47 protein-coding genes, 1 tRNA gene and 1 riboswitch are annotated in these 50,282 nt (G+C 64.1%); of the genes, 29 read left to right on the top strand and 19 right to left on the bottom strand.

What is annotated here, in order from left to right:
• The first annotated feature begins 110 nt into the window (after positions 1-110).
• The 6 genes from L0D16_RS07555 (at position 111) to L0D16_RS07530 (ending at position 6,666) form a co-directional block, all read left to right on the top strand.
• A complete protein-coding gene (locus L0D16_RS07555; protein ID WP_243031010.1) occupies positions 111-1,097 on the top strand; it encodes a lipocalin family protein in 987 nt (328 codons plus the stop codon).
• 45 nt (positions 1,098-1,142) lie between these two features.
• Positions 1,143-1,796, top strand: a complete 654-nt coding sequence (locus L0D16_RS07550; RefSeq protein ID WP_243031009.1) for a flavodoxin family protein — start codon at positions 1,143-1,145, stop codon at positions 1,794-1,796.
• A gap of 124 nt (positions 1,797-1,920) precedes the next feature.
• A riboswitch (cyclic di-GMP riboswitch) is annotated at positions 1,921-2,004 on the top strand.
• Positions 2,005-2,169: 165 nt separating this feature from the next.
• Positions 2,170-2,772: a hypothetical protein gene (locus tag L0D16_RS07545; RefSeq protein WP_243031008.1), complete on the top strand. Its 603-nt coding sequence runs from the start codon at positions 2,170-2,172 to the stop codon at positions 2,770-2,772.
• A 78-nt stretch (positions 2,773-2,850) separates the two neighbouring features.
• Positions 2,851-3,603: a COG1470 family protein gene (locus tag L0D16_RS07540; protein ID WP_243031007.1), complete on the top strand. Its 753-nt coding sequence runs from the start codon at positions 2,851-2,853 to the stop codon at positions 3,601-3,603.
• A complete protein-coding gene (locus L0D16_RS07535) occupies positions 3,588-4,166 on the top strand; it encodes a hypothetical protein (protein ID WP_243031006.1) in 579 nt (192 codons plus the stop codon). Before L0D16_RS07540 ends, L0D16_RS07535 begins: the two co-directional genes overlap by 16 nt.
• A gap of 115 nt (positions 4,167-4,281) precedes the next feature.
• Positions 4,282-6,666 carry a hypothetical protein gene (locus tag L0D16_RS07530; protein WP_243031005.1) on the top strand — a complete coding sequence of 795 codons (2,385 nt, stop codon included), beginning with the start codon at positions 4,282-4,284 and terminating at the stop codon, positions 6,664-6,666.
• Positions 6,667-6,671: 5 nt separating this feature from the next.
• Here L0D16_RS07530 and tsaB read toward each other — a convergent pair whose 3' ends face one another.
• Positions 6,672-7,211, bottom strand: a complete 540-nt coding sequence (gene tsaB / locus L0D16_RS07525) for a tRNA (adenosine(37)-N6)-threonylcarbamoyltransferase complex dimerization subunit type 1 TsaB (protein ID WP_243031004.1) — start codon at positions 7,209-7,211, stop codon at positions 6,672-6,674.
• A 38-nt stretch (positions 7,212-7,249) separates the two neighbouring features.
• Between tsaB and L0D16_RS07520 the strand changes: the two genes are divergently transcribed.
• Genes L0D16_RS07520 through L0D16_RS07505 form a run of 4 tightly spaced genes read left to right on the top strand, consistent with a single transcriptional unit; the run spans position 7,250 to position 12,845 of the window.
• Positions 7,250-8,443 carry a carbohydrate ABC transporter permease gene (locus L0D16_RS07520; protein ID WP_243030990.1) on the top strand — a complete coding sequence of 398 codons (1,194 nt, stop codon included), beginning with the start codon at positions 7,250-7,252 and terminating at the stop codon, positions 8,441-8,443.
• Positions 8,433-9,626: a carbohydrate ABC transporter permease gene (locus tag L0D16_RS07515; protein WP_243030988.1), complete on the top strand. Its 1,194-nt coding sequence runs from the start codon at positions 8,433-8,435 to the stop codon at positions 9,624-9,626. Before L0D16_RS07520 ends, L0D16_RS07515 begins: the two co-directional genes overlap by 11 nt.
• Positions 9,627-9,679: 53 nt before the next feature.
• Positions 9,680-10,933 (top strand): ABC transporter substrate-binding protein, encoded by a 1,254-nt coding sequence (locus tag L0D16_RS07510; protein ID WP_243030978.1) that lies wholly within the window; start codon positions 9,680-9,682, stop codon positions 10,931-10,933.
• Between the two features lie 49 nt (positions 10,934-10,982).
• On the top strand, positions 10,983-12,845 hold the full coding sequence (locus tag L0D16_RS07505; protein WP_243030973.1) for an aldehyde ferredoxin oxidoreductase family protein: 1,863 nt from the start codon (positions 10,983-10,985) through the stop codon (positions 12,843-12,845).
• An 83-nt stretch (positions 12,846-12,928) separates the two neighbouring features.
• Here L0D16_RS07505 and L0D16_RS07500 read toward each other — a convergent pair whose 3' ends face one another.
• The 7 genes from L0D16_RS07500 to hisF all read right to left on the bottom strand — a co-directional run bounded on the left by L0D16_RS07500 (position 12,929) and on the right by hisF (position 21,123).
• Positions 12,929-15,415, bottom strand: coding sequence for a hypothetical protein (locus L0D16_RS07500; protein WP_243030971.1), 2,487 nt, complete (start codon positions 15,413-15,415; stop codon positions 12,929-12,931).
• A 116-nt stretch (positions 15,416-15,531) separates the two neighbouring features.
• Entirely contained in the window at positions 15,532-16,077 is a 546-nt protein-coding gene (locus L0D16_RS07495) for a hypothetical protein (protein ID WP_243030967.1), read from the bottom strand.
• 226 nt (positions 16,078-16,303) lie between these two features.
• On the bottom strand, positions 16,304-16,978 hold the full coding sequence (locus L0D16_RS07490) for a DUF58 domain-containing protein (protein WP_243030965.1): 675 nt from the start codon (positions 16,976-16,978) through the stop codon (positions 16,304-16,306).
• Complete coding sequence (locus tag L0D16_RS07485) at positions 16,975-18,735, bottom strand: adenosylcobalamin-dependent ribonucleoside-diphosphate reductase (protein WP_243030964.1); 1,761 nt, start codon at positions 18,733-18,735, stop codon at positions 16,975-16,977. Before L0D16_RS07485 ends, L0D16_RS07490 begins: the two co-directional genes overlap by 4 nt.
• 9 nt (positions 18,736-18,744) lie before the next feature.
• Positions 18,745-19,713, bottom strand: coding sequence for a class II fructose-bisphosphatase (glpX, locus tag L0D16_RS07480; RefSeq protein WP_279231256.1), 969 nt, complete (start codon positions 19,711-19,713; stop codon positions 18,745-18,747).
• A gap of 17 nt (positions 19,714-19,730) precedes the next feature.
• Positions 19,731-20,369, bottom strand: coding sequence for a bifunctional phosphoribosyl-AMP cyclohydrolase/phosphoribosyl-ATP diphosphatase HisIE (hisIE, locus tag L0D16_RS07475; RefSeq protein ID WP_243030962.1), 639 nt, complete (start codon positions 20,367-20,369; stop codon positions 19,731-19,733).
• A complete protein-coding gene (gene hisF, locus L0D16_RS07470) occupies positions 20,344-21,123 on the bottom strand; it encodes an imidazole glycerol phosphate synthase subunit HisF (protein ID WP_243030959.1) in 780 nt (259 codons plus the stop codon). The genes hisIE and hisF overlap by 26 nt, the downstream gene beginning before the upstream one ends.
• Positions 21,124-21,337: 214 nt before the next feature.
• Here hisF and trmFO point away from each other — a divergent pair, with 214 nt between their 5' ends.
• The gene (trmFO, locus tag L0D16_RS07465; RefSeq protein ID WP_243030955.1) at positions 21,338-22,651 is read left to right on the top strand and encodes a methylenetetrahydrofolate--tRNA-(uracil(54)-C(5))-methyltransferase (FADH(2)-oxidizing) TrmFO; all 1,314 of its coding nucleotides are present in this window, start codon (positions 21,338-21,340) and stop codon (positions 22,649-22,651) included.
• Here the strand turns inward: trmFO and L0D16_RS07460 are convergent.
• From L0D16_RS07460 to L0D16_RS07440, 5 genes are read right to left on the bottom strand one after another with little or no spacing between them, the layout of a single operon-like run.
• Positions 22,628-24,088, bottom strand: coding sequence for a Mur ligase family protein (locus tag L0D16_RS07460; RefSeq protein WP_243030953.1), 1,461 nt, complete (start codon positions 24,086-24,088; stop codon positions 22,628-22,630). The genes trmFO and L0D16_RS07460 overlap by 24 nt on opposite strands.
• Entirely contained in the window at positions 24,085-24,693 is a 609-nt protein-coding gene (locus L0D16_RS07455) for a deoxynucleoside kinase (RefSeq protein ID WP_243031012.1), read from the bottom strand. Before L0D16_RS07455 ends, L0D16_RS07460 begins: the two co-directional genes overlap by 4 nt.
• A 4-nt stretch (positions 24,694-24,697) precedes the next feature.
• Positions 24,698-25,306 carry a deoxynucleoside kinase gene (locus L0D16_RS07450; RefSeq protein ID WP_243030952.1) on the bottom strand — a complete coding sequence of 203 codons (609 nt, stop codon included), beginning with the start codon at positions 25,304-25,306 and terminating at the stop codon, positions 24,698-24,700.
• A 20-nt stretch (positions 25,307-25,326) separates the two neighbouring features.
• Entirely contained in the window at positions 25,327-26,373 is a 1,047-nt protein-coding gene (locus tag L0D16_RS07445) for a S1C family serine protease (protein WP_243030950.1), read from the bottom strand.
• A gap of 4 nt (positions 26,374-26,377) precedes the next feature.
• Positions 26,378-28,156: an arginine--tRNA ligase gene (locus tag L0D16_RS07440; protein WP_243030949.1), complete on the bottom strand. Its 1,779-nt coding sequence runs from the start codon at positions 28,154-28,156 to the stop codon at positions 26,378-26,380.
• 160 nt (positions 28,157-28,316) lie between these two features.
• Between L0D16_RS07440 and L0D16_RS07435 the strand changes: the two genes are divergently transcribed.
• On the top strand, positions 28,317-30,080 hold the full coding sequence (locus tag L0D16_RS07435; protein WP_243030948.1) for a beta propeller repeat protein: 1,764 nt from the start codon (positions 28,317-28,319) through the stop codon (positions 30,078-30,080).
• Positions 30,081-30,144: 64 nt separating this feature from the next.
• Here L0D16_RS07435 and uvrC read toward each other — a convergent pair whose 3' ends face one another.
• Positions 30,145-31,932, bottom strand: a complete 1,788-nt coding sequence (gene uvrC, locus L0D16_RS07430) for an excinuclease ABC subunit UvrC (RefSeq protein WP_243030947.1) — start codon at positions 31,930-31,932, stop codon at positions 30,145-30,147.
• A gap of 14 nt (positions 31,933-31,946) precedes the next feature.
• On the opposite strand from uvrC, the gene L0D16_RS07425 reads away from it, so the two are divergent.
• A complete protein-coding gene (locus L0D16_RS07425; RefSeq protein ID WP_243030945.1) occupies positions 31,947-32,909 on the top strand; it encodes a dipeptidase in 963 nt (320 codons plus the stop codon).
• Here the strand turns inward: L0D16_RS07425 and L0D16_RS07420 are convergent.
• Positions 32,892-33,296, bottom strand: a complete 405-nt coding sequence (locus L0D16_RS07420) for a PaaI family thioesterase (RefSeq protein ID WP_243030944.1) — start codon at positions 33,294-33,296, stop codon at positions 32,892-32,894. The genes L0D16_RS07425 and L0D16_RS07420 overlap by 18 nt on opposite strands.
• Positions 33,297-33,317: 21 nt before the next feature.
• Between L0D16_RS07420 and L0D16_RS07415 the strand changes: the two genes are divergently transcribed.
• From L0D16_RS07415 to L0D16_RS07405, 3 genes are read left to right on the top strand one after another with little or no spacing between them, the layout of a single operon-like run.
• Positions 33,318-33,950, top strand: coding sequence for an alpha/beta fold hydrolase (locus L0D16_RS07415; protein ID WP_243030939.1), 633 nt, complete (start codon positions 33,318-33,320; stop codon positions 33,948-33,950).
• On the top strand, positions 33,947-34,312 hold the full coding sequence (locus L0D16_RS07410) for an alpha/beta fold hydrolase (RefSeq protein WP_243030937.1): 366 nt from the start codon (positions 33,947-33,949) through the stop codon (positions 34,310-34,312). Before L0D16_RS07415 ends, L0D16_RS07410 begins: the two co-directional genes overlap by 4 nt.
• 22 nt (positions 34,313-34,334) lie before the next feature.
• A complete protein-coding gene (locus L0D16_RS07405) occupies positions 34,335-34,775 on the top strand; it encodes a hypothetical protein (protein ID WP_243030936.1) in 441 nt (146 codons plus the stop codon).
• 26 nt (positions 34,776-34,801) lie between these two features.
• Here L0D16_RS07405 and truD read toward each other — a convergent pair whose 3' ends face one another.
• The 3 genes from truD to L0D16_RS12415 all read right to left on the bottom strand — a co-directional run bounded on the left by truD (position 34,802) and on the right by L0D16_RS12415 (position 38,150).
• Positions 34,802-35,860, bottom strand: a complete 1,059-nt coding sequence (truD, locus tag L0D16_RS07400; protein WP_243030934.1) for a tRNA pseudouridine(13) synthase TruD — start codon at positions 35,858-35,860, stop codon at positions 34,802-34,804.
• A gap of 14 nt (positions 35,861-35,874) precedes the next feature.
• Entirely contained in the window at positions 35,875-37,587 is a 1,713-nt protein-coding gene (locus tag L0D16_RS07395) for a M3 family oligoendopeptidase (RefSeq protein ID WP_243030933.1), read from the bottom strand.
• Between the two features lie 329 nt (positions 37,588-37,916).
• Positions 37,917-38,150, bottom strand: a complete 234-nt coding sequence (locus tag L0D16_RS12415) for a hypothetical protein (protein WP_279231255.1) — start codon at positions 38,148-38,150, stop codon at positions 37,917-37,919.
• 615 nt (positions 38,151-38,765) lie between these two features.
• Between L0D16_RS12415 and L0D16_RS12410 the strand changes: the two genes are divergently transcribed.
• The 6 genes from L0D16_RS12410 to L0D16_RS07365 are packed head-to-tail and all read left to right on the top strand — an operon-like array spanning position 38,766 to position 44,096.
• Complete coding sequence (locus L0D16_RS12410; protein ID WP_279231254.1) at positions 38,766-39,152, top strand: hypothetical protein; 387 nt, start codon at positions 38,766-38,768, stop codon at positions 39,150-39,152.
• 15 nt (positions 39,153-39,167) lie between these two features.
• A complete protein-coding gene (locus L0D16_RS07385) occupies positions 39,168-40,031 on the top strand; it encodes a hypothetical protein (RefSeq protein ID WP_243030930.1) in 864 nt (287 codons plus the stop codon).
• Between the two features lie 3 nt (positions 40,032-40,034).
• Positions 40,035-41,015: a hypothetical protein gene (locus L0D16_RS07380; RefSeq protein ID WP_243030929.1), complete on the top strand. Its 981-nt coding sequence runs from the start codon at positions 40,035-40,037 to the stop codon at positions 41,013-41,015.
• Positions 41,005-41,838: a hypothetical protein gene (locus L0D16_RS07375; RefSeq protein ID WP_243030927.1), complete on the top strand. Its 834-nt coding sequence runs from the start codon at positions 41,005-41,007 to the stop codon at positions 41,836-41,838. The genes L0D16_RS07380 and L0D16_RS07375 overlap by 11 nt, the downstream gene beginning before the upstream one ends.
• Positions 41,838-42,293 (top strand): YbjN domain-containing protein, encoded by a 456-nt coding sequence (locus L0D16_RS07370; protein WP_243030925.1) that lies wholly within the window; start codon positions 41,838-41,840, stop codon positions 42,291-42,293. Before L0D16_RS07375 ends, L0D16_RS07370 begins: the two co-directional genes overlap by 1 nt.
• A 15-nt stretch (positions 42,294-42,308) precedes the next feature.
• Positions 42,309-44,096 (top strand): RNB domain-containing ribonuclease, encoded by a 1,788-nt coding sequence (locus L0D16_RS07365; RefSeq protein ID WP_243030924.1) that lies wholly within the window; start codon positions 42,309-42,311, stop codon positions 44,094-44,096.
• On the opposite strand, the gene icd is transcribed toward L0D16_RS07365, so the two are convergent.
• Positions 44,093-45,373 carry an NADP-dependent isocitrate dehydrogenase gene (gene icd / locus L0D16_RS07360; RefSeq protein WP_243031011.1) on the bottom strand — a complete coding sequence of 427 codons (1,281 nt, stop codon included), beginning with the start codon at positions 45,371-45,373 and terminating at the stop codon, positions 44,093-44,095. The genes L0D16_RS07365 and icd overlap by 4 nt on opposite strands.
• A 61-nt stretch (positions 45,374-45,434) precedes the next feature.
• On the opposite strand from icd, the gene L0D16_RS07355 reads away from it, so the two are divergent.
• The 7 genes from L0D16_RS07355 to L0D16_RS07325 all read left to right on the top strand — a co-directional run.
• Positions 45,435-46,547 carry an NAD(P)/FAD-dependent oxidoreductase gene (locus L0D16_RS07355; RefSeq protein ID WP_243030922.1) on the top strand — a complete coding sequence of 371 codons (1,113 nt, stop codon included), beginning with the start codon at positions 45,435-45,437 and terminating at the stop codon, positions 46,545-46,547.
• A 54-nt stretch (positions 46,548-46,601) separates the two neighbouring features.
• Positions 46,602-47,051, top strand: coding sequence for a YbjN domain-containing protein (locus L0D16_RS07350; protein WP_243030920.1), 450 nt, complete (start codon positions 46,602-46,604; stop codon positions 47,049-47,051).
• Positions 47,052-47,098: 47 nt separating this feature from the next.
• Positions 47,099-47,175 (top strand) — tRNA-Met (locus L0D16_RS07345).
• A gap of 138 nt (positions 47,176-47,313) precedes the next feature.
• Positions 47,314-48,636, top strand: a complete 1,323-nt coding sequence (gene miaB / locus L0D16_RS07340) for a tRNA (N6-isopentenyl adenosine(37)-C2)-methylthiotransferase MiaB (protein ID WP_243030919.1) — start codon at positions 47,314-47,316, stop codon at positions 48,634-48,636.
• Positions 48,637-48,645: 9 nt separating this feature from the next.
• Positions 48,646-48,981 carry a hypothetical protein gene (locus tag L0D16_RS07335; protein ID WP_243030917.1) on the top strand — a complete coding sequence of 112 codons (336 nt, stop codon included), beginning with the start codon at positions 48,646-48,648 and terminating at the stop codon, positions 48,979-48,981.
• Positions 48,982-49,920, top strand: coding sequence for an FAD-dependent oxidoreductase (locus L0D16_RS07330; protein ID WP_243030916.1), 939 nt, complete (start codon positions 48,982-48,984; stop codon positions 49,918-49,920).
• Positions 49,921-50,023: 103 nt separating this feature from the next.
• A partial coding sequence (locus L0D16_RS07325) for a helix-turn-helix domain-containing protein (protein WP_243030914.1) occupies positions 50,024-50,282 on the top strand: 259 nt, incomplete at its 3' end.

The following is a 50,282-nucleotide window of genomic DNA, read 5'->3' as shown; positions in this document are numbered from 1 at the left end:
ATCCCCGGTTGTTTGGAAACCGGGGGATTATAGCCCCCCACACCCCCCTTTTCTCTAACATGGGAAATGGCCCACATTGGGCCTGGGTCCTTTAAGGATAGACTAAAGCCATGTGGCGGTTGTGGCCCTTGGCCTTGGCGTTGGCGGCCTGCGCTCCTGTTCTGGTGGGGGTGGACCCAAAGCGGCTTCCCGACCCCCAGGACTGGAACCCCAAGCCCGCCCAGATGGAGTGGTGGTACGCCTCCGGCTGGGTGGAGCCTTACGCCTTCCACTTCGCCTTCTTCAAGGCCTACGCCCCGCCCGCCTACCGCATCCTAGGCCTTCCGGGAAGCCTCTTTGGCCCCTTTCACGCTGCTCACCTGGCCCTAACCGATTTGCGCAATGGGGAAAGGGTTTTCCTGGAGGTTTCCGACCAGGACCTCCTGGCCCCTAGGGGCCGGGCGGAAGCGGGTCCTTACCTGGAGGTTTCCGGCTGGCGGTTTTATTGGGAGAATGGGGGTTTCCGCCTTTTGGCGGGGCCGGTGGACCTCCGCCTGCGCCCCCTTAAGCCCCCGGTGGTCCACCCCCCCGGCTATTCGGGCACGGAGGAGACGGGGCGGCTTTACTACCAGTCCTATACCCGCCTCGAGGCCTGGGGTCGGATCCGCGGGGAAGAGGCCCGGGGGGAGGCCTGGGCCGACCACCAGTGGGGGGAGCAGTTTTCCGGCCTAAGCGCCACTTGGGACTGGCTTAGCCTCCACCTTTCCGATGGCTCGGAGCTCATGGCCTACCAGGTGAAAGGCGCCAAGGGCCAGGTGGTCCAGGTCCTGGGTAGCCGGGTGGATCCCTTGGGAAGGGTGGAGGGGGTGGAGCTCCGCTTCCTCCCCTTAGAGGCTTGGAAGAGCCCCTCCGGCCATACCTACACCCTGGCCTGGCGCCTGGTGGGGCCGGGGCTGGACCTGGAGGTGCGCCCCCCCTTCCCGGAGGGGGAGATCCTTTCCCGCACTACCCGGGTGGCCTACTGGGAAGGGCCGGTGGTTGGGGAAGGAGTCCTTAGGGGCTACCCCGTCCGGGCCCGGGGCATGGGGGAGTTCGTGGCTGGGCCTTGGCGGCCTTGATATGCGCATGCTATACTAAAATAGGTTTAGTGCGTGGGTGATATTATGGGCTTACACGTGCTCGGCGTCAACGCATCGGCACGCACGGATGGGTTTACGGCGGAGCTATTGGATGAGGTCCTCGAGGCGGCCAGGCTCCAAGGGGCCACCACCGAGCGCCTGGACCTGGTGAAACACCCTTTTCCCCTATGCGCGGGGAACTACTCCTTAGACCCGGCCTCCTGCGGCCCGGAGGCTTGTGTGCAAGGGCCCTGGGACGGCTTTGGCAAGGTGGCGGAGAGGATCCTCAATGCTGACGCCGTGGTCTTCGCCACCCCCGTCTATTGGTTCAGCGTTTCGGCCCGCATGAAGGCTCTTTTGGAGCGCATGACCTCCATGGAGAACCAGGGCCTTTTGAACCTGGGCAAGCCCATGGCCCTCTTGGCGGTGGCCGAGGAGGAAGGGGCCAGCCAGGCCCTTTCCCAGATGTTGCTGCCCCTTTCCTACATGGGATTTGTCCTGGCCCCCTTGGGCTTGGTCTATGCCCATCGCCGGGGAGCCCTTAGCCTGAAGGAAAACACCGAACTCATGGAGGACGCCCGCATTGCCGGGGAGAACCTGGTGCTGATGGCGGAAAAGCTTAGGGGCACCTCTTTCCGGGAACCGCTTCCCAGCTATCAGTACCGCCTACCCCAGGTGCCAGGAGTGGCAGCGGACTGAGGGGTTATGGGGGATAGGGGTGCAAAATCCCCAAAGGGGGTTTTCGTGAGGGCAAAGGAAGCCTTCAGGGTTTTCTCCCCTTGTTTTGTGCTATCCTAAGCATAGGGAGCGTAGGCTCCTCAAAAGGTACCTCGGAGGCGAAGAAGCCTGCCCTGTAGTTGGGCGCCTGGGGCAGGTGGAGCCAGTGGCGCAACCGGCCGAGGGTTAAAAGCTTTCCTTCGTAGCTAAGCCCTTGCCGGCCAGGCGCCCAAGCCTGGCCCTAAGGTTTTTAGGGCGTTCGGAGGCGATGAACCGTGGAACCCAAGATGGGCGCCAAGGGACACGGGGAGCCAGTGGCGCAACCGGCCCCCAGTCCTTTTGGGAGGTGGAGCGTATGCGCAAACTGGCAGCCCTTATGGCCCTCTTGGCAGGTCTGGCCCTGGCCCAGACCACGGACAGCCACACCATCACGGTGAGCGTCCCTTCCGTCCTCAGCCTGACCCTGGATGCCACCGACTACCTCTTTGACTTCGCGGACACCACCCTAACCGGGTCGGAAACCGTGAACGTAGGCGGTACGCCCTATACCAAGGCCTCTTTGGCGGCCTACAACACCTTCATTGACACCGCCTCCGGTACCCAGGACTTTGCTCCCACCAGCGTGGCGGGTACAAGCGGAAATGACTACGGTACCATGACCATCCGCACCAACCGGGCCCAGTGGAGCGTGAGCCCCTCGGTTTCGGGTACCCTCTCCTTGGGCAACGGCCGGGTCAAGGTGTTTGCGGAAAAGGTGAGCGGCAAAGGAGGCTCTTGGACCACGGTCCCCACCCCCATCACCGCCGTGAGCACCCTCATCGGCGCGGGGTCGGGGGGCCAGGGTAAGTCGGTCTACCGGCTCTACTATCTCCTCACCATGGACATCAACGACGATATTCCCTTGGGCGGCATCACTGGCGCTCAGATCACCATCACCTACACCCTCACCTCCCCGTAGCGGGTGCCCCTATGGATGGGTGGCCCCTGGGATGGACAAGTCCCGGGGGCTTTACACCCAATGGAAATGGTGGAAACCATGCCTAGAGCCATCACGGGTACCCTTATGCTCCTGGCCCTTTCGGGCCTGGCCTTGGCCCAGGGGGTTTCCCTCACCCTTTCCCCAGCCAGGGTAGAGCTCACCCTACTTCCTGGGGAGGCCTTTTCCTTCCCCGTAACCTTGAAGAACGAGCTTCCCCGAGAGGAGCCCATAGGAGTCCGCCTTACCCCTTTCCGCCTCTTGGAGGACGGTTCCCTCCTGGAAACCCCCACGGGAGGGGAACTTTGCGCTTCCCTTGCCGTGATCCCCACCGCCTTTTCCCTGCCCCCTTTGGCCCAAAGGGAGGTGCGGGTGGAGGGCAAGGCGCCAGAAGGGGAGGGAACCTGGGCCTGCCTGGTGGTCTTCAGCGGAGCGGTACGCCCCTCGGAAAGGGGAGGGGTGCGCCTTCAGGTGAGGCCCGAGCTGGGCCTGGCCCTCTATGTGACCCTGCGGGGCACGGAAAAGCCGGCCCTTAAGGCCAAGGTGGAGGGGGAGGGGTCCCATCTCTCCCTTTGGCTGGAAAATCCCGGAAACGTGCTCCAAAGGCTACGGGTGAGGGCCCAGGTCTTCACCCCAAGCGGGGAGGAGGTCGCCGCCCTTTCCCTGGAGGACCTCGCCGTATGGCCCCGGGGGAGCAGGCGGGTCCTCCTGGAACCCGAGGCCCCCCTCCCCCCGGGGGAGTACCGGGTAGTCCTCCTCCTAGAGAGCCCCTATGGGCGCTATGCGGCGGAGGGAAGATGGCGCGTACCCTAGCCCTTCTCCTGTTGGTCACCTGGGCCTTAGCCCAGGTGGACTGCGACGCCACCGGGGTGGTGTTTGACCTCTCCGAACCCGGCCCCCTCACCGTGCAAAACGGGTATACCGTGGCCAACCTATCCGGGTATCTCCATCTCCTGGATGTCGGGTCTTCCCTCCTCCTCCTCCCTACCCGGGTGGTGGGGGCTACCGTCCCTTACCGGGTGACGTGTACCGTCCGGACGGGGGGAGGTGGGGGTGGGGGTGTCCTTTGCGGGGCAGGAACCACCCTCTGCTTCCGCCTCACCGGGATAACGGGCACCCTTCCCGCCCCCTTGGACCCCCTTTCCCGCCTCTACCTCATGGTCCAACCCGTTTCGGGTTCAGGGGTGGTGAGCCACGCGCCAAGCCCTACCCCCTTGGGAAACCTTCCCGACAACAGGGGCCTTGCCAGTATCCCTAGGAATACCACCGCGGTGCTTGCCCTTCACTTCTTCCTGCTCCTCTCCCCGGAGGATGCTTTCCCCTCCCTACCCGCTTCGGGCACCCTGACCCTCACCTATGGGCTACGGCGGAACTAAAGCCCGTGCCCCCCTTGCCCTTCTCGTCTCCTATCTCCTTTTCCTTTCCGGTGCCTGGGGGGCAAAGCCCCCTTCCGTGGGGCCGGGGGAAGCCTTTACCCTGGCCTTTCCCGGAGTGGAGGGAACCCTTACCTGGGAAACGGGGCCTTTCCGTGCCCTTCTCCTCCCGGAGGTGGGGGAGGGACTGGCCCTGGCGGTCTTGGAAGCCCCTCCCACCGTGCCTCCCGGGGTGTACTCCGTTTGCGTAGGGGCGGGAGGGTCTACCCTGTGCCAGACCGTGGAGGTGAGGAAGGCCGAACACCTTCTCCTCGGAGTGCCCCCCCGGGCCCAAGGGACCCTTTCGGTCTCCCTGGCCAATAGGGGTAACGTGCCCCTCAGGGTTTCCCTGGGCTCAGCCCCTGAGAGCCAGGTCTTCCTTCCCCCGAAGGGGCTGGACCTCCCCCCTGGAGAGGAGAGGACCGTGGACTTTCCCTTAGGGGAAGGCGGCACCCTTCTCCTCCTCGTGGCCTACGGGGAGCGCCAGGAAAGGTATCGGGTCCAGGTGGAAGGCCCAGGGGGAAGCCCGCCCCCCTATAGGCTTCGGGGGAGGGTGGCCTTGGCCCACCCCGGGCCTTACGGCTCCCTGACCCTGGAGGGGCCCTTGGCGAGGGAGGCCGGCCTGGCCCTACGGCTAGAGGGGGAGGGGATGCGCCTTGTGGGGAACCTGCGGTTAGACCTTGGCCCGTGGGGGGTTTCCCTGGGGACTGGCCCCCGCTTTGGGCTTTCCTACGGGGAGGGCCCTTGGCACCTCGCCTTGGCCTATCCCCCCCATCTCGCAGGGGAGTGGCGGGGGGAGGGGGAGCACGGGCGCCTGGAAGTATCCGCAGGAGGTTTCCGGTTCGCCTATGCGGCCTTGGGCCTTACCGTCCAGGGGGGGTGTGGGTTTAGCCCTCCCTGCGCGCCCCCCTTCTTCCGTTTGGAAAGGTGGGGAGAGCCTGCCCTATTCCTCGCTTGGGAAGGGGGGTTGCGCCTGGGAGGTAGCCTGCCCGGCCTAAGCTTGGAGGCCAGCCCCTACCCCTACCCCTGGTTGCGGGGGGCCCACTGGGGAAGCCTCGAGGGGGTGGTCTACCGGGTGGAGGGGGCCCTAGAGCCTAGGGGAGGAACCCTTTCGGGTAGCCTCTCCTTCCCCTTGGCCCCAGGCACCCGCGGACGCTTGGGGGTGGACTGGGGGGAGAAAAAGGCCCTCGGGGTGGGTCTGGACCACCGTGGGGGAGGGGTGGACCTTTGGCTTCAGGGTAGGCTTCCCCTGGGGGAGGGTGAGGGGAGCCTTACGGGGGGCTTGGGTTGGGAGGAAGGGCCCTATGGCCTACGCCTCGAGGGGTTCTGGACCCCTGGGGGAGGCGGCCTTCGCCTAGAAGGACGGTATGCCTTTAGCCTAGGTGTCCCCCCTGAGGTCTCCTGGGCCCTAGGGGGGTATGACCGGTTACCCTTGGAGGGCGAGGTGCGCCTCCTGGGAAGGCCTTTGGCCTCCAGTCGGGTGGTGGCCCGGGGGGTGGAAGGGGCCTTGGCCGTGTCGGACGCCCAAGGACGCTTCCGCATCTTCCTCCCCCGGCAGGGGGGTAAGGTGGAGGTCCTTCCTCCCCCCAATACCCTGGCCTTCCCCTCCCAGGTGGAGGTGGGTCCTGGTCCTTGGGAGTCCCCCCTTTCCGTGGAACTCCCGCCCGCTTCTCGCATCCGCCTGATCTGCATGGGGCAAGGGGGGAAGGGGGCCTATCTATGGGGAGGGGTTACCGCCTACGTGGCCTGCGGGGGGCAGGCGGTGGTCCCCCCAGGGGTCTATAGGCTTCTGCCTGACGCCCTCCCTGAGGGGGAGGCGGAAGGGGCCCTGGAGGTGCCCCTGCACCCCCTAGAGGAAACCCCTGTGACCCTCTCCTTCCGCCAAGGGCCCAAGGAGGCGGTGGATGAGGCCACTCCCATAGGGGTGCGCTTCTTTCCCCCAAGGCCTGCTCCAGGGGAAGAGGTCCGCCTGGAGGTCCAGGGCGTTAAGGGGAAGCTTTGGCTCTCCCTGGGGGAGGGAGGGGTGGTGGAGGAGGGGGTGGTCCGGGAAGGGGCCCATACCTTCACCTTCCAGGTTCCTTGGGAGGCCCAAGGGACCCTAGCCTTAAGGTTAAGGGGGGAGCTGGGTTTTTCCCGGGATCTCCTCCTCCCTTTGGACGAGGGAAGGGAGCTTTTGGAGATAAGCCTCACCCCTCCCAGGGCTTCCCCCAAAGAGGTGGTGAAGGTTACGGCGAGGGTTCGCTTTCCCGCAGAGGGGGTCTTCCTCCTCCTGCCCACGGGTGAGGCCTTGGCCCTAGCCCCCATAGGGGATAGGGTGTACCGAAGGGAGTTCGTCCTAGACGATGCCCTGGTCCGCCTGGCGGAGCCCTTAGGCCCCTCTTTGGCGAAGGGGCTGAGGCTCGAGGTGGTGGCAAGGCAGGGAGACCGGGAGGTCAGGAAGGGGCTAAGGCTTCTCTTGCGCTGAGCCCCTTACAGGTATGCCGGCTCCACCCCTTTTTGGGCGAAGGGGAGGAGCTCGTAAAGGGCCCGGGGGTCGGGAGGGGTGTCCAAGAGGAGGCCTTCTTGGGGCAGTTCCGAGTGTTTCAGCTTCCGGGGAGGTTGGACCACAAGGGGCCTTCCCTCGCGCCTGGCGTAGGTGGCCCCGTAGTAGAGCCCATTTCTGGCGGTGAAAAGGGCGGTGAGGGGAGGGCCGCCTTCCTCCAGGAAGGGCCAGCAGGCGGCGAGGAGGGAACTCACCCCGTACACCTGGGCCCCGTGGGCCATGGCGATACCTAAGCCCGCGGCTAAGGCGATGCGCAGGCCTGTGTACGACCCGGGACCCTTTCCCAGGACCACGGCGCCTATCTCCTCCTTCCTCGCCCCCACCTCGCCGAGAAGCCCGTCCAAGATGGAAAAAAGCGCTTCCTCATGCCTCCTGCCTAGGCGCACGATCCGGCCAATGCCCTCGTCGCCCCGGAAAAGGCCTAGGGAGAGGTAAGGGGTGGCGGTGTCCAGGGTCAAGGTCCACATGCCCCTATCCTAGAGGGGTTGGTATACTCCGGCACGGGATGCGGACCTTTCCCCTCCATGCGGTCTTGTCCTGGGGAGCGCTTTTGAGTCTAGGGGTCTATGCGGCCCGGCTGGGGTTTCTCGCCCAGGCTTGGGTGGGGGTGGGGCTTGGGCTGTATGCCCTTTTGGTCCTTTGGGGGATTCGCTTTGGCTGGCGCCACGCCCTCTTGGCCCTTGGCCTGATGGCCTACTGGTTCCCACCGGCGGCCTTCTTGGTGCCCTTGCTCTTCGCCCTCATCTTTGGCCGGGGTTTGAGCGAGAAGGAGCAGGGCGCCTTGTATGGCTGGGCCTTGGTGTGGCCCGCCTTAGCCCTTCTTCTCATCTGGCAAGTCTTTCCCACCTTTTACGCCTTCTACCTAAGCCTTTTTGAGCGGGTCAACTTCCTGCGCCCCGCTGCCTTTTCCGGGCTGGAAAACTACCGTATCCTTCTCCAGGACCCGCTTTTCTGGAGGGCTTTGGGAAACACCTTCTGGTACGTGGTGTTTACCGTGCCGGTGGGTCTTCTCCTGGCCACCGTGGTGGCCATTCTCCTGAATACCCAGGTGGCCTTTTTGGGCCTGTATCGCACCCTGTACTTCCTTCCCTACATCACCGCCCTCACGGCGGCGGCGGCGGTGTGGCGTTGGATCTACCACCCGGAGTTTGGTTTTCTCAACTGGCTTCTCCGTACCCCCGGCCTGGATTGGTTGAACACCCCGAAGGGGGTTTTCGCCCTTCTCCTCGAGCCCCTTGGGGTCCAGGTCCAAGGCTTTTGGGCGGGACCCAGCCTGGCCTTTGTAGCCATCATGGCCATGAGCGTGTGGCACTTTCTGGGTTACCAGGTGGTGATCCTTTTGGCTGGGCTCCAGGCCATCCCCAAGGAGTACTACGAGGCGGCGGAGCTGGATGGGGCGAGCTTCTGGCAGAAGCATTGGTTCATCACCTGGCCGCTTCTTTCCCCCACCACCTTTTTTCTCTTTACCCTGGGGCTCATCGGGGCCTTTCAGGTTTTCACCCAGGTCTATGTGCTCACGCCCACGGGTGGGGTGTTGCAGGATACCTTGACCTTGGCCTTTTACCTCTACAACAAAGGTTTCCGCGACGCGGACTTCTCCTACGCCAGCGCCATCGCCATGGTGACCTTCCTTCTGATCCTGGGGCTCACCTTGATCCAGAGGCGGATTTTGGAAAGGCGGGTGAACTATGAGATTTAAACCCACCTCACTGTTGGTGCACCTGGTCCTCCTGGGGGGAGGGGTGATCATGGCCTTTCCCTTCTACTGGATGCTGGCCACCAGCCTAAAAAGCCCGCAGGAAGCCTTGCAGGCCAAGCCCATCTGGGTTCCCGAGCGCATGAAGCCGGGAAACTGGCTTAAGGCGGCTAGGCTCGGGGATAGCCCGCTTTGGGGAGGGCTGGCCCCTGGCCGAAGTGTGGAACTGGTTTTCCCGGGAGAAAAGGGGCGGCCGCCCAAGGCCTTCATACCCCGCACCCCAGGGGCCTTCTTTGACCCCCGGGCGGATGGCACCCGGGTGGAGGTGGTCTATCGGGAGGGGGCCTGGCGGGTGCGGCTCACCAACACCACAGGGGAGGCCTTTCGCTTTTTGCCCCTGGTGGTGCTTTGGCCCAAAGAGGCACCCCTGGACCCTCCCCTCCCTCCCGATGCCCTCCGCTCCCAGGGGGAGGACTGGCGGCTGGAGTGGGTGAATGCGGTGCCTGGGGCCTTGGGCTACCTTTTCCACAACTACCTCGAGGCCTGGCATGCGGCTCCGTGGGGCCGGTATTTCTTCAATAGCTTCTTCACCGCCCTCACCCAGGTGGCCGTGGGGCTCTTCCTGGCGGCCCTAGCGGCCTTTGCCTTGGCCCGCATTCCCTTTCCCGGCAAGGAGGCGGTGTTCGTGCTGATCCTAGCCACCATGATGGTGCCGGGGGAGGTGCTTCTCATTCCCAACTACGTGCTTTTGGCCAGGCTGGGCTGGTTGGACACCTACTACGCCCTCATCGTGCCCTGGCTGGCTTCGGTGTTTGGCATCTTTCTCCTGCGGCAGTTTTACCTTTCCTTACCCCAGGACCTGTTTGATGCCGCCCGCATAGATGGAGCGGGCTACTTGACCCAACTCTTCCGCATCGCCCTGCCCTTGAGCCTTCCGGGACTGGTGTCCTACGGCATCTTCACCTTCCTAGGGGCCTACAACGCCCTCCTTTGGCCCCTCATCGTCACCCAAAGCCCGGAGATGCGCACGGTGCAGCTGGGCCTGCAGGCCTTTGTTTCCGAAGCCGGGTCGGACTACGGGGCCTTGATGGCGGCCAGCACCTTGGTGATCCTCCCCGTGATCCTGGGGTACTTCTTCGCCCAGCGCCAGTTCATCCAGGGTATCGCCCGGTCGGGCCTTAAGTAGCCTGACCGAGGCTTGACCAAGGAGGGCATATACTCTTCCTCGGAGGTTTGCGTATGCGAAGAGCCCTCTTGTTAATGGCGGTTTTGGGTGTTGCCCTAGCCCAGCAGGCCAAGCCCGAGGAGGTTATCAAGGAACAGTGCGCTAAGGCCAAGGTGGTGGCGGAGCTGTGGCATGGCTTCACCGGCGGAGCCCCCAAGGCCGCCTTGGAGAACCTGGTGGTGGAGTTCAACAGGACCCAGCAGGGCCGGTGCGTGCGCCCCGTGCCCCAAGGGGGGTACCGGGACCTCTCCACCAAGATCAAGGCGGCCTTCGCCGCGGGGAAGGTGCCGGCCATGGCCCAGGCCTACGAGAACAACATCGCCTTGTACCTCGAGGCCAAGGCCCTTTTGCCCATTGAGTCCCTGGGGGTGAGGCTCCAGGGCGTCAACCTACCCTTCCTGAACGCCGTGCGCTTCGGGGGGGTGGTCTATGGGGTGCCCTTCAACAAGAGCATCCAGGTCCTCTACCACAACAAGGACCTTCTCAAGAAGCACGGGGCCAAGGTGCCGGCGACCCTCGAGGAGTTCGTGGCCTTGAGCAAAAAGCTTTCCCAGGCGGAAGGGGGGCCTGTGTACTGGTTCCAGCCCGATGCCTCCACCTTCGCCTACTTCTTCTTCAACCTTGGGGGAAGCTACCTGAAAAACGGCAAGCTGGTCCTGAACTCCAAGGAGGCGGTGGAGGCCCTTACCCTTCTGCAAAACGGGGTAAAGGAGGGGTGGGCCAAGCCTATCACCTCGGGGTACATCAACCAGAACCTGGGATCGGGTCCTTACGCCTTCAGCGTGGATACCTCTGCCGGCTACACCTACTACCGTCAAGGGGCCAAGTTTGACCTGGGGGTGGCCACCTTGCCCGGCCGCACCTCCAGCCAGCCGGGCTTCGGCTTGGTCCAGGGTACCAATCTGGTGGTCTTCCGCCAGGCGGGTAAGGAGGAGCAGGCGGTGGCCAAGGACTTCCTGCAGTTTGTCCTCTCCCCCAAGGCCCAGGCGGTGTTCGCCACCGCCACCGGGTACGTGCCGGTGACCGAGGCGGCCTTGAAGGAACCGGTGTACCAGAGCTATGTGGCCGATAACCCTGATTTTGGTACCATCGTGCGCCAAAGCCGCTACGCCAAGTTTGAGCCGGCTTTGGCCGAGTGGGAGCAGATCCGCTTTGACATCCTAGGCCAGGCCATCAAGGAGGCCATCCTCAACAAGGTGGATCCCAAGGTGGCCCTGGACAAGGCCCAGAAGCTGGCCGAAGACCTCTTGGCGGGAAAGACCCGCTAAGGATTCCCTTCCCCCTGAGGCCTCAGGCCTCAGGGGGTAAACTTTGGCTATGCCTAAGGGCTACCACGACCGCGTGGCCTTCGTGGACCTCTCCACGGGGCGGATCGGGTATGAGCGCTACGGCGAGGCCTTCTGGCAGCGGTTCCTGGGGGGCAGGGCCCTTGCCGCCTACCTCCTCCTAAAGCACGTGCCCCCAGGGGCGGACCCCTTGGGCCCGGAAAACGCCTTGATCTTCGCCCCCGGTATCCTCACCGGCACCCCCATCTCCGGCTCGGGCCGCAACACCGTGGCCGCCAAAAGCCCCCTCACGGGAGGGTATGGGGATGCGGAGGCTGGGGGGTTCTTCGGCGCCGAGATGAAAAACGCTGGCCTGGACGCCTTGGTGGTCCTGGGCCAGGCGGAAGAGCCCGTGTACGTGCATGTGGAAGGGGGTGAGGTGAGCCTCCAGCCCGCCTCCCACCTTTGGGGCAAGGATCCCCTGGAGGTGGAGGCCCTCCTCAAGGAAGCCCACGGACCGGGCACCCGCATCGCCCAGATCGGGATCGCCGGGGAAAACCGGGTGCTCACCGCCAACATCATCCACGACCTGGCCCACTTTGCCGGGCGGGGGGGCCTGGGGGCGGTGATGGGGGCTAAACGCCTCAAGGCGGTTTCCGCCCGGGCCAGGAAGGATACCCGGCCTTCCTACCACGACCCCGCCCTCCTTACCGCCTTGGCCCGGCGCATGGCGGGTGAGCGCATGGAAAGGGCGGCGGGTCTGGTCACCATGGGTACCGTGGGCACGGTGAAGCCCTTTAACCTAAGGGGGGTTCTTCCCAGCCATAACTTCCTGGATGGCTACCTGGAAGGGGCGGAGGCCCTGGATGGCACCAGCCTGGACGCCCTCGGCATCCGCATAGGCCGGGATACCTGCTACGCCTGCGCCATCCGTTGCAAGCAGGTGGTGAGGATTGAGGGCACGGGCAAGTACGATGTGCGCCCGGAGTACGGGGGGCCGGAGTACGAAGGGCTTGGGGCCTTGGGCTCCACCTGTGGGGTGACGGACCCCTATGCGGTCACCAAGGCCAACACCCTTTGCAACCAGTATGGCCTGGACGTGATCGGGGTGGGCGTCACCATCGCCTGTGCCATGGAGGCGGTGGAGAAGGGGTATCTGGACGACGAGGGCCTGGGGCTACGCTTCGGCAACGGGGATGCCTTGATCGCCGCCATAGAGAAGCTGGCCCGCAAGGAGGGGCGGCTTGGGGAGCTTTTGGCCCTGGGCTCGAGGCGCCTGGCGGAGGCCATCGGCCATCCCGAGCTGGCCATGCAGGTGAAGGGCCAGGAGGTGCCCATGCACGACCCCCGGTACAAGCGGGCCCTGGGCGTGGGGTATGCGGTGAGCCCCACGGGGGCCGACCATAACCACAACCTGCACGACACCGCCTTCGTTAAGGAAGGGAAGGCCCTAAAGGAGCTTCGCTTTTACGGGGAAGATTTTGCGCCCCTTCCCCCCGAAGACCTCTCCGAGGCCAAGATCCGCATGCTTTGGACCAAGACCCGGGAACGGGGGTTTGTGAATAGCCTGGTGATGTGCGACTTTGTTCCCTGGACCCCAGAAGAGTGGCAGGAGGCCCTTTATGCCACCACGGGCTGGCGGCTTACCCCAGGGGAGATGCTGGCGGTGGGGGAGAGGACCTTGCAGCTCACCCGGCTCTTTAACCTGCGGGAGGGCCTAAAGCCGGAGGAGGACCGCCTGCCCGAGCGCTTCTTCCAGCCCTTTCGCAAGGGTAACCCCGAGGCCCATCTGGACCCCGAGGCCTTCCGGGAAGGGGTGCGCGCCTACTGGCGGCTTGCAGGGTGGGGGGAGGGGGGTGTGGACCCGGAAAGGTTAAGGGCCTTGGGCCTCGAGGTGTTTCTCTGTGGGGGTTGATTTTCCCCCGCCACATGGGTACCAGTAGAGGCCATCTGAAAATGCGTTTGTCTCTAAGGAGGTTGGCCGGAGTACGCCGGGGGTTACTGTCCTAAGCCACCCCTTGCCAAGTTGATATCGCCCACATAGACAAAGGGTGCTTGGCCCCTACGTGTCCCGTTGCCTGCTACAAAACGTCCATCCGGAGTTATCCCAAAGGCGGCACCCAAAACGTCCCCCTCCTTGAGATAGGCGGAGAAGATATGGTTGAGGCTTTCCACCCTTCCGCCTAGCCATATATATCCCCCGTTAGCTTCACCGACAACAGCAGTTCCATTGGCGCTAATCGCAAGGGGTTGTCCGGGAAGAGGAGCTTTACCCATTCCTGTCCAGAGAAAGCCGAGACCACCTTCTGTCCTCCCTATGACAAAGCCATTTTCTGAAATCCGGGCCCAATAGATATAGGCATTGTTCGCGTGACCATCCCCTTCGTGGATTATCTGTGGACCCTGGCCGGAGCGGAGAGTGAAAAGGTGGCGCACTAGCCTTTCATGACAGCTGGGTTTATTGGGGTCTGCCGGGTCCGGTTCCGGTTGCCAAACGCCAACTCCACCAACTACCTCCCCCTTCCTATTTACATCTAGGAACACAACCCCGTTTGGGCATTGGCTCTGCCACCTCATTTGCAGGGCAATTCTTCCATCTATCCAGTACATGCCTACGGGGAACCCACTTATCGACCGGCCGACAATGTGAAGCTGATTGCCAATCCAAGCGCATCCGTATGCCACATTTCCGTTGGCACCCGGTGCAGGTAGGATCCGAACATCGTCCCATCCCTTAACCCACCAGAATGATGAGGTGCCGTTACCAAGCATTCCTACAGCGGCTATCCTTGTGCCGTCCTCGGAAACACAGACATCCAGCACGGTACCGGGACGGTTTGTGAGGATTCTTGTTCCTTGGCCCCTCATCCACACCACCGGTTTTCCTTCGCTTTGGCCACCAACAACCACGAGGGGTGTACCGCCACCTTCTGTTGCAGATGTTCCGTCCATGCTGTAGGCCAAGCCCGCATAGGCCCAACGTAAGGGGTGGCGCTCAGGGACGATCTTCCATCCCTCAACCGAATGCCGGCTTTGGTAAGCATTCACTACCCACACTTGGTTCCCAGCCCAGCCGAGCTTGTCGAAGAGCCCTAAGAAAGTGCGCACGGATAACTTAAGAATTTTCTTGAGTGCCTTCTCTTCGGCATTTTTTGCCCATTGCTCTAAATAGCTTTTGATGAGGCACTCCGTGGTGGCCCTAATTTGTGTAGCCCCCTCATCGCCGATGGCTTGTAGAATCTGTTTGTAAGCATTACCAACTTCTTCTGCGGTTGCACCCCTGTTCATCATTGTGCTTGCAAGCACCCTGAGCGCACCGCCCAAAGAAGTGTCGAGGATTTGCGGAACTAAACAATTGGTTAGACGATCGAGATTCAGCTTGCTTAGCTTTACCCCAAGAAGTTGTACGGTGTTGGGTATTATAACGGAGAGTACGACATCTGTGAACATAACGAGGGCCAAAGCATCTCTGATGGCTTCTCGAGCTTGGTCTCTCATCCCCCCAAGTTCGTTGAGATACAGAGTTGCAGTGGGGCTCTCACCGCGGCCGATCGCCACGGTTACGCCAAAAGCAAAATACTTTTCCGGTGGGGGAGATGGTAGGTGGATCACCAGATTCTGCGTAGAAGGCCATGCTACTTGTCCTGTAAATGCTTCTAGGATACCCCAACCGGTCCGGGGTCCAATGAGTGAGAAATTTCTTGCTGTTGGTGCAGCCGGTAGGTACACCAAACCGGCCATGGTAGGCGCGTAGTGGGACACAACGATCTCATGGGTAGCTGGGTTTCCATCCCGGTCTTCATCTTCGTCATATATTTGCAGATAGCTCTGGACGGTTCCTGGGTCTACACTTAGGCCTCGAATCCCTTGCGAAGGAACAGCATCAGGTGGAAGGGGTGGGTAATCGGGGGAGCTTACCAGTGCCCAGAGGGGTTGAATGGTGGAGGCAAGGACATCCGAAAGAGGGCTTGCGCTCGGGTCAATATAGCCTAGAATTTTAAGTTGGTCCTTGATGGCTTGACGAAGAGAAGGGAAGAACTCTTGCTGCTTGAGAAGGATGAAAGCTTGCCGTGAGCCTTCTTGAGTTGGGCGGTAAGCTGGAGGTACAAGGAACATAAGAAGAGCAGCAGCAGTGGTGTCGAGGTTGATCTCTAGGGCCTCCGAAAAAGGCCGAAAACTAGCGGCCACTAACTTTTCTTGCTGGTTAAGAATCAAAATCAGTTGGGAGCCTTCTAAGTTAATGGGAACTGTAAAGCGGCCATTGGCGTCCAGTGTAGCCTCTCCCCAGCCAGTCAGCGCAGTGGACCCTCTCAGGTCAACTTGGATGTCAGCTGGGAAGACTACGGTTCCCGATTCTTGCCGGACGGTTGGAGGCAGGCTGCCGTTTTCTGCCCCACCGCTACCCCCGCAAGCCGTTAGGAGAAGGGGGAGGGTGAGGACGAGGACAAGTTGGGTTCCGCGTCCCATTTTTTCGAGAAACTTCATCGGCCACATTTTCGCTTCAGGGATTGGAACATGCTTTGACGCAAGAAGTGCCCGATTAAGGAGAAAGCTAAGGAATAGCAGGAACCTTGTATGCCACATCTTGACCTCCTTTCACCTTAGGGCCGGAGGGAGCCTGAGAGATGAATCCGGAAAAGCTCCAGCCGGTAGCCGATGGTGGCCTCTTGGCTGCTGGTGGCATCCCCCGAGATCTGGGCTCCCACGTAGAAGGTACCACTTTGGATGGCGGTGAGCTGACCGGGCGTCAGGTTGCCCTGTCCTTCTAGGCACACTTGGTCTTGGTTGAGCGGGGACACATCCTTACTCCCTTGCGCCAGGCGGTTGGCCTCCTTGAAGAGGTCGCCGGCACTGCCGCCCAGATAGGCGGTGTAGCTCAAGGTGCCGGCGAAGGTGGCCCCTGGGGTCTTGGAGGCAAAGCAGACCTTGTAGGCCAGGCTGGCCCCCGTGAGGTTCACCCGGGAGTCGGGGTTCCAGGTTATCTCCACCGGCCCCAGGGTCTTGGGGTTGGGGTTAATCCCCCCTTGCCCCACCTGGAAGGTGCCTTCCCTCTCCAGGTAGGGCAAGGCGTCCACCGTATAGCTAAAAGGGATGCTGCAGGCGGCAAGGACCAGGGCTAAAAAGGCCAGGTTGCGGATCTTTCCCATACCTACCTCCTTAAGGCCAGGGGTCTTCGGTACCCCTGCCTACCTCCATCCTCTTCAGGGGGCCTTACAGATTCCTTAAACGGGGTGGTGGCCTGGGATGCCCAGGGTCGTACCGGGGATCTTCCCCAGGGTGGCCCCCGTCCCCATCCCACCCCACCTTGGCTCAAGCCCTCCGGAGAGGCCCTTCCCTGGGGTTCATCAGGACCTGGCGAAGGGAAGGAGGGCGCTAAAGGGGCTCCACCACCCCTTGCCGAAGGAGGGCCGGCAAGGGGGGTTCCCCCACCTTTAGGAGGGCGTACCGGCCCCTCAGCAGGGCCAGGAGGCGGAGGGCCTTCAGGTGGGCCTCCAGGGCTTCCCGGTAGGCCCTCACCTCCTCCGGTCCCACGGGGAGGGTTTCCCCGGTTTCCACATCCCTTAGGAGCGCGTCCTCGAGGGGTGGGGATAGTTCTCCGGGTGCCAGGACCTGGACCAAGACCACCCGCCGGGGGAGGATCTTGGGCCAGGGGAGGGGGTCCAGGCCGTCGGTGATGAGGACCAAGACCCCAGGGCCCCGGCGGAAGGCCTCGGGCCTTCCCCGTTCCAGCCGGGCGAAGGCGTCCTCCTGGCGGGCGAGCTTTAGAAGAAGCCTGGCCACCTCTTCCCCATAGGCCAGCTTGCCAAAGAGGCGCATGCTTTCGCTTTCGTCCAGGTGGATGCGGAAACGGACCCGCTCGGGGGCGGTTTCTAGGCGGGTATAGAGCCTGCCGGTCTTGGCATAAGCCCGCCAGTGGACCTTGCGCACCTCGTCCCCGGGAGCGTATGGGCGGAGCTCGTAAAACTCACCCCCTAGGCCCTTCCTTCGGGCCAGGCGTTCCCCGGGATAGGGAAGATAGGGCTTGGTGGCGATGCGGTAGCGGGTCATGCCGTTTGGCAGAAGGTGCAGACCCCCACCGGGGGTAAGGGTTCCACCACCTCCTCCCGGCTTCCCTCCCGGAAGACGGTGATCCCCTTGCACCCTTCCTTCCAGGCGGTGAGGAAGAGCCCTTCCACCACCTCCTTGGGGGTTTCCTGGGGGAGGTTCACCGTGGAAGAGATGCTCTGGTCCACGTGGCGCTGCAAGGCCGCCTGCAAGCGTACCCGCTGGAAAGGATCCACGGTATGGGCCGTGGGCCAGTCCGGTATCGCCCCCTCCTTTTCCCGGCGGTACCGTAGGAGAAGGGGATGCTCCGCCAAGAACACCTGCCCACCGGCATGGCGCAGGTAGGTGAGGGCGAAGATGGGCTCAATGCCGCTCGTCACCCCGGCCAGGATGGAGATGGAGCCCGTGGGGGCGATGGAGATGAGGGCTGCGTTCCTAAGGCCCTTTTCTATCTCCCGCACCAGGGCTTCGGGCAACGCCTGGATGAAGGGGCTTTGCACGTGCTCCTTGGGGTCAAAGGCGGGGAAAGGACCCCTTTTCCGGGCCAAGCGGGTGCTTTCCCAATAGGCGGCTTCCTTGATGCGCCGTATGACCTCTTCGGAAAGCCTTAGGCTTTCCTGGGAGCCGTAGGGAAGCCCCAACATGGCCAGCATGTCCGCTAGGCCCATCACCCCAAGGCCGATCCTCCGGCTTCTCAGGGAGGCTTCCCTTTGGGCCCTTAGGGGGTGGCGGTTTTTCCCCAGGTCCACCACGGCATCCAAAAAGCGCACCGCCAGGCGGGTGGCCTCCTCGAGGCCCGCCCAGTCCAGGCGGGCCCTTTCCCCAAAGGGTTCCTGCACGAAGGCGGCCAGGTTCAGGCTTCCCAGGTTGCAGGCCCCGTAGGGCTCCATGGGCACCTCCCCGCAGACGTTGACCCCCTCCACCTCCATCCCCCCGTACTGGGCCGTGGCCCAGGTGCGCACCCGGTCCCAGAAGAGGAGGCCGGGCTCGGCGCTTTGCCAGGCGGCCTCCACCAGGGTGTCCCAGGCTTCCTTGGCCCGGATGGTTCGGGCCACGTGCTCCCGGGGTGTGGTGAAGGAAAGGGGCCAGGGTTCATCGGCCAGGGCCGCCTGCAAAAAGGCGTCCGTGGCCCTTAGGGAGATGTTGGCGTGGCGCACCCGGCTGCGCTGGGGATCGGTTTTGGCCTGGAGGAACTCCAGGAGATCTGGGTGCCGGTCGGAGAAGGTGAGCATCAGGGCTCCCCGCCGGCCCCCGCTGGCCCCCATGACCCCGGCCAGGGTGGAGAAGAGCTCCATGAAGCTTACTGCCCCCGAGCTTTCCACCCCGGCGTTGCCCACCTTGGCCCCTTTAGGCCTTAGAACATCGGCGTTGGTCCCCACCCCACCCCCGTAGGCAAAGGTGCGGGCGGCCTCGTCCAGGAAGCGGGTGATGCCCCTTATGGAGTCCTCCCGGATGGGAAGGTAGTAGCAGTTGAAGAGGGTGGAGCGGCGCCAGTTGCCTAGGCCAAAGAGGATACGGCCTCCGGGGACGAAGCGAAAATCGGAGAAGAGCCAGAAAAACTCCCGCTTGGCTCCCTTTTCCACCCGGGTAGCCCCCTGGACCAGCCGCTGCCACATCTCCTCCGGGGTGGCCTCCAGGAGGCTACCCTCCGGGTCCCGTAGGGCATAGCGGTTCAGGAAAACGGAGGCCCTTAGCTCATCTCCCTGGAAGAAATCCAGGGCAAGCCTGAGGGCCTCCTCTTGGGTGTACCTCCGGGGCACGCCTTTAGTCTACACGCGGATGGTGACCCGGGCTCCGGTTTCAAAGAGGTGGATGGAGTCTATGAAGCGCACGGTGCGGGTGGTGTGCCCTAGGACGATGGAGTGGGTCCTGGCCCCGCCCCCGAAGAAGCGGACCCCCTGGAGGATGTCCCCATCGGTGATGCCGGTGGCGGCGAAGACGATCTCCTTGCCCGGGGCCAGGTCCTCGGTGCGGTAGATGCGGTTCTCATCCCCGCCCATGGCCCTTAGCCGGGCCCGCTCCTCCTCGTTTTGCGGCGTGAAGCGGGCCTGGATCTCCCCGCCCAGGCACTTGAGGGCGGCGGCGGCCAAGACCCCTTCTGGGGCCCCCCCAATCCCCATCACCGCATGCACCCCGGTGCCCCGGATGGCGGCGGCCAAGGCGGCGATCACGTCGCCATCGGAGATGAGCTTGACCCGGGCTCCGGCCTCGCGGATTTCCCGGATGAGGCCCTCGTGGCGCGGGCGGTCCAGGACCACGATGACCAGGTCCTCCACCGAGCGCTGGAGGGCCAGGGCCAAGGCCTTGAGGTTGGCGGAAACCGGCCAGGAGAGGTCCACAAGCCCGGCGGCGGGTGGGGGGACGATAAGCTTTTCCATGTACATATCGGGGGCGTGGAAGAGGCCGCCCTTTTCGCTAATGGCGATCACGGTCACGGCGTTGGGCAGGCCCTTGGCCGCGGTGGTGGTCCCCTCCACGGGGTCCACGGCGATGTCCACCTCCACACCGCCTTGCCCCAGGACCTCCCCGATGTAGAGCATGGGGGCCTCGTCCATCTCCCCCTCGCCGATCACCACCGTGCCCTTGATGGGAAGCTCGTTCAGGACCCGGCGCATGGCCTGGGTGCCCGCCTCGTCCACGGCGTCCTTATCCCCCTTGCCCGCTAGGCGGCTTGCCGCCAGGGCGGCCTGCTCGGTAACCCGCACCACCTCGAGGACCAACCGGCGTTCTATTTCCATGTTTCCATCATATAGGCCTAGGAGGCGGCACCGGGTTCTGGCTTAGGGCGGTGCCGTTGCCAGAGGGTTTGGGCCAGGTCCTCGAGGCTGACCCCAGTTTCCGCCAGCACCAAGAGGAGGTGGAAGAGGAGATCCGCGGCCTCCCAGCGCACCTCCTCAGGGTTTTGGTTTTTGGCGGCGAGGATCACTTCCCCGGCCTCCTCCCCGATCTTCTTCAGGATGCGGTCTAGGCCCGCTTGGTGGAGCTTGGCCACGTAGCTTCCCTCGGGGAGGGTCTTGAGGCGCTCCTGGATGGTGGCGTAGACCTGGGCCAGGACAAAGCCCAGGCTGGGCTCTCCCGGAAGGAGGGGGCGGTGGAAGCAACTCCTTTCCCCGGTGTGGCAGGCGGGGCCATGGGGGAGAACCCGGTAGACCACCGCATCCCCGTCGCAGTCCAGGAGGACCTCCACCACCTCCTGGAAGTTCCCCGAGGTCTCCCCCTTGCGCCAAAGGGCCTTGCGGCTACGGCTATAGAAGGTGCTTCGCCTGGTCCTCAGGGTCTCCTCCAAGGCCTCCCGGTTGGCGTAGGCCAGGGTCAGGACTTCCCCTGTTGTGGCGTCTTGCACCACCACGGGCACCAGGCCCTCTGGGCTAAACTTCACTTGGGACAGATCCATCTAAGCGCACCTCCAGGCCCCGTTGGGCCAGGAACTCCTTAAGCTTGGGGATTGGGATTTCCCCGAAGTGGAAGACGCTGGCCGCCAAGGCGGCATCGGCCCCGGCCAGGAAGGCTTCCAGGAAATGCTCCATGTTTCCCGCCCCGCCGCTGGCGATCACCGGCACGTTTACCGCTTCGGCCACCAGGCGGGTAAGGGTTAGGTCGTAGCCCGCCTTGGTGCCGTCGCGGTCCATGCTGGTGAGGAGGATCTCCCCCGCGCCAAGCTCCGCTCCCCGCACCGCCCATTCCACCGCGTGGAGGCCGGTGGGAATGCGCCCCCCGGCGATATAGACCTCGGGGAAGTCCCCGTTCCAGCGGGCGTCCACGGCCAGGACCACCGCCTGGGAGCCAAAGTGGTGGGCCAGCTCCTGGATGAGCTCAGGGCGCTTCACCGCCGCCGAGTTCACGCTCACCTTGTCGGCCCCGGCCAAGAGGAGCCCCCGGGCATCCTCCAAGGAGCGCACCCCGCCCCCCACGGTCAAGGGAATGAAGACCCTTTCCGCCACCTGGGCCACCACCTCCAGGAGGATGGCCCGCTCCTCATGGGTGGCGGAGATGTCCAGGAAGACCAGCTCGTCGGCCCCCGCCTGGTCGTAGGCCTGGGCGGCCTCTATGGGGTCCCCGGCGTCGCGGAGGTTGACGAAGTTTACCCCCTTCACCACGCGTCCTGCGTGGACGTCCAGGCAGGGGATGATGCGCTTGGCCAGGCTCATGGGGAAGGAGCCCAAGGGATCTACACCTCAGGGGGAAAAGGAGCCCTCCTTTCCCCCTTTTTCACCCTGGTAGGCCTGGCCTTCCAGGAGCTCGAGGTGGGCTTCCGGCGACAAGGCCGAACCGCCACCTTAGACCGGTGCCGCACCGCCATAGGGCCATTCTACCCGCTATCCGTCCTTTTCCCAAGCCTGGATGGGTGGTAGCATCTAAAGGATGGAACGGGTGACGGTGGTGGGAGGAGGCCTGGCGGGAAGCGAGGCCGCCTGGACCCTGGCGCGGCTTGGGGTGCCGGTACGCCTCTATGAGATGCGCCCCCAAAGGATGACCCCGGCCCACGCCACGGGGTACTTGGCGGAAATCGTCTGCTCCAACTCCTTGGGGGGCGAGGGGCCTGCCAACGCCAAGGGACTCCTCCAGGCGGAGATGCGCCAGGCGGGGAGCCTGGTGATGGAGGCGGCCTATAGGGCCCGGGTGCCGGCAGGCGGGGCCTTGGCCGTGGACCGGGAGGAGTTCAGCCAGTACATTACGGAAAAGCTTTCCCGGCACCCCCTGGTGGAGGTGGTGCGGGAGGAGGTGGCGGAGATTCCCCAGGGCCTGGCCATCCTGGCCACCGGACCCCTTACCTCCGATGCCCTTTCCGAGGCCATCCGGCGCCGCTTTGGCGACCATTTCCTCAGCTACTTTGATGCGGCAAGCCCCATTGTCCTTTACGAGAGCATAGACCTAAAGAAGTGCTTCCGCGCCGGGCGCTACGGGCAGGAGGCGGACTACCTGAACTGCCCCCTGACCGAGGAGGAGTACCGGCGTTTCTACGAGGCCCTCGTGCGGGCAGAGGAGCACGTCCCCCACGAGTGGGAGAAGCGGGAGTTCTTTGAGGCCTGCGTGCCGGTGGAGGAACTGGCCCGCCGGGGCTACCAGACCCTTCTCTTTGGCCCCATGAAGCCGGTGGGCCTTAAAGACCCCAGGACGGGCAAGGAGCCCTTTGCCGTGGTGCAGCTTCGCCAAGAGGACAAGGCGGGGCGGATGTGGAGCCTGGTGGGCTTCCAAACCGGGCTCAAGTGGCCCGAGCAGAAGCGGCTTATTCAGATGATCCCGGGCCTGGAGGGGGCCGAGATCGTGCGCTACGGGGTGATGCACCGCAACACCTATCTCAACGCCCCTCTTCTCTTGCGGGAGACCCTGGAGTTCAAGGAGGAGGCAGGCCTCTTCGCTGCTGGGGTGCTGGCCGGGGTGGAGGGTTACCTGGAAAGCGCCGCCACGGGGTTTCTGGCGGGGCTGAACGCCGCCAGGCAGGCCCTGGGGCTGAGGCCCGTGGTCCCCCCGGAGGAGAGCATGCTGGGAGGGCTGGTCCGTTTCCTGGCCACCGCCAACCCCCAGGGCTTCCAGCCCATGTACGCCAACTGGGGCCTGGTGCCCCCTGTGGAGGGGAGGATGGGGAAGAGGGAGAAGCGGGAGGCCATGTACCATCGGGGCCTGAAGGCGTTTGCGGAATGGCTGGCCTCCCTAGGGGTGGTCGCCTCCACCTAGGCCCAAGGCCCTAAGCCCTTCCAGGGCCACCTCCTTCTCGTTCCAGGGGAGGGCCAAGGTGCCCCGCTCCAAGGTGGCCTCGTGCCCCTTGCCGGCCAGGAGGACGGTATCCCCTTCTTGGGCCTCGGAAAGGGCGCGGAAAATGGCCTCCCTGCGGTCGGGGATCACCTCAAAAAGGCCCCCTTCCTCCCTGGCGGCCTGGGCCAGGGCCTCGAGGATGGCCATGAGGTCCTCCGTGCGGTGGTCCTCCTCGGTGAAGAAGGTTTGGTCGGCGAGCCTCGCCGCCACCCGGCCGATGTCCTCCCGCCGCTTGGGGTCCCGCTCCCCGGCAGCCCCCACCACCAGAAGAAGCCTCCCCCGGGTGGTCCGGCGTAAGGTCTTTAGGGCTTCTTCCAGGCTTCTGCCGGTGTGGGCAAAGTCTATGACCACCCGGAAGGGCTTCCGTTGCACCACCTCCATGCGTCCCGGCACCCCGGGGAAGGTGGCCAGGCCCCGGAGCACCCCTTCCAGGGGAAGCCCGTAGGCCAAGGCGGCGGCGCTGGCCGCCAGGGCGTTGTCCAGGTTGTAGGCCCCCAGTAGGGGGACGAAGGCCTCCCCAGAGCCCCAGGGGGTGCGAAGGGTGAAGCGCAGGCCTTCTTCGCCTTCCTTGAGACCCTCCCCCCACACCTCCCCGCCAGGGCCGAAAAGCAGGCGGGACCGAAGGGGAAGGCGGTCTAGGTGGGGCAGGCGGGTATTGAGGATGGCCAGCTCTGAGCGCTCCACCAGGAGGGCCTTGGCGGCAAAGTAGGCCTCCGCCGTGCCGTGCAGGTCCAGGTGGTCGTCGGGGTAAAAGCTCACGAAGACCCCGATCCGGTAGGCAAGCCCCTCCACCCGCTTCAGGGCCAGGGCGTGGCTGGAAACCTCCAGGATGGCGGCCTCTAGCCCACGGTCCACGGCCTCCCGCAGGAAGGCGTAGACCTCCGGGGCCTCGGGGGTGGTGAAGTGGCCGATGGGAGGCCTTGGGTCCTCCCCCAGCCTGAGCCCCACCGTGGAGAGGAGGGCGGCCCGCTTTCCCCCCTGGTGCAGGAGGTGGTGGAGGAGGCTTGCCGTGGTGCTCTTGCCCTTGGAGCCCGTAACCCCCAGGAGGTTCAGCCGCCGGTCGGGCTCCCCGTGGAAGCGCCGGGAGAGGTGGGCCAGGGCCAGGCGGGCGTCCTTCACCCTCAGGTAGGGGACGGGAAGGCTGAGCTCCCTTTCCCCCACCACGGCGATGGCCCCCCTTTCCAGGGCCTCGAGGATGTAGTCGTGCCCGTCCAAGGGCTTGCGGTGGGGAAGGGGCACCCCGGGGATGGCCACGAAGACGAAGCCCGGGGCTACCCGCCTGGAATCCTGGGTCAGGCCCAGGACCTTCAGGGGCGGGGCCTTCAGGCCATAGGGGGCGAAGAGTTCCTCCAGGGTCATGGTTGGATCCGGGGGCGTAAGGCGGCGAGCAAAGCGGCGCGGTCCTCCTCCTTTTCCACAAAGTCTATCCGGTCCGCCTCCACCACGTAGACGGGGGAGAGGTCCCAAGAGGCGATGAGCTCCTCATAGAGCTCGTTAAGCCGCAAGAGGTAGCCCTCAGGAAGGCCTTGCTCAAAGGGCCTGCCCCGCTTTCTTATCCGCCTTCTCAGGGTGGGGAGGTTGGCCCGGAGGTAGATGAGGAGGTCGGGCGTACGAAGGGCTGGGGCTACGCTCTGGAAAAGATCCATATAAGTCCGCCAGTCCCGCTCCTGCAAATAGCCTTCCCGGTAGAGATTTTTGGCAAAGACCAAGGCGTCCTCGTAGACGGTGCGGTCCTGGACCACCGCCTTGGCCCCGTTGATCTCCAAAAGGTGCTGGCGCACCCTCCTTGAGAGGAAGAAGATCTGGGAGTGAAAGGCGTAGCCCTGCATATCCCGATAGAAATCCTCCAGGTAGGGGTTTTCGCTTACCGCCTCGTAGACGGGCTTTAGCCCGAAAGCCTCGGCCAGAAGGGCGGTGAGGGTGCTCTTGCCGCTACCGATGTTGCCGGCGATGGCCAGGTACATGGCGTTAGGGTTGGGTTTTCCCTTGAAGGCCATGGGCCTTGACCAGGGCCACCACCCGGTCCTGGTCGGGGCCGGGTTGGCTGTAGTCCAGCTGGTCCGCTTCCAGGACCAAAAGGGGATGGGGGTAGCGGGCAAAGTGGCGCTCGTAGGCCTGGGAGAGGGCCTCGAGGTAGGCGGGGTCCATCCCCTCCTCAAAGGGCCGGCCCCGTTTCCTGATGCGTTCCAACAGCACGGGCACCGGGGCCCTCAGGTAGATGGTGAGGTCGGGCGGGGGAAGCTTCAGGGAAAGCTCCCGGTAGAGGTCCAGATACAGGTCCCACTCCGGGCCTTCCAGATTCAGGCTGGCGAAGATGGCGTCCTTGTCAAAGAGGTAGTCGGCCACCACGCCGCCGAAAAGGGGCCTTTCCCGCAGGCGGGAAAGCTGCCGGTACCGGGAGAGGAGGAAGAAGACCTGGGTCTTGAAGGCGTAGCCCTTGCGGTCCTGGTAGAAAAGGGGCAGGAAAGGGTTTTCCTCCACCACCTCCAGGAGGGGCTCGGCCCCAAGCCTTTCCGCGAGAAGCCGGGCCAGGGTGGTTTTGCCTGCGCCGATAGGGCCTTCTATGGCGATGTACACGCTGACCTCCGCAAGGTAGCCTAACGGCTGACGGGCCTGGCCACCATGGTGAGGGTGACCTCGAGCCTCCGCCCATCCCGCCAAAGCGTTAGCCGCACCCGGTCCCCGGGGCGGTAACGGGCGATGAGGCGGACCACCTCCGCCTTGTCCTTGACCGCCTTCCCGTTCACCGCCAGGATCACATCCCCTAGGGCCAAAAGCCTTCCCTGGGCGTCCCGCTGGGCTCCCCTTAGACCGGCCCGGGCTGCGGGGCTACCCGGTTCCACCCGGTCCACCATGGCCCCCTGGGTGGTGGTGAGGCCCACCGCCCTAAGGAGCACGGGAGGCAGCTCGTCCAGGCTCACCAGGCTGGCCCCCAGCCAGCCCCGTTGGGGGATGCCAAAGCGCTCCAGGTCCTGGACGCTTTGCGCCACCAACTCCGCCGGGATGGCCACCCCGATGCCTCCCACCCCCGAGGGCCCCCCCACCACGTCCGCCACCACCCCGACCACCTCCCCTTGCAGGTTCAGAAGGGGGCTTCCCGAGTTGCCCACGGTGAGGGGGGCGTCGGTGAAGAGGTACTCCCCCACCTCGGCCCCCACGCTGGGGTCAGGGGTGGGGACTTCCAAGGGGCCGATCCCGGATAGGATGCCGTAGGAGGCCAAGGGGCCTTGGCCGAAGGGAAACCCCACCAGCACCACCCCCATCCCCAAAGGAAGGCTCGTGGCAGGGGTTTTGCTGAAGCCCAACGTGCCCGGGGCTTGGAGTCCCCGCACCGTGAGGAGGGCGATGTCAATCCCCGGGTCCACGGCGAAGCGCTCCGCGGGGAAGGTGCGCCCGTCGCTCAGGCGCACGGTGAGGTCGGTGAGGTCCTGGACCACGTGGTAGTTGGTAACCACGCGAAAGGGGCTTACGAAGAAGCCGGTGCCCACCACCTGGTTTTCCCCAGGGGCCGTGGGGGAACCCTGGACCCGGACCACCGCGGGCAGGGCCTTGCGGATCACCTGGCTTCGCGCCACTTCCTCGGGGGAGACTAGGCGCTGGCCCCAGGCCAAAGAGAGGAGGAGGAGGGCGAGGGCAAGGCGCATGCCCTTACATTACCTCAGGGGCGGGGATGCCCAGGAGGAAAAGCCCGGTCTTCAGGGTTTCTTGCAGGCTTTTCACCAAGCCCAGGCGAAGCTCCCTTAGGCCCGAAGGCGCCGTCAGCACGGGGGTGGCGGGCCGCCCCTCCTCCTTGGCGTTGTAGTAGGCGTTCCAGCTGGCTGCCAGGTCCAGGAGGTACTGGGCCAAGACATGGGGGGTTTTCTCCTCGGCGGCCTCCAGCACCGCCTCCTCAAAGTCCAGGAGGGCTAAGGCCAGTTCCCGCTCGTAAGGGGTGGCCTGGGCGAGGTCCGCCTCCCCCCACTCCCCGGCCTTGCGCAGGATGCTGTGGGCCCGGGCGTGGGCGTACTGCACGTAGGGCCCGGTGTCCCCTTCAAAGGAGAGGGCCTCGGCGTAGCGGAAATCTATTTGCTTTTTGGGCTCGGTCTTTACCATGGCGAAGCGGATGGCCCCCAAGGCCACCATCCTGGCGGCCTCCTCCTTGGCGGGGTGCTCGGGGTTTTTCTCCTGTATGATGGCCAAGGCTCTCCTCTCTGCCTCTTCCAAGACCTCGTCCACGCTCACCGCCAGGCCCTTCCGCCCCGACATCTGCCTGCCCTCCAGGAGCACGGTTTCATAGGCCAGGTGGAAGGCGCCTTGCGCAAGCTCAGGATGCCCTGCCAGGGCCAAGGCCGCCCGCACCAGGGCCTGGGGGTGGCTTTGGCGCACGTCAATCACGTTTACCGTCTCCCGGGCCCTGGGGGTATAGGCCTCCCCCTCAGGGGCGCTGGTCCTGAGGGCGGGATAGTAAGGGTTGGGGTAAGGCTGGAAGTGGAGGCCCTCGAGGAGGCCCATCTTCCAAAACTGGAAGGCAATGTCCTTGGCGTAGTAGGTGGCGGCGCCACCCGAGCGCACCAGGACGAAGTAGGGGTCTTCCAGCCCGGGGATGAAGGGGCTTGCGTCCATGACCAGGGCCCCTGCGTACCTGCCCTCCTGGGGGCGGAACACATGGGGGCTTTGTTCCAAAATGCGCAGGGCCTTTTCCAGCAGCCCCGCCCGGACGATGTCCGATTCCCACACCAGTAGGTGGTAATGGGCGTTTAGGGCTTTCATGGTGGCCATCTGGGCCAGAAGGATGCGGTTAACCTCTTCCCGGAGCTCCCCCCGCTCCAGGGCGTGTAGGACCTCCTCTATGCCCCCTTGTAGGTTGGGGTACTCGGGGTCCTGGTGGAGGCGCACGTAGGCTCTGCCGGCGAAGTGGTCGTACTTTTCCTTTCCATCCCAGGAAAGGCCGTAGTGCCTGAGGGCAAAGAGGGTTTCCGCTGCCTGGCGGCCCGTGTCGTCAATGTAGTTGAGGACCAGGATCTCCCGCCCGGCATAGTCCAGGATGCGGGCCAGGCTGTCTCCGAGGGCGATGTTCCTGAGATGGCCCACGTGGAGCTCCTTGTTGGGGTTCACCGAGGTGTGCTCCATGAGCACCAGGCCTTCCCTCTTGGGGAAAGGGCCCTTGGGCCTAAGGGCTTCCCCCAGCAGATCCCGCGTGCGGATGCGGAAGTTCAGGTACCCGCCCACCGGGATGGCCTCCTCCACAAAGGGGGGAAGGTCCAGCCGGGCCTTGAGCTCCTGGGCGATGGCCTGGGGGGGTTTTCTGAGCTCCTTGGCCAGGGCGAAGAGGGGAACCCCGTAGTCCCCGGGCTTGTCCTTGGGGGCCTTGGCCACCTTTAGACGGAGGTCCAGGCCCAGTTCCTTGAGGGCCTGGTGGATGGCTTCTTCCAGGGCGCGGCGCACCATCAGGAGGTTATCTTAACCTCTGTGGGTGTTCAAAGGGGGAGTTTTTGGGGCGTGCTTTATATTGCGTTGTTCCTAAGGAAAACCTAAAGTTAAAAGGCCCTGCAACCTAGTTGACAGGAGCATAAAAGTTACCTAGGCTGGAAATAGGGGGAACACTATCATGAAAAAAAACTACGTTAAAGTGTTTGTTACCCGCACGCTCCTGTATGCGGTTTTGGTCACAGGGCTTACCGCTTGTCCGATAAATCCTGTGCCTAGGGATTCAGAGCGTGATGGAGGACAACCCATTAACCTGTCTTGGCAAGTAGTGCAGCAAGCTACCAATATAAATGGCATAACTTACGGTAATGGACAGTATGTAGGTGTGGGAGAAGGAGGGGTCATCGTTATATCCACCGATGGTCAAAGCTGGCGTTCCGTCTCTAGCGGAACAACGCAACACCTCAATGGCGTTGTGTATGGCGACAACGCGTTCGTAGCGGTAGGGGCTTACGGAACCATCTTGCAGTCCACAGATGGGAAAAAGTGGACTGTTCGGGTATCGGGAACAAATAATCACCTTTACGATGTGGCGTACGCCCAGGGTCAGTTTATAGCGGTTGGCGCCAACGGTACGGTTTTGGCCTCCCGTGACGGATCAACTTGGAGCGTAAGAGCTTCGGGAACTACCCGGGATCTCCGTGGTGTCACTTACGGGGATAACCTGTTCGTAGTGGTTGGCGATGGGGGCAGCTTCTTGACATCTCCAGACGGGATTACCTGGCAGATTCGCAACATTAATAGCTATGAGTATCTTCAAGATGTGGTGTTTGCTAAGGGTCGCTATGTGGTCGTCGCTAGTCAGAGGGTCTATACTTCTATTGACGGAGTTACGTGGGAACGGACGAGCCAGCTTTGGTACTATCTCAGCAGCATTGCTTATGGGGCAAATAAGTACGTTGTAGTTGGGGCAGATGGGAAGATTTGGGCTTCAGAAGATGGGTTAAACTGGACAGAGCAATCCTCCGGTACGGGTAGTAACTTGTTTGATGTGTCCTACGTTAACGGCCAGTTTGTGGCTGTTGGGGGAAATGGCGTGGTTGTAAGTTCCTCTGACGGCACCGCGTGGTACTTGCGTACCGCTGGCCTTAAGGCAGATTTCTTTGGTGGTTTGTTTGTTGATAACAGGTTCTTGGTGGTAGGAGGTTACTATTCAGGCAACGGTTTACGTACGGTTGTCATGACTTCTCAGGATGGCTTGGCTTGGCAAGGAAGGGAAAATGATGGTTATATCATCTACGACGTTGCCTACGGTAACGGCGAGTTTGTAGGCGTGGGCCAGACAGCGATTTTGACCTCGATAGATGCTTTGAATTGGAGTCCGCGGGCTACAAGTAGTAACCCCCTATATGGTGTTACCTACGGGAACAATCGGTATGTCGCGGTGGGGGCACGGGGTACCATTTTAACTTCGGATGATGGTGTGAGCTGGGTAGCGCGAGATTCCTCCACAACCGAGGGCCTGAACGACGTAACTTTTGGCAATGGCCGGTTTGTTGCTGTGGGCGACAACGGCATCATCACCGTATCCGAGGACGGAGTTACTTGGCGTTCTGGTAAAGTTGCTAGCTATAAACTGAGAGGAGTTGTGTACGGCAACGGGCAATTTATAGCGGTTGGGCATGGGGATACTGTGTTGCGCTCCGCAGATGGCCTTCGTTGGACGGTGGGGGTTTCTGGTACATCAAGCACACTTTTGGGAGTTGCTGCTGGAAACGGCATCTATGTAGCGGTGGGCTGGTGGGGGACAATTTTGTCTTCTAAGGATGGAGTAACTTGGACCAAGCAAACGTCGGGAACTTCCGTGGACTTAGTGGATGTTTTCTTCGGCAATGGTCGCTTCATTGTTGTTGGTACAAATGCAACGATTGTGGCTTCCCAGTAAGTGATAGCCTTTCCCTCTATGAGGGCCTCTAGCCGGCAATCTTCAGTAACTTAGAGGCCCTCTCTCACCACTGTTTGCGTTCCTTTGACTGGAGCGCATGTCTCAATGCCTCGGCGGCCTTGCGGTTCATGCCGGGCAAGCGGGCCAGCTCCTCCAAGGGGGCTTCCTTCAGGGCCCTAAGCCCCCCGTACCGTTCCAATAGAAGCCGCTTTCTGGCTTCCCCGATACCCGGGATGCCCTCTAGAATCTGGAAAAGCTCCTGGCTTCTCCGTTTCTGGTGGTAGCGAAGCCCGTTTTGGTGGGTTTCGTCCCGCAGGTGGATGAGGAGCTGCAAGGCCGGATGGGTCAGGGGCAGGCGGATCTCCCGGCCCTCGGGGGTGAGGAGGACCTCCTCCCGCTTGGCCAGGCCCACCAGGGGAAGGTTCAGCCCGGCCCTTTCCAAAGCCCTGGCCGCAGCCCGCACCTGGCCCAGGCCGCCGTCAATCAGGAGGAGGTCAGGGAGGGGTAGGTCTTTAAGGCTTCCCGTAAAGCGGCGAAAGACCCCCTCCTCCATGGCGGCGTAGTCGTCGTTCCCTGACTTCAGGCGCATCCTGCGGTACTCCGCCCGCTTGGGCCTTCCCCCCTCAAAGACCGCCAGGGAGAAGACCCGAGCCTGGCCCTGGAGGTGGCTCACGTCGTAGCCCTCGAGGCGGAAGGGCCTTTGGGCAAGCCCCAGGATCTCCTGGAGGGCCTTTAGGGCCGGGTGGTCCCCCCGCTTCTCCCGCTGCTTGAGCTCGGTTTCCAAGGCCAGGCGGGCATTTTTTTCCGCCAGCTCCAGAAGCCTTAGCTTTTCCCCTTTCTTGGGCACCCTCAGCTCCACCTTCCGCCCGGCCCGGCGGCGGAGGAGGGCCTCCAGGCTTTCCAGGTCCTCCAGGGGGAAAGGGAGCAGGACCAAGGGCGGCAGGGGCGAGGCCTGCAGGTAGTAGTCCCTGAGGAAGGCCCAGAGGATTTCCTCTGGGCTGGCCTCCTCCTTCTCCACCACCCGGCTGATCCTTCCCAGGATACGCCCCGAGCGCACCTGGTAAAGCTGCACCACCGCCAACGGTCCCGCCTGGGCCAGGCCCAGGAAGTCCAGGTCCCCCATCTTTGGATCAACGGCCTGCTGGGCTGTGGAAAAGAAGGCCTTCAGGGCCTCCCTCTGGTCCCGGATCTCCGCCGCCCGCTCAAACTCCAGCCTTTGGGCGGCCTCCCGCATCTTGGCTTCCAGCTCCTTCAGGAGGTGGTCCACCTTGCCTTCCAGCACCGCCTCCACCTGGCGCACCGCCTCCCCGTAGGCCTGGGGGTCGGCCAGGCCCACGCAAGGGGCTAGGCAGCGGCCCATGCTGTAGTTGAGGCAGGGGTAGCGCCGCCTTTTCATGGGGTAGCCGGAGTTCTTGCGCAAGGGGAAAAGCCGGTCAATGAGGGTCTTGATGCGCCTTAGGGCGCTGGCCTCGGGGAAGGGGCCATAGTACCTGGCCCCGTCCTCCTCCACCCGCCGCACCACCAAAAGGGTGGGGAAGGGTTCTTGGGTGAGCTTCAGAAAGGGATAGTGCTTGTCGTCCTTGAGGAGGACGTTATAGGGCGGGCGGTGGGCCTTGATGAGGTTGGCCTCGAGGAGGAGGGCTTCCACCTCGTCCCGGGTGGCGATGAAGTCCAGGCCCGTGGCCTCCTGGGCGATGCGGGCCGCTTTGCCCTCGGCGTGGAAGTAGCTGCGCACCCGGGCCCTCAGGTTCTTGGTCTTGCCCACGTAGAGGACCTCTTCCCCCTGTTTCCAGAGGTAGACCCCGGGGGTCTCGGGAAGGGGAGGAAGCTGGGAAAGCCGCACGTTTCCCATTGTAGAGTGCCCCTATGGAGCCCGTCATGGTGGACGCCCACCTGGACCTGGCCCATAACGCTCGCGCCCTGGGCCGGGACCCTTCCCTTCCCTTAGACCGCCTGAGGGAAGTGGACCCCCATCCGGAAACCCCCCTCGTAAGCCTCCCCAGCCTTCGGGAGGCCAGGGTGGCCGTGGCCTTCGCCACCTTGTTCGTGGACCCCCGGGAGGGGGGACAGGCGGACTGGCAGGAGGAGGTGTACGCCCAGCTGGCCCTATATGAGGCTTGGGAGGCCAAGGGCTGGGTGCGGATCCTGCGGGAGGGCGAGGACCTAGAGGCCCACCTGGCCCGCTATCCCCAGGACCTTGTCCTGGGGCTGGTGCTCCTCCTGGAGGGGGCCCACGCCCTGGCCGATCCGGAGGACCTCCTCCCCTTGCGCCAAAGGGGCCTTAGGCTCCTTTCCCTCACCTGGGCCACCCGGAACGCCTACGCTGGGGGCAACGCCGAGGAAGCCCCCCTTACCGAGGCGGGAAAGGCCCTTCTGCGGAAGATGGAGGCTTGGGGTGTGGCCCTGGACCTTTCCCACCTGGCGGAGGCGGCGGCCCTAGAGGCCCTAGAGGCCTTTTCGGGCCCGGTTTGCGCCACCCATGCCAATGCCCGGGCCCTGGTGCCCTCCCCCCGGCATCTCTCCGACCGGCTTATGGAGGCCCTAAGGGAGCGGGAGGGGGTCTTGGGCCTGGTGCCCTTCAACGCCTTCTTGGACCCCAACTGGAGGCGGGGGGATCCCCGGCTTCCCCTGGAGGCCTTTTTCCGCCACAAGGCCCATGCGGAAACCCTCTTAGGCCCGGAAAGGGTGGGCTTGGGCACGGATTGGGACGGGGGGTTTGGCCTCGAGGCGGTGCCCTTGGGCCTGGACCGGCACCGGGACCTCTGGGCCTTGGGGGATGAGGGCTTCCTGGGGGGCAACTGGCTTCGCTGGCTACGCACCTGGTTCTAGGGGCACCACCGCCAGGGTGCACCGGCTTGCCGCCACCAGCTTGTTTTCCTCGTCGTAAACCTTCACCTCCCACACCTGGGTGGTGCGGCCCAGGTGGAGGGGCCTTCCCACGGCCCGGATGGTGCCTTGGCTTTTCCTGCGGATGTGGTTGCAGTTGATCTCCAGGCCGAAGGCGGCATGCCCCGGCGGGCAGTTGAGGAACCCCCCCACGCTGGCCACGCTTTCCGCCAGGGCCACCGTGGCCCCGCCATGGAGAAAGCCAAAGGGTTGGTGCACCTTGGGGGTGACCTCCAGCTCCGCCACCACCTCGTCCTTTTCCAGCTTCAGGTAGCGTACGCCCAAGGTGGCATCCAGGGTTTCCCTTTCGGGGAAGCTTTGCCTTTCCATGGCCTGGAGTATAAAGGGAAGGTGGGCGAGATCCGCCTTTTCCCTGGCCTCTTGGCACCTCCGGCAGGCCTGGACTTCTTCCTGGACCTTCCCTCGGAGGAGGGGCTTCACCTCATCGCCTTTGGGGAAGGGGCCCTGGCCGCCTTGAAGGTGGCCTTTCAGGAGGAGGCGAAAAGCCTGGTGCTCCTTTCCCCCCTCCTGAGACGGGATGCGCTGCTCTCCGCCAAGTTGGCGGCCCTCCGCTTGGGCTGGGAAACGGGCGGGTTGGAGGGATTCGCCCGGGTGGGCCGGGCCCTTTTCTTTGGCCCCCGGGCCGTGGAGAGTGAGGAGGTCCTTGGGGTGTGGCAGGAAGGGTTGTCGGAGGGGAAGGTGCGGCGGTGGCTCCACCTTGTGGAAGGGCTTTCCGACGAGCGCCGTTGGCTTAGGGGCACGGAGGCCCGGGTGCTGGTGGTCCAGGGGGCCTGGGATGCCTTTACCCCTCCTTTTTACGGCAAGGAGGTGGCGGATTTCGCCAAGGGGGAGGCGGTGCGCTTCACCCTGGAGGAAGCCGGCCACCTGGTCCCTTGGGAGGCCTGGGAAGAGGTTTTGGACCTTGTGGGGGATTTCCTTCTGGGGGAGGCTTTCCGTCCCTTGCCCGGGGGTCTTGCCCTATGAGGCGGACGGGGTACCTCCACCTCTACGGCCTGAACCTGGTCTTTGATCGCAGGGGGAGGGGACCGGCGGTGGTCCTTCTAGCGGAGGAGGCGGGCGCTTGGCCCGAGCCTCTTCCCGAGGGCTTTACCTTTTACCTTCTGGACCTTCCCGGCCACGGCCGCACGGGTGGGCCCAGGATGGCCCCGGAGGAGCTGGCCGAGTACGTGATGGGCTTTGTGGTCATGCTGAACCTGGGTTCACCCCCCATCCTGGTCCGGGGAAGGGGAGAGAGGGTGGGAGAGGTGCTTAGGGAGAGGGGGTACCGGGTTTTCCCTGGAGATTTCCTAGGGGAAACCTTGCACGAAGCCATGAATATGGGGTAACATGCTCCCAGGAGGTGACGGTATGCGAAGGGTTCTAGGTGTTTTGGCGGTGGTGTTGGGGCTAAGCTTGGCGCAGTTTTCCGTGGAGAACTTGAAGCCTTCCTTGGCGGTGGTGGGAGGTACCCAGGGCTTGGGCCTCGAGGCCTCCTGGCACTGCCTCCTCTTCCAGCCCCCGGTGGGGGAGGTGCGGCCCGCCTTGGACATCGCCTATAACGTGAATGGCAACTGGAACGGGGCCTTCCTCTTCCGCTACCTCTACCCCCTGGCCGAGGGCCTGAAGGCGGGGGTGGGGCTGGGGGTGGCCGTTCCTGGTTTCCAGTTTGCCAGCACCAGCCTCTACTTCCGGGCCGATGCCGAGTATGACCTTAAGGCCGCCTTGGGGGCGCCCCTATTCCTGGGCGGGGACCTGGGCGTGGCCGGAGGCAAGCTGGCGGGACAGCTGAAGGTGGGGTACCGCTTCTAGGCCGAGGCGGGGCGAAGGGGGAGGGTTTAGCCCTCCTCCTGGTTTTCTTCCCCCTCCTCCGGGGCGTCCACCTCCACCTTCATCACCTCCCTCAGGAGGCTGGTGGCGTAGCTCCCCTTGGGCAGAAAGAAGCTGAGCCATAGGCCTTCTGGGGTTTGCTCCAGGGCCCACTCCCGGAGGGGGATACGGATGGGCCTTCTCGCTCCCCGGCGCGCCCGAAACTCCTCCCGCATGAGCCCGTAGCGGGCCAGGATTTCGTCCTCGAGGGCCCTGGCCGCGCCCTGGGCCTCCGGGTACTTCTTGCCGAACAGGGGTCCTGTGGCGCTGATCTCCAGCCTCAAGGCCCGTTCCGCCTCTTCCTCCCGCTCCACCAGAAACTCCCCTCCCGTGGCGTGCTTCTTGGCCCAGTCCCCGGGGATCACCCGGTCGTAGAGCCCCCTTTCCATCCGCAAGGCCACCCAGTCGTTGAAGAGGAGGCTTTGCAGGCTGCCGATCAGGAAGCGCTTGAGCCAGGGATTTCCCCTCCCCTTGCCCTTTTTCACCAGGGCATAACCCTTGAGGGGATTCTGCCCCCCAAGGCCAAAGCGCTGGGGGCCGTAGTAGTTGGGGATGCCCTTGGCCTCGAGGACCTTCAGGACGGCCCGGGCCTTCTCCCCATCCTGGGCCCCGCGGATGAGGATGCGGAAGCGGTTTCCCTTGAGGTGGCCCGTGCGGAGCTTGTTGGTGTGGAGGTTGGCTTGCAAAAGCCGGGTTCCCCTAAGGTTTTCCAATAGACACAGGGCGTCCTCGTGCTTGCGGGGGATGGAGAACCACTGCCGGGTCCTGGCGTGCTTGTCCTTAAGCCCGGCCACCCCGATTTCCTTTTCCGGAACCCCCACCTCGTCCCGCAAAAACTCCACCACCTGGCGGGTGGTGAGGCCCTCCTTTTCCAGGAGGAAGTAGAGGTGCTCCCCTTCCCCGCTGGGCAGGTAGGCGGGCACCTCCTCCACCTGGAAGTCCTGGGGGAGGAGGCGGATCGCCCCACCCACGCCGGGAAGGTCCTGGGTGAGGTAGGGGTAGCGCCCAGCGCGGTAGACCAGGTCCATCCCCCTATTCTGCCCTAGGGAAGTGCCTTAAGCCAAGACTCCAAGACGCCAAAGCCATAGCGGAAGAAGGCTTCGGAGGCCAGGTCCACCCCCGCTTGGGCCAGGATGGCCTTGGGGCTTTGGCTTTCCCCGGCCTTCAGGACTTCCAGATACCGGGGCACGAAGGCCTGGCCCTCCTCCTGGTACTTGCCATAGAGGGCCAGGACCACCAGGTAGCCTAGGGCGTAGCTGTAGGTGTAGAAGCGGTAGTGGACGAAGTGGGGGATGCCGGCCCAGGCGGCCCCGTCCAGTTCTGTCCAGGCCACGGCATCCCCGTAAAGCCTCGCCTGCTCCTCTTGCCAGATCCCGTGGAAGGCCTCGGGGGAAAGGGCGGCTTCCCGGCGGGCCTCGAGGCTCCGTCGTTCAAAGAAGGTGTACATCACCTGGCGGAAGAGGGTGTTCACGGCGTCTTCCACCCTTTCCGCCAGGAGCAGGGTGCGTTCCTCCCCGGAAAGCCGTTCCAAGAGGAGGTCGTCCAGGAGGATTTCCGCAAAGACGCTGGCGGTTTCCGCCAAGGGGGTGGAGGCCCCGAAGTTGAGGAGGCGTTGCCCCCTTGCCAGGTAGAAGTGCACTCCGTGCCCCAGCTCATGGGCTAGGGTGTGGGCGGCGTCCAGGTCGTCGGTGTGGTTGAGGAGGACGTAGGGGTGGGTGGAGGGGAGCCCTCCGGAGCAGAAGGCCCCGCCCCGCTTCCCGGGCCTGGGGTACACGTCAATCCAGCGCTGGGCAAAGAACTCCTTGGCGATGGCCTCTATCTCTGGGGAGAAGCGGCGGAAGGCGGTGAGGACCAGCTCCTTGGCCTCGGCAAAGGGGATCTTAGGCTTTTCCCCCAAGGGGGCCAGGAGGTCAGGGCTGGGCACCTTCTCCTGCCCCAGGCGCCGGGCCTTCCAGCGGTAGTAGGCCTCCACCAAGGGGTAATGGGCCCGGGTGGCCTCCAGAAGGGCTTCTATGTCCTTCACCTCCACCTCGTCCCGGAGGGCCACGGGCTCGAGGGGATGGGCAAAGTTCCTAAGGCGAAGGTCCTGGAGATAGTCCAGGTAGACCGCATTGAACACGGCGCCTAGGGTGGGGGCCTCGGCCAGGAGCTTCCCGTACAGCTCCCGGTGGGCCTCCCGCCGTACCCCGGGGTCGGGGTCCCGCCTAAGGGCCCGCACCTCCATCTCGGTGAGCTCCCTTTCCCCCACCCGGAAGCGGAAGCGGCCCGTATACTCCGTGTAGAACTGGCTCCAGGCGCTCCTCCCCACCAGGCCCTTTAGGTTTAAAAGCTCCTCTTCCCTTTCGGAAAGGGTGTGGGGGGCGTAGGCCCGCTGCCTCTTTAGGAAGTGATGCAGATCCTTTAGCCCCTCGTGGCCCAGGAGCCCTTGGAAAGCCTCCTCGGGAAGCTTCCTCAGGGCTATCTCCAGGGGGAGAAGGCGGTTTCGCACCTCGGTGTACCGGTTCCTGACCCGGTCCAAGAGGGCCTTGGCCGAGGCGTCCTGGGTGCGGGTGGCGAAGTAGAGGGAGGCATAGTTCAAGGGCTTATAGGCCTTTTCTAGGGCCATTTCGTAGCGGCGGAAGAGGCTTTCTGCCTCTTGGGGGTCCAGGAGGCCTTCTGGGCTAAGGTCTGAGGCCAGGCGGAGGGCTTCGCCGAGGTCGGCCTCGAGGGCCGGGTCCTCAGGTCCCGCATAGAGGTCGGAAAGGTCCCACTCCATCCCGCCCACTATACCGTCCTCCCGTTTAAGGGATGTGTAAGGCCGGCTGGCTAGGGTGGGGATCGGGGTGAGAGGTTGCGGAAAAGAGGCAGGGGGTCTGCCAAGGGCCGAGGGCCTAGGACCGCGCCTTGGAGGGGAGGATGGCAAAGGGCCTTGCTGGATTTGCCTCTTGCGGAGGCTAGGCACGAGGAGGGCGCGGCCGGAGGAGAGGGTATAGGGCTTTTGCATGAGGCAAAGGGGAGCGCAGGGAGGAGGAAGACATGAAAAGGGTCATGTGGAGGGCGGTAGGGTTTTTGCTGGCCCTGGGGTGGGCTTGGGCCCAGATGGGTTTACCCGGGTTCCCCCAGGCGCCTGGCGGGGGTCCGGGGGTGCCCGGGGCTGGCGGGCAGGTGTACCAGAACCCGGCTTTGGGGATGGCCTTTCCCATCCCCCAGGGTTTCCAGCTGGCGCAAGAGGTGCCTTTTGCCGGTGGTTTGGCGGTGGTCCTCATGCACCCTATGGGGGCAGAGCTTTACGCCATCTCCATGGATTTGGGCCAACCCCTGGACCTCCAGGGCTTTCATCAGCTCAACCTCCAACGTCTGTCCCAGCAGGACCAGGTGTTGCGCCAGCAGGGCATCCAGGTGCAACGGCAGCCCCTTTCGGGCTTGACCCTGGGTGGCCGGCCTGCCTTAGGGCTGGTGAGCCAGGCTCTGTTCCAGGGGCAGAGCTATCTGGACCTAAGTGTTTACACCGTGGAGGGCGGCCGGGCGTACGCCCTGCAGCTCACGGCACCAGCCCAGGTTTTTTCCCAAGTGCAGCCTCTATTCCAGCAGCTTCTAGGGCAAGTGCAGCTGCTGGGGGGAGGGGGGATGCCCGGGGTAGGCTCCCCTGGTCCTGGGATGCCGGGGATGCCTGGCTACTCGTCTCCGGGGATGCCTGGGTATCCATCTCCTGGGGTGCCGGGGCCGGTGCCTCCTGGTCCTGGGATGCCGGGGATGCCTGGCTACTCGTCTCCGGGGATGCCTGGGTATCCATCTCCTGGGGTGCCGGGGCCGGTGCCTCCTGGTCCTGGCCTGCCCTCTCAGCCCCCTACCTCTCCAGGAGCATCGCAGCTTCCCCCAACAGGCCCGAGCTCGGCCAAGCCGGCTTTTACTCCGCCCGCTAACCGGACCGTCCAGCTTAGGTACGGCAAGGAGGTGGGGGATGGCAAACAGTTCGCTGTGGCGCTGGGAGGGCTTTACTACCGCATAGAGCCCGTGGGGGCTGGCCGCTGGCGGGTTACGGAGGTGGTGGAGGACGCCGAAGGTCGTAACGAGGAAACCTACCTCCTGGACGGTTTTGGCCTACAGGAGGGTGAAGAGGTGTTGTTTCCGCCCGTGTGGCACACGGGTAGAACCGAGATCGCGGGCGAGCAATTTACCCGTACCCTTCAGGGAGATTTGGTTTTGTACCGCTTCCGGAACGAAAAGGAGTCGGTGGAACTTGCCTACCGCCAAGATGGGTGGTTGGCCTATTATGTGTACTGCAACCTGCAAAAAGGGCGAAATCCCTGTACTCGTTACAGCCTGAAGGAGGTCCGCTAAGGGGAGGTTCAGAACATGAGGCGCTTTTGGCGGAAGGGTTTTGGATGGGGGCTGGGCCTTCTGTTGGTCTGGGCCCTGGCCCAGCAGGTGTTCTACCCTCCTAGCTTTGGACCTTACGAGCAGATTCGCCGTCAGGCCCACGCCCAATGCCAAGGGTATCTGGCCCAGAACGCCCAGACCTACTTGGGGTGCTTGCAAGAGATGTCATTTCACCTGTGCTCTCCACGTCCCTTTGGCCCTCCGATGGACCTCACCACCGGTGTCGCCTGCAAACTTGCGGCCACTGCCGGCTACCCGGCCCCCGGAAAGCCCGTCCTCATCCGGCCCTCCTACCGGGTGGAGGTGGTAGGGGGGGTTACTCGGGAACGGGATGTGCGCACGGGCCAGGTGATCCGGCAAACCCCCGTTCGCACTAGCCTCCTTTTTACCTTGGAGCGTACGCAGCAAGGGGTCTACCGGAGTGTCACCTACAATCCTCAAGGCCAAGTGCTAGCTACTTACCTCGTCAGCGCCTCCTGTGAGCTCCTGGATCAAAGCGGCCAACCCACCATGGATGGCATGCTTTGCCCCGTCTACCCCGACAAGCCTTATTTGCTCTTTCTTCAGGAATCTCCCTTAGCCGGCTTACCCCCTAGCCCCCAATTCCTTTTCCCGGGTCGGTTGGCGGACGACTTTGACGGGGATGGGGTGGTGGAGATCGGGTACCTGGCCACAGGGGGCTCGGGTGGGCGCAGTTTCACCTCGGGTAACGCCTTGGCCCTGGGATACGACCCCAACACCCGGGTGCTGAAGTTTGAGTATTTCATGGCGGCTCGGGAATCGGAGAACCCTTACACCAGCTATTTCATGGAGCAAATACGCCTTTTCCGGGTGAGGTGAGGCATGGAAGCGGAGGAAAAAGGCTTGCAGGAAAAGCCCAAGGTGAGGCTGCTTTGGCCGCGCACGGGGCGGGACTGGGTGATCCTTGTCCTCGCCGCCTTCTTCGTGCTGGGCATCGTGGGGAATCTGCTTCCCCAGGGGCCCAAGGAGGTCCAGGTGGGCCAGGTGCGCCTCGAGGTGCCCGAGGGGTGGGAGGCCAAGGAGGTGCAGGGGGGCTGGGCCCTCCTGAGCCCCCTGGAGGGTCCTAAGGACACCTTCCGGGAAAACCTTACCCTGCTTAGGGAACCCCTTCCCCAGCCCATGGCCCCCGTCCAGTACGCCCAGGTGGTGGCCTGGCGCAACGCCCAAGGGATGTCGGGATTCGTTCCTGGACCGGTGCACAGGGTTTCCCTCGGGGGCATAGAAGCCGTGGCCTTTTCCGGGCGCGGGCAGTATGGAGGCCGGGCCTTGGAGTTTTGGATCTGGGCCTTTGTGGTGGGGCAGGAGGGATACCAGCTTACCCTTACCGGGGAGCCGGGCAAGCTGGCCCAGATTCGGCCCCAGGTGGAAACGGTCTTGGCCTCCTTGGAGGTGCCGGCAGTAGGTAGTGCGCCGGCCTGGCCGGGCCCCGGGCCTGGCCAGAGGTACGGGGCGCCGCCTCCTGGGTCCCCTCCGATGCCTGGTGCCCCGCAAAGCAGAGGGGTCCCTGCCTTCCCGGCGCCAGGCGACGGAGGCATGTCTGGGCCCTATGGGTATGGGTTTGGGGAGATGCCGGAAGGGTATTCCCCAGACCTTCCCGGCGGCGCCTGGGACTTTTCCGGAGACTCTGGGCTGGAGGAGAGCCTACAGGAGCATCGGGACTTCAACACCTGGATGGCGGAGGAGTGGAGCCAGATGCTTTCCGGTGAGACCCCGGAGCCCACCCACCAGGACGAGGCGGGGAACCTCTACTGGGAAGGTCCTTCTGGGCTACTTCATGAGTGGGGGGATTACGGTGGGGAATGAGAAGGCCAGGAAAACCCTCCGCTACGCCCCTTGGCAGGTGTGGGCGGCGTGGGGGAGGCTCTGGGCCTTTCTCGTCCTTTTAGGGTTTGCCTTCTGGTTCGCCCAGCACTGGCTCCTCGTTTCCCTTCTCCTGGCTCTTCCGGCGGCTCTATACCTCTATGCCACCGCTTTGGGTCCCCTCTTGCGGTCCTCCCTGCGGGTGGTTTTGGAGCCCGAGGGGATCCGCGTGGGGGAGAAGCTTTACCTCCGGGAACGGTTTGCTGGGGTTGAGGGGCCCATGGGCCGTTGGACTTGGATGGAGGAGCGGCTTGGGGGCTTACTGTCGTACCGTTACCGTTTGCGGCTGGCATGGCGCTTTAGCAACAAGCCGCTCTTCTACCTGGTTTTTGGGGAAGAGCGGGTGCCCCTTTGGCTGGACCTACCTGGCTGGGACCAGGTGCTGGCCCACCTGGGGCTTGATTGGCGGGAGCACCCAGGGCTTCGGAGATACCTCTACACCGCCCGAGGATTGGCCTGGCTGAATGGCCTTATCTATCCGCCGGCCGAGGCGGAGGGGCCTTGGCGGGAGGCCAGGAGGCGCTACCGCCAGGTGTGCGGCTGGATGTGGGCGGGGGTTGGGCTTTGCTTGTTGGGTGTCCTTGTCTCGGGTTGGATTCCCGAGGAAGGGGTGGGGTTTGGCCTGTGGCTGGTCGTTTCCTTTGCGGGCCTCTACCTTTGGACCTACTTCTTCCTAACGACCTTCAACGTGGGGAGGGGCCGGCCGGGATGGGCCGTGGCCTACACGCCCTTGCGCCCACCCGAAGGGGTGGAAGGAGGGATTTAATGGGTTTCCGGGCCTTGTTGGTGGGGATGCTGGCGGGCTTGGGTTTGGCCTTTGCCCAAGGCCTGGTCAAGGGCCTTACGCCTGGGGAGTTGGAGGGGCTTTTGCGGGAGATGGGGTTGGGCTACGAAAAGAGGGGGGAGGGGCTTTTCCTTTTGAAGTTGGAGAAGGCCCTCAAGGTGTGGGTGGAGTTGGATTGGTGTGAGGAGGGGCGGTGCGGCTTGGTAGCCCTTTACGCCGGGTTTAGAAAGGATGGTGTGAGCCTCGAGCAAATCAACCGCTGGAATCGCGAGCGCCGCTTTAGCCGAGCCTATCTGGACGAGGATGGGGACCTTTGGGTGGAGTGGGAGCTGGACCTGACGGAGGGGGTGAGCCGGGAAACGGTAAAGGAGTTTTTCCGCCTCTTCACCGAAACCACCATACCCACGTTCATGGAACATATCGGATTTTCCCCCTAGGTTATCCTTAGGACTGTGGCGGCGTTGGTGGTCTATAAGGGCAGGCCCGCCCTGGCCGAGGAAAAGGGGGACAAGCTGGAGCTCACCCTGCCCGGGGGAGAACGGGCCCGGGTGCGCCCCAAGGATGTCCTTTGGCTCCACCCGGGGCCGGCCTCCTTGGAGCTGAACGTGCCCGAAGGCGAGGAGGAAGCCGCCTGGGAGCTTTTGCAGGGGCAGGCGGTGGACCTGAGGGAGTTGGCCGAGCTGGTCTTCGGGGCCTATACCCCGGAGACGGCCTATGGGGCCTATGTCTTGGCCCAGAAAGGGGAACGGTTTTACCTGGAAGGGGAAAGGGTAAGGGCCCGGACCCCCGGGGAGCTTGAGGCCCTTCTCCAGGCCAAACGGGAGCGGGAGGAAAGGGAGCGCCGCTTGGCCGAGGGGCTTGAGCGGCTGCGCCAGGGGGTCCTGGCCTTGGAGGACCGCCCCCTGGTCCAGGAGGTGGAGGCCATGGCCTTGGGGGAGAGGAAGGAAAGCCGGGTGCTTAGGGCCTTGGGCCAGCCCGAAACCCCCGAGGCGGCCCACGCCCTGCTCCTGCGCCTAGGGGTGTGGCGGCGGGAGAACCCGCACCCTAGGCGTTTGGGCCTGAGCCTTTCCCCCCCGGACCTCCCTGTGCCCCCTCTGCCCCAGGAAAAGCGGGTGGACCTCACCCATCTCCCCGCCTACGCCATTGACGACGAGGAAAGCCAGGACCCAGACGATGCCGTCTATGCGGAAAGGGTGGCGGAGGGCTTCCGGCTATGGGTGCACGTGGCCGATGTGGCGGCCTTGGTGGCGCCTTTCAGCCCTTTGGACCTGGAGGCCTTGCGCCGGGGGGCCAACCTGTACCTGCCCGAGGGCACGGTGCCCATGCTCCCTCCTGGGGTCACGGAGGCCCTGGGCCTGGGGCTACAGGAGGTTTCCCCGGCCCTCACCTTTGCCCTCACGGTTTCCCGGGAAGGGGAGGTTCTGGACGAAGAGGTCTTCCTGAGCTGGGTGCGGGTGAAAAGGCTGAGCTACCAGGAGGCCCTGGGGGTGGCGGAGCTGGAGCCCTTGAAGGAGCTGGCCCTGGCCTTCCGGCGAAGGCGCCTGGCCCAGGGGGGCTTCGAGCTCCACCTTCCCGAGGTCAAGGTGCGCCTGGAAGGGGACGAGATCCGCATCCGCCCCCTAGAGGCCTACGAAAGCCGCATCTGGGTGCAGGAGGCCATGCACCTGGCGGGCTATGCCGCTGCCCACCTGGCCTATAGGGAAGGCCTGCCCTTCCCCTACGCCACCCAGGAGGCCCCCTCTAAGCGGGTGGAAGGGGAGGGTCAAAGCGCCATGTGGGAACAGCGGAAGGCCCTGAAACGGGCCCAGCTCAAGGCGGTTCCGGCCCCCCATAAGGGCCTTGGCCTTCCCCTTTACGCCCAGGTGACCAGCCCCCTGAGGCGCTACTTGGACCTGGTGGCCCACCAGCAGCTTAGGGCCTGGCTAAAGGGGGACAAGCCCCTTTCCCAGGAGGAGGTCCTCCAGAGGGTGGGGGCGGCGGAGGCCATGGCCGACCTGGTGCGGGAGGGGGAGAGGAAGAGCAAGCTCCACTGGACCCTGGTGTACCTGAGGGAAAAGGGGTACGAGGGGAGGGGGGTCTTGGTGGAGAAGAGGGGAGGGCAGGGGGTCTTTCTCCTGCCGGAGCTTGGCCTTAGCGCCCAGGTGGCCCTTCCTGGGCCCTTACCCCTGGACGCCGAGGTCACCCTCCGCTTCCTGGAGGCGGATCTTCCCCGCCTCGAGGCCCGCTTCGCCCTCCTCTAGTCCATGTGCTGGATCAAGGCCTGGCCAAACTCGCTGGTCTTGAGGAGGGTGGCGGGCTTGCCCTCCGCCTGCAGAAGGCGGTGGAAATCGTAGGTGACCAAGCCCTTGGCGATGGTGCGCTCCATGGCCTGGAGGATGAGGTCCGCCGCCTCGTTCCAGCCAAGGTAGCGGAGCATCATCTCCCCGGAGAGGATGACGCTGGAGGGGTTCACCTTGTCCTGGCCCGCATACTTGGGGGCGGTGCCGTGGGTGGCCTCAAAGACCGCATGCCCCGTGAGGTAGTTGATGTTGGCCCCGGGGGCGATGCCGATCCCGCCCACCTGGGCCGCCAGGGCGTCGGAGATGTAGTCCCCGTTCAGGTTCAAGGTGGCGATCACCGAGTACTCGTCGGGGCGAAGGAGGATCTGCTGCAGGAAGTTGTCGGCGATCATGTCCTTGATGACGATGTCCCGGCCCGTTTTGGGGTTTTTCAGCACGTGCCAGGGGCCTCCATCCAGGGGCGTGGCCCCATACCTCTCTCGGGCCAGGGCATACCCCCACTCCCGGAAGGCCCCTTCCGTGAACTTCATGATGTTGCCCTTGTGCACCAGGGTGACGCTGGGGAGGTCCTCCTTGATGGCGTAGTCCAGGGCGGCGGCCACCAGGCGCTCCGTGCCCTCCTTGGAAACCGGCTTGATGCCGATGCCCGAGGTTTCGGGGAAGCGGATCTTGGCGTAGGCCTTGGGGAACTCCCGCTTGAGGAAGTCCAGGACCTTTTGCACCTCCTCGCTGCCCGCAGGCCACTCAATCCCCGCATAGATGTCCTCGGTGTTTTCCCGGAAGATGACCATGTTGACCAGCTCCGGGTGCTTCACCGGGCTTGGCACCCCCTTGAACCAGCGCACCGGACGCACGCAGGCGTAAAGGTCCAGCTCCTGCCTGAGGGCCACGTTGATGGAGCGGATCCCCCCGCCCACCGGGGTGGTCAGGGGGCCCTTGATGGCCACCAGGTATTCCCGGATGAAGTCCAAGGTTTCCTGCGGGAGCCAGATGGGCTCCCCGTAGACGGCATTGGCCTTTTCCCCGGCGTAGATCTCTACCCAGGCGATTCTGCGCCTCCCCCCGTAGGCCCTTTCTACCGCAGCGTCTAATACGGGCTTGGCGGCTCTCCAGATGTCGGGGCCGGTCCCATCCCCCTCAATGAAGCCGATGATGGGACGATCGGGAACCTGGAGAACCCCGTCCTTGATGGTAATCCTTTCACCTTCTTGGGGGATACGGATGTGTTGGTAGCCCATGGCCAACCTCCGGGGCATAGCATACCCCCTTTGAGGGGGAAGGGTGTCCTAGACTGGGGGCATGCCCGATGCCCTGGTGGTGGGAGCGGGGATCGTGGGGGCGGCCTGCGCCTACCGTCTGGCCCAGGCGGGGCTTCGGGTGCGGCTCCTGGAAAAGGAGGCCACCTTTGCCCAAGGCTCCACCGGGAGAAGCGCTGCCGGGGTGCGGGTGCAGTTCTCCGAGCCCTTGAACGTGCTCCTTTCCTACCATTCCATCCTGGAGTACCAAGGGATTCCTGAGGCCGGCTACCGGCCCATAGGGTACCTTTTTCTGGTGCCGGAAGGCCTTAGGGAGGCCCAGGAGGAGGCTTTGGCCACCCAAAGGGCCTTGGGGGTACCGGTGGCCAAGCTTTCCCTAAGGGAGGCCCAGGCCCACGTGCCCTTTCGGGAAGAGGGCTTGGCCTACGCCACCTATGGCCCCATGGATGGGGTGATAGACCCCCACGGGGTCACGGCCTATTACCTCAGGGAGGCCAGGCGGCTTGGGGCTGAGGTGCGCTTTTCCGAGCCCCTGATCTCCGCCCACAGGGAAAAGGGCCTCTGGCGGGTCAGGACCCCCAAGGGGGAGGTGGAGGCCCCCTTTCTCCTCCTGTGCACCGGGGCCTGGACGGGGGAGGTGGGGAAAAGGCTTGGCCTGGAGATCCCCATAGCGCCCGTGCGCCGCATGGTCTTTGCCACGGGCCCAGCGCCCTTTTCCCACGCCTTTCCCCTCACCATAGACCTGGCCACGGGCTTCTACCTGCGCTCCGAAGGGGCAAGGGTGCTCTTTGGCCGTTCCAATCCGGACGAACCCCCTGGATTCCAAGAGGGCATGGACTGGGGGTGGTTGGGGCCGACCCTCGAGGCGGGCCTTTCCCGCTTCCCCTTCCTGGAGGGGCTCACCCTGGACCGGAAGGCCAGCTGGTGGGGCTACTACGAGATGACCCCCGACGCCAACCCCATCCTGGGTTTCGTGGAGGAGGGGCTTTTGGTGGCGGCGGGCTTTTCCGGCCACGGGGTGCAACAGGCGGCCATGGTGGGGAGGCTCATGGCCGAAGAGGTGGTCCATGGAGAGGCCCGGAGCCTGGACCTAAGCCCTTTTCGCCTGGAGCGCTTCGAGAAGGGAGCCCTTTTGCGGGAGCGGGGGATTGTGTAGGCTGAAGGGGTCCTCCAAAGTGGCCTTTTGGCCCGTTGGGGGGAAAGGGGTTTTATGAGGGGATTGCTGGCAGCATTCGTGTTTTTGGGATTGGCCTTGGGGCAGGCTGTGGTCAAGGGCTTAAGCCCGGCGGAGGTGGAGGGGGTCTTGAAGCAGGCGGGCCTCAGCTACGAAAGGGTGGACGCCCGGGAGTTCCGTTTGCCAATGGCCGGCTTGGAGAAGGTCTGGCTTTACCTGGACTACTGCCAGGAGGAGCGCTGTGGGGTGTTGACCTTAAGCGCCGGCTTTACCCTGGATGGGGGGTTGGGCCTCGAGGTCCTAAACGCCTGGAACCGGGACCGCCGCTTTAGCCGGGCTTTTTTGGATGAGGAGGGGACGGCGTGGGTGGAGTCGGACCTGGACCTTACGGGTGGCGTGAGCCTGGGGGCGGTGAGGGCCTTCTTGGACCTTTTTGCCGAGGAAATCCTCCCCGACTTCATGGACCACATCGGCTTTGAGCCTTGACCGCCTGAGGGCCCTCCCCTAAGATGGGGATTGCCTGGTGCGCCCGTGGCGGCGTAGCTCAGGTGGTCAGAGCACACGACTCATAATCGTGGTGTCGTGGGTTCGAGTCCCACCGCCGCCACCAGCAGGTGCCGGGCTCCCTAGGGTCTAGTTTTGGGAGCCCGGTTTCACTGTATCCTGACCCGGCAATAGCCTAAGGGACCAGGAGGTTGTTACACTGAGGAAACGGGTCCGGGATCCCCCCGGTCGCCCTGGGAGGCCTATGCGTGCCCACATCATTACCTTTGGATGCCAGATGAACGAGTACGACTCCCACCTGGTGGCCAGCGAGCTGGTGAGCCTGGGGTGGGAGCTGGTGGACAGCCTGGAGGAGGCGGACTTCGTCTTGGTGAACACCTGCGCCGTCCGTGGCAAGCCCGTGGAGAAGGTGCGCTCCCTCCTGGGCCAGCTCCGTAAGGAAAAGGAGAGAAGGGGCCTTCTCGTCGGGCTTATGGGCTGCTTGGCCCAGCTGGACGAGGGCCAGCAGATGGCCCGGAAGTTCGGGGTGGATATCCTCCTGGGCCCCGGGGCCCTTACCTCCTTGGCGGAGGCCTTGAGGGAGAACGGCCGCTTCTGGGACCTCACCTTCAAGGAAGACCTCCTGGACTACATCCCCCCGCCCCCCAAAGGGGCCCTTTCCGCCCACGTGACCATCATCCGGGGATGCAACCACCACTGCACCTACTGCATCGTGCCCACCACCCGGGGTCCTGAGGTTTCCCGCCATCCCGACCTGATCCTGAGGGAGATAGAGGCCCTGAGGGAAGCCGGGGTGCTGGAGATCACCCTTTTGGGGCAGAACGTGAACTCCTACGGCAAGGACCAGCCGGGCTTCCCCTCTTTTGCCCAGCTCCTCCGCATGGTGGGCCGGATGGGCATCCCCCGGGTGCGCTTCCTCACCAGCCACCCGGTAAACTTCACCGACGACATCATAGAGGCCATCGCCGAAACCCCGGCCATTACCCGCTACATTCACCTGCCGGTGCAGTCGGGTTCCGACCGGGTGCTGAGGCGCATGGCCCGGGAGTACCGCCGGGCGCATTACCTGGAGCGCATCCGCAAGATCCGCGAAGCCTTGCCGGATGTGGTGCTTTCCACGGATATTATCGTGGGCTTTCCTGGGGAGACGGAGGAGGACTTCCAGGAAACCCTTTCCCTCTACGACGAGGTGGGGTACGACCAGGCTTACATGTTCATCTACTCCCCAAGGCCCGGAACCCCTGCCTACAAGCACTTCCAGGACCTGCCCCGGGAGGTGAAGGTGGAGAGGCTCATGCGCCTCATTGAGAAGCAAAAGGAGTGGAGCTACCGCCGGAACCGGGAGTGGGTGGGGAAGACCGTGGAGGTGTTGGTGCGGGGGGAGGCTAAGGAGGAGGGGTACGTACAGGGTCACGACCGGGGAAACCACCCGGTGCTGGTTCCTGCCCACCAGGCCCCCACCCCTGGGCTTTACCAGGTGGAGATCAAACAGGCCACCCCCCACCTGCTCTTTGGGGAGGTGGTGGGGGCCCGGGAACCCGCCCCCATCCCTTTGCCCGTGGCCTGAGGAGGCGCTATGGGACGGCACCTTTTGCCTGTGAGCGGGGCCTTGGCCCTGTTTCTCCTCCTCTGGGCCAGTTTCCGCTTCAGCCCGGGGGGCTTTCTTCTGGCCCTAGGGTTTTCCTTTCCCCTGTATCTGGGTCTATTGCGCTGGCAAGGGAGGCTTTTGCAAAGGGGGCCTTCCCAGGCGGCCTTGGAGCGCTTGGCCATGAAGGAGGCTTGGCGGAAGGGCGGCTTCCTGCGCCCGGAGGACCTTAAAGCCTTCCTCTCCCCCTCCGAGGCGGAGCGCCTTTTAGAGGGGCTTGTGGGCCGGGGGCTTTGCCGGAAGGAGGGGGAAGGGTACCGGTTCTAGATGGCGGGTGGCCGGGCGAAAGCCGAGGTGGTGGTCCTGGGGGCGGGGGTGGTGGGACTCACCGCCGCCCGGCTTTTGCAGGAGAAAGGCCACCGGGTCTTGGTGGTGGCCCAGGGCCTGGGGGAGGCCAGCCGGGTGCCCGTGGCCCTGGTGAATCCTTTAAGGGGCAGGCGCTTCACCCTGGCCCCACGGGGCGAGGAGGCCCTCGAGGCGGCCCTCCGCTTCTATAGCCGCTTCGTGCCCTTGCACCTTGGCGTTTACCGCCCGGTGCCGGAAGGGGAGAGGGAGAGGGTGGCCTTGCGGCTTGGGGGGCTTAGGCACACCTGGGAGGAGGGGGGAGTCCTGTTGGAAGAGGCCTTCTGGCTAGAGCCCAGGCCCCTTCTGGAGAGGCTTGCGGAAGGGCTTTCGCTTCTTAAGGCCCGGGTTTTGGCCTGGGAGCCCCCGTACCTGGTTTTGGAGGGCGGGGAAAGGGTCCACGGGGAGGTGCTGGTCTATGCCGGTGGGGGGCAGGGGGCGCACCTTTTGGGCCTCGAGGGGCGGCATATCCCGGGACTGGTCCTCACCCTCCTGGACTACTTTCCCCGGGCCATCAGCTACCGGGTCTACCTGGCGGGAAGCGTGCTTGGAGGAAGCTACCTGCCCCACCAGAGGACCCCGGAGGCCCCACCCCCCACGGAAGGGGAGGCGGAGTGGCTCCTCAGGGGGGCGGAGGCCCTTTTGGGCTACCGGCCAAAGGTGGCCTCGGCCTGGCGGGGGGTGCGCTTCCGGCTGGCAAACCCCAGCCCGCTTGGCAGCACGGTGGGGCTTCCCTACCTCTTTCCGGTGGCCGGGGGTTTTGCCCTCACGGGGCTCGGCTCCACCGGGTTCCTCTATGCCCCCTGGCTTGGGGAGAGGTTGCTTGCGGCCTTAGAGAAAAGAGGGAGTGTGGGGGAGCTATAACCCCCCGGACCTTCTAGTCCTTGGGATACATGGACTCCCCCACATGCCCTGCAGGGACAGAGTATAGTGGACAACAGATGTGCGATAATGTGCTGAAGCCACGATGATCAGAAAAGCCTTCAAGTACCGCCTGTACCCTACCAAGCCCCAGAGAAAAGACCTGGAGCGTACTCTCTATCTCTGCCGACAGCTCTACAACGCAGCCCTTCAGGAGCGTAGAGAGGCTTACCGTAAGGCAGGCAAGACAGTGAGCTTCTACGAGCAGAAGCGCTCCTTGCCGGAGATACGCTCCGAACACCCTGAGTACAGGGGCATCCATTCCCAGGTCCTACAGAACGTCATAGACCGTGTGGACAAAGCCT

This window comes from Thermus altitudinis, assembly GCF_022760835.1.
GTDB classification, from domain to species: Bacteria; Deinococcota; Deinococci; order Deinococcales; family Thermaceae; genus Thermus; species Thermus altitudinis.
This window is presented reverse-complemented; position numbering and strand designations above follow the sequence as displayed.

Bases quoted from the DNA above. Each gene is read 5' to 3' on its own strand.
- L0D16_RS07445 (WP_243030950.1), bottom strand. From the start codon at position 26,373: ATGCGCCTTGCCCTCGCCCTCCTCCTCCTCTCTTTGGCCTGGGGCCAG.
- L0D16_RS07330 (WP_243030916.1), top strand. From the start codon at position 48,982: ATGGCGGGTGGCCGGGCGAAAGCCGAGGTGGTGGTCCTGGGGGCGGGG.
- uvrC (WP_243030947.1), bottom strand. From the start codon at position 31,932: ATGGGAAACGTGCGGCTTTCCCAGCTTCCTCCCCTTCCCGAGACCCCC.
- L0D16_RS07495 (WP_243030967.1), bottom strand. From the start codon at position 16,077: ATGGGAAAGATCCGCAACCTGGCCTTTTTAGCCCTGGTCCTTGCCGCC.
- hisIE (WP_243030962.1), bottom strand. From the start codon at position 20,369: ATGGATCTGTCCCAAGTGAAGTTTAGCCCAGAGGGCCTGGTGCCCGTG.
- L0D16_RS07455 (WP_243031012.1), bottom strand. From the start codon at position 24,693: ATGTACCTGGCCATCGCCGGCAACATCGGTAGCGGCAAGAGCACCCTC.
- L0D16_RS07350 (WP_243030920.1), top strand. From the start codon at position 46,602: ATGAGGGGATTGCTGGCAGCATTCGTGTTTTTGGGATTGGCCTTGGGG.
- L0D16_RS07395 (WP_243030933.1), bottom strand. From the start codon at position 37,587: ATGGAGTGGGACCTTTCCGACCTCTATGCGGGACCTGAGGACCCGGCC.
- L0D16_RS07380 (WP_243030929.1), top strand. From the start codon at position 40,035: ATGGAAGCGGAGGAAAAAGGCTTGCAGGAAAAGCCCAAGGTGAGGCTG.
- L0D16_RS07510 (WP_243030978.1), top strand. From the start codon at position 9,680: ATGCGAAGAGCCCTCTTGTTAATGGCGGTTTTGGGTGTTGCCCTAGCC.
- L0D16_RS07515 (WP_243030988.1), top strand. From the start codon at position 8,433: ATGAGATTTAAACCCACCTCACTGTTGGTGCACCTGGTCCTCCTGGGG.
- hisF (WP_243030959.1), bottom strand. From the start codon at position 21,123: ATGAGCCTGGCCAAGCGCATCATCCCCTGCCTGGACGTCCACGCAGGA.
- tsaB (WP_243031004.1), bottom strand. From the start codon at position 7,211: ATGTGGACCTTGACCCTGGACACCGCCACCCCTTACCTCTCCCTAGGC.
- L0D16_RS07405 (WP_243030936.1), top strand. From the start codon at position 34,335: ATGCGAAGGGTTCTAGGTGTTTTGGCGGTGGTGTTGGGGCTAAGCTTG.
- L0D16_RS07545 (WP_243031008.1), top strand. From the start codon at position 2,170: ATGCGCAAACTGGCAGCCCTTATGGCCCTCTTGGCAGGTCTGGCCCTG.
- L0D16_RS07505 (WP_243030973.1), top strand. From the start codon at position 10,983: ATGCCTAAGGGCTACCACGACCGCGTGGCCTTCGTGGACCTCTCCACG.
- L0D16_RS07385 (WP_243030930.1), top strand. From the start codon at position 39,168: ATGAGGCGCTTTTGGCGGAAGGGTTTTGGATGGGGGCTGGGCCTTCTG.
- L0D16_RS07520 (WP_243030990.1), top strand. From the start codon at position 7,250: ATGCGGACCTTTCCCCTCCATGCGGTCTTGTCCTGGGGAGCGCTTTTG.
- trmFO (WP_243030955.1), top strand. From the start codon at position 21,338: ATGGAACGGGTGACGGTGGTGGGAGGAGGCCTGGCGGGAAGCGAGGCC.
- L0D16_RS07335 (WP_243030917.1), top strand. From the start codon at position 48,646: ATGGGACGGCACCTTTTGCCTGTGAGCGGGGCCTTGGCCCTGTTTCTC.
- L0D16_RS07370 (WP_243030925.1), top strand. From the start codon at position 41,838: ATGGGTTTCCGGGCCTTGTTGGTGGGGATGCTGGCGGGCTTGGGTTTG.
- L0D16_RS12415 (WP_279231255.1), bottom strand. From the start codon at position 38,150: ATGAAAGCCCTGGAGGTCCAGGGGTTGGCCCAAATCCATGGAGATGGC.
- L0D16_RS07435 (WP_243030948.1), top strand. From the start codon at position 28,317: ATGAAAAAAAACTACGTTAAAGTGTTTGTTACCCGCACGCTCCTGTAT.
- L0D16_RS07540 (WP_243031007.1), top strand. From the start codon at position 2,851: ATGCCTAGAGCCATCACGGGTACCCTTATGCTCCTGGCCCTTTCGGGC.
- L0D16_RS07460 (WP_243030953.1), bottom strand. From the start codon at position 24,088: ATGACCCTGGAGGAACTCTTCGCCCCCTATGGCCTGAAGGCCCCGCCC.
- L0D16_RS07420 (WP_243030944.1), bottom strand. From the start codon at position 33,296: ATGGAAAGGCAAAGCTTCCCCGAAAGGGAAACCCTGGATGCCACCTTG.
- glpX (WP_279231256.1), bottom strand. From the start codon at position 19,713: ATGGAAATAGAACGCCGGTTGGTCCTCGAGGTGGTGCGGGTTACCGAG.
- L0D16_RS07500 (WP_243030971.1), bottom strand. From the start codon at position 15,415: ATGAAGTTTCTCGAAAAAATGGGACGCGGAACCCAACTTGTCCTCGTC.
- L0D16_RS07355 (WP_243030922.1), top strand. From the start codon at position 45,435: ATGCCCGATGCCCTGGTGGTGGGAGCGGGGATCGTGGGGGCGGCCTGC.
- icd (WP_243031011.1), bottom strand. From the start codon at position 45,373: ATGGGCTACCAACACATCCGTATCCCCCAAGAAGGTGAAAGGATTACC.
- L0D16_RS07555 (WP_243031010.1), top strand. From the start codon at position 111: ATGTGGCGGTTGTGGCCCTTGGCCTTGGCGTTGGCGGCCTGCGCTCCT.
- truD (WP_243030934.1), bottom strand. From the start codon at position 35,860: ATGGACCTGGTCTACCGCGCTGGGCGCTACCCCTACCTCACCCAGGAC.
- L0D16_RS07490 (WP_243030965.1), bottom strand. From the start codon at position 16,978: ATGACCCGCTACCGCATCGCCACCAAGCCCTATCTTCCCTATCCCGGG.
- L0D16_RS07425 (WP_243030945.1), top strand. From the start codon at position 31,947: ATGGAGCCCGTCATGGTGGACGCCCACCTGGACCTGGCCCATAACGCT.
- L0D16_RS07410 (WP_243030937.1), top strand. From the start codon at position 33,947: ATGAGGCGGACGGGGTACCTCCACCTCTACGGCCTGAACCTGGTCTTT.
- L0D16_RS07550 (WP_243031009.1), top strand. From the start codon at position 1,143: ATGGGCTTACACGTGCTCGGCGTCAACGCATCGGCACGCACGGATGGG.
- L0D16_RS07535 (WP_243031006.1), top strand. From the start codon at position 3,588: ATGGCGCGTACCCTAGCCCTTCTCCTGTTGGTCACCTGGGCCTTAGCC.
- miaB (WP_243030919.1), top strand. From the start codon at position 47,314: ATGCGTGCCCACATCATTACCTTTGGATGCCAGATGAACGAGTACGAC.
- L0D16_RS07440 (WP_243030949.1), bottom strand. From the start codon at position 28,156: ATGGTGCGCCGCGCCCTGGAAGAAGCCATCCACCAGGCCCTCAAGGAA.